At 70.5% G+C, this 57,671-nt stretch carries 43 protein-coding genes (1 of these 43 running past the window's edge); 19 read left to right on the forward strand and 24 right to left on the reverse strand.

The window, feature by feature from the left end; genetic code table 11:
- The coding region (locus PPSIR1_RS18470) for an nSTAND1 domain-containing NTPase (RefSeq protein WP_232296507.1) at positions 1–5,404 on the reverse strand (5,404 nt) is incomplete at its 3' end.
- Here PPSIR1_RS18470 and PPSIR1_RS18475 point away from each other — a divergent pair.
- A complete protein-coding gene (locus tag PPSIR1_RS18475; protein WP_006972637.1) occupies positions 5,321–6,193 on the forward strand; it encodes an RNA polymerase sigma factor in 873 nt (290 codons plus the stop codon). The two genes, PPSIR1_RS18470 and PPSIR1_RS18475, sit on opposite strands and share 84 nt — an antisense overlap.
- Positions 6,194–6,196: 3 nt before the next feature.
- Here PPSIR1_RS18475 and PPSIR1_RS18480 read toward each other — a convergent pair whose 3' ends face one another.
- The 5 genes from PPSIR1_RS18480 to PPSIR1_RS18500 form a co-directional block, all read right to left on the reverse strand.
- Positions 6,197–8,992: a serine/threonine-protein kinase gene (locus tag PPSIR1_RS18480; protein ID WP_198154543.1), complete on the reverse strand. Its 2,796-nt coding sequence runs from the start codon at positions 8,990–8,992 to the stop codon at positions 6,197–6,199.
- 109 nt (positions 8,993–9,101) lie between these two features.
- Positions 9,102–9,593, reverse strand: a complete 492-nt coding sequence (locus PPSIR1_RS18485; RefSeq protein WP_157595697.1) for a hypothetical protein — start codon at positions 9,591–9,593, stop codon at positions 9,102–9,104.
- Between the two features lie 249 nt (positions 9,594–9,842).
- On the reverse strand, positions 9,843–10,349 hold the full coding sequence (locus tag PPSIR1_RS18490) for a hypothetical protein (protein WP_006972640.1): 507 nt from the start codon (positions 10,347–10,349) through the stop codon (positions 9,843–9,845).
- Positions 10,350–10,477: 128 nt separating this feature from the next.
- Complete coding sequence (locus PPSIR1_RS18495; protein ID WP_006972641.1) at positions 10,478–11,260, reverse strand: TlpA family protein disulfide reductase; 783 nt, start codon at positions 11,258–11,260, stop codon at positions 10,478–10,480.
- A gap of 193 nt (positions 11,261–11,453) precedes the next feature.
- A complete protein-coding gene (locus PPSIR1_RS18500; RefSeq protein WP_006972642.1) occupies positions 11,454–12,821 on the reverse strand; it encodes a radical SAM/SPASM domain-containing protein in 1,368 nt (455 codons plus the stop codon).
- Positions 12,822–12,960: 139 nt separating this feature from the next.
- On the opposite strand from PPSIR1_RS18500, the gene PPSIR1_RS18505 reads away from it, so the two are divergent.
- Positions 12,961–14,346 carry an MYXO-CTERM sorting domain-containing protein gene (locus PPSIR1_RS18505; RefSeq protein WP_006972643.1) on the forward strand — a complete coding sequence of 462 codons (1,386 nt, stop codon included), beginning with the start codon at positions 12,961–12,963 and terminating at the stop codon, positions 14,344–14,346.
- 56 nt (positions 14,347–14,402) lie between these two features.
- On the opposite strand, the gene PPSIR1_RS18510 is transcribed toward PPSIR1_RS18505, so the two are convergent.
- Complete coding sequence (locus PPSIR1_RS18510) at positions 14,403–14,876, reverse strand: VOC family protein (RefSeq protein WP_006972644.1); 474 nt, start codon at positions 14,874–14,876, stop codon at positions 14,403–14,405.
- Between the two features lie 41 nt (positions 14,877–14,917).
- On the reverse strand, positions 14,918–15,571 hold the full coding sequence (locus tag PPSIR1_RS18515; protein WP_006972645.1) for an RNA polymerase sigma factor: 654 nt from the start codon (positions 15,569–15,571) through the stop codon (positions 14,918–14,920).
- On the opposite strand from PPSIR1_RS18515, the gene PPSIR1_RS18520 reads away from it, so the two are divergent.
- Entirely contained in the window at positions 15,570–16,427 is an 858-nt protein-coding gene (locus PPSIR1_RS18520) for a zf-TFIIB domain-containing protein (RefSeq protein WP_006972646.1), read from the forward strand. The genes PPSIR1_RS18515 and PPSIR1_RS18520 overlap by 2 nt on opposite strands.
- A 24-nt stretch (positions 16,428–16,451) precedes the next feature.
- Here the strand turns inward: PPSIR1_RS18520 and PPSIR1_RS18525 are convergent, their stop codons facing one another.
- Positions 16,452–18,860 carry a serine/threonine protein kinase gene (locus PPSIR1_RS18525; RefSeq protein ID WP_086001457.1) on the reverse strand — a complete coding sequence of 803 codons (2,409 nt, stop codon included), beginning with the start codon at positions 18,858–18,860 and terminating at the stop codon, positions 16,452–16,454.
- 99 nt (positions 18,861–18,959) lie between these two features.
- Here PPSIR1_RS18525 and PPSIR1_RS18530 point away from each other — a divergent pair, with 99 nt between their 5' ends.
- The 3 genes from PPSIR1_RS18530 (at position 18,960) to PPSIR1_RS18540 (ending at position 21,746) form a co-directional block, all read left to right on the forward strand.
- Positions 18,960–20,510 (forward strand): hemopexin repeat-containing protein, encoded by a 1,551-nt coding sequence (locus PPSIR1_RS18530; RefSeq protein WP_006972648.1) that lies wholly within the window; start codon positions 18,960–18,962, stop codon positions 20,508–20,510.
- A complete protein-coding gene (locus PPSIR1_RS18535) occupies positions 20,507–21,034 on the forward strand; it encodes a YcjF family protein (protein ID WP_006972649.1) in 528 nt (175 codons plus the stop codon). The genes PPSIR1_RS18530 and PPSIR1_RS18535 overlap by 4 nt, the downstream gene beginning before the upstream one ends.
- A gap of 235 nt (positions 21,035–21,269) precedes the next feature.
- Entirely contained in the window at positions 21,270–21,746 is a 477-nt protein-coding gene (locus PPSIR1_RS18540; protein WP_157595698.1) for a hypothetical protein, read from the forward strand.
- Here PPSIR1_RS18540 and PPSIR1_RS18545 read toward each other — a convergent pair.
- Complete coding sequence (locus PPSIR1_RS18545) at positions 21,743–22,609, reverse strand: hypothetical protein (protein WP_006972651.1); 867 nt, start codon at positions 22,607–22,609, stop codon at positions 21,743–21,745. The two genes, PPSIR1_RS18540 and PPSIR1_RS18545, sit on opposite strands and share 4 nt — an antisense overlap.
- Before the next feature lie 307 nt (positions 22,610–22,916).
- On the opposite strand from PPSIR1_RS18545, the gene PPSIR1_RS18550 reads away from it, so the two are divergent.
- Positions 22,917–24,083, forward strand: coding sequence for a hypothetical protein (locus PPSIR1_RS18550; RefSeq protein WP_006972652.1), 1,167 nt, complete (start codon positions 22,917–22,919; stop codon positions 24,081–24,083).
- A 1,002-nt stretch (positions 24,084–25,085) separates the two neighbouring features.
- Here PPSIR1_RS18550 and PPSIR1_RS18555 read toward each other — a convergent pair.
- Positions 25,086–25,712, reverse strand: coding sequence for a hypothetical protein (locus tag PPSIR1_RS18555; protein ID WP_198154544.1), 627 nt, complete (start codon positions 25,710–25,712; stop codon positions 25,086–25,088).
- Positions 25,713–25,802: 90 nt separating this feature from the next.
- Here PPSIR1_RS18555 and PPSIR1_RS18560 point away from each other — a divergent pair, with 90 nt between their 5' ends.
- Positions 25,803–27,872: a hypothetical protein gene (locus tag PPSIR1_RS18560; protein WP_232296506.1), complete on the forward strand. Its 2,070-nt coding sequence runs from the start codon at positions 25,803–25,805 to the stop codon at positions 27,870–27,872.
- Between the two features lie 318 nt (positions 27,873–28,190).
- On the opposite strand, the gene PPSIR1_RS18565 is transcribed toward PPSIR1_RS18560, so the two are convergent.
- Both PPSIR1_RS18565 and PPSIR1_RS18570 read right to left on the reverse strand, forming a co-directional pair.
- Positions 28,191–29,528 (reverse strand): hypothetical protein, encoded by a 1,338-nt coding sequence (locus tag PPSIR1_RS18565; protein ID WP_006972656.1) that lies wholly within the window; start codon positions 29,526–29,528, stop codon positions 28,191–28,193.
- Between the two features lie 197 nt (positions 29,529–29,725).
- Entirely contained in the window at positions 29,726–31,432 is a 1,707-nt protein-coding gene (locus PPSIR1_RS18570) for a cyclic peptide export ABC transporter (RefSeq protein WP_006972657.1), read from the reverse strand.
- A gap of 84 nt (positions 31,433–31,516) precedes the next feature.
- On the opposite strand from PPSIR1_RS18570, the gene PPSIR1_RS18575 reads away from it, so the two are divergent.
- Positions 31,517–32,995 (forward strand): substrate-binding domain-containing protein, encoded by a 1,479-nt coding sequence (locus tag PPSIR1_RS18575; RefSeq protein ID WP_006972658.1) that lies wholly within the window; start codon positions 31,517–31,519, stop codon positions 32,993–32,995.
- A gap of 285 nt (positions 32,996–33,280) precedes the next feature.
- On the opposite strand, the gene PPSIR1_RS18580 is transcribed toward PPSIR1_RS18575, so the two are convergent.
- From PPSIR1_RS18580 to PPSIR1_RS18615, 8 genes are all read right to left on the reverse strand, one after another.
- Complete coding sequence (locus tag PPSIR1_RS18580; RefSeq protein ID WP_006972659.1) at positions 33,281–34,294, reverse strand: diacylglycerol kinase family protein; 1,014 nt, start codon at positions 34,292–34,294, stop codon at positions 33,281–33,283.
- A gap of 102 nt (positions 34,295–34,396) precedes the next feature.
- Complete coding sequence (locus PPSIR1_RS18585) at positions 34,397–35,527, reverse strand: prohibitin family protein (RefSeq protein WP_006972660.1); 1,131 nt, start codon at positions 35,525–35,527, stop codon at positions 34,397–34,399.
- Positions 35,528–35,546: 19 nt separating this feature from the next.
- Positions 35,547–35,729 carry a hypothetical protein gene (locus tag PPSIR1_RS18590; RefSeq protein WP_006972661.1) on the reverse strand — a complete coding sequence of 61 codons (183 nt, stop codon included), beginning with the start codon at positions 35,727–35,729 and terminating at the stop codon, positions 35,547–35,549.
- Positions 35,726–36,334 carry a YcjF family protein gene (locus tag PPSIR1_RS18595; protein ID WP_157595701.1) on the reverse strand — a complete coding sequence of 203 codons (609 nt, stop codon included), beginning with the start codon at positions 36,332–36,334 and terminating at the stop codon, positions 35,726–35,728. Before PPSIR1_RS18595 ends, PPSIR1_RS18590 begins: the two co-directional genes overlap by 4 nt.
- A gap of 483 nt (positions 36,335–36,817) precedes the next feature.
- Positions 36,818–37,900: a coiled-coil domain-containing protein gene (locus PPSIR1_RS18600; RefSeq protein WP_006972663.1), complete on the reverse strand. Its 1,083-nt coding sequence runs from the start codon at positions 37,898–37,900 to the stop codon at positions 36,818–36,820.
- Positions 37,901–37,926: 26 nt separating this feature from the next.
- Positions 37,927–38,913 carry a coiled-coil domain-containing protein gene (locus tag PPSIR1_RS18605; RefSeq protein ID WP_006972664.1) on the reverse strand — a complete coding sequence of 329 codons (987 nt, stop codon included), beginning with the start codon at positions 38,911–38,913 and terminating at the stop codon, positions 37,927–37,929.
- A 171-nt stretch (positions 38,914–39,084) separates the two neighbouring features.
- Entirely contained in the window at positions 39,085–41,484 is a 2,400-nt protein-coding gene (locus tag PPSIR1_RS18610) for a PQQ-dependent sugar dehydrogenase (RefSeq protein WP_006972665.1), read from the reverse strand.
- A gap of 47 nt (positions 41,485–41,531) precedes the next feature.
- A complete protein-coding gene (locus PPSIR1_RS18615; RefSeq protein WP_006972666.1) occupies positions 41,532–44,276 on the reverse strand; it encodes a serine/threonine-protein kinase in 2,745 nt (914 codons plus the stop codon).
- Positions 44,277–44,542: 266 nt separating this feature from the next.
- On the opposite strand from PPSIR1_RS18615, the gene PPSIR1_RS18620 reads away from it, so the two are divergent.
- From PPSIR1_RS18620 to PPSIR1_RS18650, 7 genes are all read left to right on the forward strand, one after another.
- Complete coding sequence (locus tag PPSIR1_RS18620) at positions 44,543–44,962, forward strand: MAPEG family protein (RefSeq protein ID WP_006972667.1); 420 nt, start codon at positions 44,543–44,545, stop codon at positions 44,960–44,962.
- Complete coding sequence (locus PPSIR1_RS18625; RefSeq protein WP_006972668.1) at positions 44,963–45,547, forward strand: hypothetical protein; 585 nt, start codon at positions 44,963–44,965, stop codon at positions 45,545–45,547.
- 104 nt (positions 45,548–45,651) lie between these two features.
- A complete protein-coding gene (locus tag PPSIR1_RS18630; RefSeq protein ID WP_045116286.1) occupies positions 45,652–46,356 on the forward strand; it encodes a hypothetical protein in 705 nt (234 codons plus the stop codon).
- A gap of 157 nt (positions 46,357–46,513) precedes the next feature.
- Positions 46,514–48,148 (forward strand): protein kinase domain-containing protein, encoded by a 1,635-nt coding sequence (locus PPSIR1_RS43115; RefSeq protein ID WP_198154545.1) that lies wholly within the window; start codon positions 46,514–46,516, stop codon positions 48,146–48,148.
- A gap of 117 nt (positions 48,149–48,265) precedes the next feature.
- Positions 48,266–50,383: a M3 family metallopeptidase gene (locus PPSIR1_RS18640; RefSeq protein ID WP_045116292.1), complete on the forward strand. Its 2,118-nt coding sequence runs from the start codon at positions 48,266–48,268 to the stop codon at positions 50,381–50,383.
- A complete protein-coding gene (locus tag PPSIR1_RS18645) occupies positions 50,380–51,159 on the forward strand; it encodes a gamma-glutamyl-gamma-aminobutyrate hydrolase family protein (protein ID WP_006972672.1) in 780 nt (259 codons plus the stop codon). The genes PPSIR1_RS18640 and PPSIR1_RS18645 overlap by 4 nt, the downstream gene beginning before the upstream one ends.
- Before the next feature lie 7 nt (positions 51,160–51,166).
- A complete protein-coding gene (locus PPSIR1_RS18650; protein ID WP_006972673.1) occupies positions 51,167–52,309 on the forward strand; it encodes a ribonuclease H family protein in 1,143 nt (380 codons plus the stop codon).
- A 254-nt stretch (positions 52,310–52,563) separates the two neighbouring features.
- On the opposite strand, the gene PPSIR1_RS43120 is transcribed toward PPSIR1_RS18650, so the two are convergent.
- Entirely contained in the window at positions 52,564–53,448 is an 885-nt protein-coding gene (locus PPSIR1_RS43120) for a hypothetical protein (protein WP_006972674.1), read from the reverse strand.
- A gap of 92 nt (positions 53,449–53,540) precedes the next feature.
- A complete protein-coding gene (locus PPSIR1_RS18660) occupies positions 53,541–55,313 on the reverse strand; it encodes an RCC1 domain-containing protein (RefSeq protein WP_006972675.1) in 1,773 nt (590 codons plus the stop codon).
- A gap of 104 nt (positions 55,314–55,417) precedes the next feature.
- Between PPSIR1_RS18660 and PPSIR1_RS18665 the strand changes: the two genes are divergently transcribed.
- From PPSIR1_RS18665 to PPSIR1_RS18670, 3 genes are read left to right on the forward strand one after another with little or no spacing between them, the layout of a single operon-like run.
- Complete coding sequence (locus tag PPSIR1_RS18665) at positions 55,418–56,506, forward strand: amidohydrolase family protein (protein ID WP_086001462.1); 1,089 nt, start codon at positions 55,418–55,420, stop codon at positions 56,504–56,506.
- Positions 56,503–56,631, forward strand: coding sequence for a hypothetical protein (locus PPSIR1_RS50780; RefSeq protein ID WP_006972677.1), 129 nt, complete (start codon positions 56,503–56,505; stop codon positions 56,629–56,631). Before PPSIR1_RS18665 ends, PPSIR1_RS50780 begins: the two co-directional genes overlap by 4 nt.
- A 28-nt stretch (positions 56,632–56,659) precedes the next feature.
- Positions 56,660–56,917: a hypothetical protein gene (locus PPSIR1_RS18670; RefSeq protein WP_006972678.1), complete on the forward strand. Its 258-nt coding sequence runs from the start codon at positions 56,660–56,662 to the stop codon at positions 56,915–56,917.
- A gap of 61 nt (positions 56,918–56,978) precedes the next feature.
- Here PPSIR1_RS18670 and PPSIR1_RS18675 read toward each other — a convergent pair whose 3' ends face one another.
- Positions 56,979–57,671: the end of a hypothetical protein gene (locus tag PPSIR1_RS18675; protein ID WP_006972679.1), read on the reverse strand. Its footprint extends 1,818 nt past the window's final position; 693 of the gene's 2,511 nt are visible here — the last part of the coding sequence; the start codon falls outside the window, past its right edge — the gene reads right to left on this strand; it ends in the stop codon at positions 56,979–56,981.

Below are 57,671 nucleotides of genomic sequence, written 5' to 3' on the forward strand. Positions count from 1 at the left end.
CCACCAAGTACGCGGGCCGCGTGGGCGAGAAGTTCGTTCGTTGTGCGCTTCGCCCCTTCTCGCTCGGCTTGGACCAGCCCCCGTATCGAATGACCCTTGGAGCCTCGCCCGTGGGCTCGTGACGCAACCCGTCGCCTGGCCGCGGCGGGGCCGAGTAGGGGCCGTAGGCGTCTCGTGCCCACTCGAACACGTTGCCGCTCATGTCGTAGAGCCCAAAGCCGTTGGCGTCCTTGGTGGCGACGCTGTACGGGCGGAGTTCGGCGTTCGCTCGGGACCACTCGAAGCGGGGATGGGCCGCCGGATCGTCGCCGTGCCAGTACTGGGTGGAGCTCCCCCCACGCGCGGCGTACTCCCATTGAGCCTCGGTGGGCAGGGCCAACCCCGCCCAGTCGCAGTAGGCCTGGGCCTCGAACCAGGTGAGGCCCACGACGGGCTGCTGCGGCTGGCCATAGTGCTCGCTGAGCATGGTCAGCGGCGGCGCGACCTCGGGGTGAGCGGCGAGGTAGCGGGCGTACTGGGCGTTGGTGACCTCCGTGCGGGCCAGGTAAAAATCGTCCAGGGTCACCTCGTGCTGGGGGTGCTCGGCGTCGTCGCCTTCGCCCTCCGGCGAGCCCATGAGGAAGGTCCCCCCCTTGATGCGGACGAGCTCGATGCCGTGGACCGTGACGGTCTGTGGGCCAGGGTCGCGCGCATCCACGACGCGCGCGGGCTTGGAGGGGGCGGGCAGGGGGCGCTCGGCGGCTGGCGCTTGCAGGCAGCTGTCGGAGGACTGCTCGTCGTGGGCCCCGCGGAGGGTGAGGAGCGAACAGCCCCGCGCCCACCATCCGCGAGGATCCAGCGCCCAGCGCCACGCGACCTTCTCGCCGCTGGCGGTGAGGAGCTCGTCGCCCGCGGTGGTGAAGGCCACGCTCACGACCGGGCGGCGGTGCGGCAGGGTCACCCGCGGAGCCCCGGCCTCGAGGTCCCAGACCCGGGCCGTGCCGTCCTCGCTCCCGCTGGCGAGGGCGTCCTCTCGAGTTGAGAAGGCCAGCGTGGTGATCGACGCGGTGTGGCCGCGGAGGTGCGCCTCGAAGGCGCCCGTCACCCGTGACCACGAGCGGATGGTGCGATCGTCGGTCGCGAGGGCGATCCTCTGGCCGCTGGGAGACACGCGGACGGCTGTGATCGGGCCGAGCTCGGGGAACAGGGGGGTCTGTTCCCCGGTCCCCAGCTTCCAGCGAGCCAGCTGCCTGGACTGCGTGAGCACGAGGACCACGTCGGGCTCCAAGAACGCCACGTCCTCGACGGGACCGCCGAAACCCTGGGAGGTGCGCATCGCTCCCGACGCGACATCCCAGACCCGCACCGAGTGGTCGACGCTGGCCGTGGCCAGACGCGCTCCGTCGGGGGAGAAGTCGACTGCGCGCACGCGCCCTCGATGTTGGTCCAGGGCGTGGAGCTGACGCTCCGCTTCCACGTCCCACACGCGCACGGTGCCGTCCCAGCTCGCCGTGGCCACGAGCCGACCGCTCGGCGAGAAGCGGACGCGGTCGAGGTCGAGGCGGTGGCCGCGGAGCTCGAGGCGTGGGTGGTTGCTGGCTGCGTCCCAGATCCGCGCGCGGTTGTCTCCGCTGGCCGTGGCGATGTGCGCACCGTCGCTGGAGACGTCGACGGCGTAGACCGCGTCGCGGTGGCCCTCGAGCGGGGTCGAGACACGTCCGCGCTGCACATCCCAGATTCGTGCGCTGTGGTCCCAGCTGGCCGTGGCTAGCTGGTCACCTCCGGGAGAGAAGGCGACCGCGTCCACGGAGTTGTCGTGACGAAAGGAGCGCAAGCGAAGGCCCCGGCCGATGTCCCACAAGTGCGCCGCGTCGTCGTCCATGGTCGCGGTCGCGAGCAGGCCAGGGTCCGCGGGGGAAAAGGCCACGGAGTAGACGACTTCGCCATGCGCGAAGGCCCCCAAGGGCTCGCCCGTGGTCACGCTCCACAGCCGCGCGTAGCCATCCTGGCCGCCCGTGGCCAGGCGCTCGCCGTCGGGCGAGAAGCGGATCGCGTGGAGCTTGCCCGGGCCGTGAACGAAGGCATGGGTGTCGTGGCCCGAGTCGGTGTCCCACAGCGCGGCCGTGCCGTCGGCGCTCGCGGTCGCCAGGTGCTGGCCGTCTGGGGAGAAGGCCACGGCGCGCACGGGGGCGTCGTGGAGCAGCTCGTGGAGCCGCTCCCCCGTGGACGTGTCCCAGATCTCGGCTTTCCCGGCTTTCCCGCTCGGGCCGCCCGTGGCCAGGCGCACGCCGTCGGGGGCGAAGCTGGCGTCGATGTGCCCGAAGCTCTCGAGATCGATCGACGGCAAGGGCTGACCGGTAGCGAGGTCCCAGAGGCTCACGTGGCGACTGAAGTGCGTCGTTGCGAGGCGCTCGCCGTCGGGGGAGAAGGCGATCGCGTAGACCTTGTCTTCGTCGCTGTGCAGGACCTGGAGCGGCACGCCCGATTGCGCGTCCCAGATGCGCACGGTCTTGTCCCAGGCAGCCGTGGCGAGGAGGGTCCCATCGGGGGAGTAGGCCAGGGCGGTGAGCTTGTTGGTGTGGCCCTCGAGGTGGAGCCCGCGCTCGAGGGCGGTCACCGTCGAGACGAGCCCCGAGAACACCTCTTCGGGGACTGATTCGTGGGTTGGCTCGTGGGCTGGCCCGTGGCGCTCGCCCTCGAGCCGGGCCTGGGCCTCGAGGGTGAGACGCAGGGCGTCGAGCTCGTAGCCCTGGCGCTTCGCGGTGTTGGTGGCCTGGCGGCTCTGGGTGAGCGCCAGCTTGCGCTCGAGGTCGCGGTCTTGCGCTTCGATCTCGCGCAGGCGCTCCTGGCTCGCCTGCTCCTTGTCGCGGAGCTCTCGGCTGCGCAAGAGCACGAAGGCCACGACCGTGGCGGCGCTCACCAGCAGCGCCGCGATGGCTGCTCGCTTGCGCCGGCGGCGGGTTCGGGCGGCCCGCTGACTCGCCCGCAGGAAGCTCTCCTCGGTCTCCGCGAGGACGACCGTGGGGGCGCTGCTCAGGACCCGACGGGCATGGGCCACGCGCCCGAGGGCCCACAGGTAGTCCCCCTTGCGACGCGCCGCGTGGAGTTGAGCGTCGACCTCGAGCTGTTGGCGAAGCTCGAGCCCCTCGCGGTCTTCCTCGAGCCAGCTGCCGAGGGTGGCCCACTCGCGCAGCAGCGCCTCGTGGGCGATCTCCAGGACCTCGCTCCCGTCGCGGCGTCGCGTTGCGACCAGGACCCGCGCGCGGCTGACGAAGGCGGCGAGGGCCCGGGCCGTGAGCGGGTCCTCGCCGAGCTCGGCCCGCAGGATCTGGCGCCGCGCGGCTCCCTCCCCACGCTCACCCAAGTGGACCAGGCGCGTCATCAGCTTGCGCGTGACGAGGTCGGCCTGCGCCGTGCCGATCGCGTCGCGCAGCTCGTTCAGGGTGCGCTCCGCGACCGTGGCGATCGATCCTTCCAGGCCGCCGGTCGCGCGGTAGCTGGACGCGCTCAACACTCGGCGCTGGACATCGCGTCGCTGCCACAGCTCGCGCAGCACGTACTGCAACAGGGGGAGGCACTCGGGCTTGCCGGCACAGGCGGCGACGAGCTCGTCGACGAGGGCAGGCGCCACGCGGTAGCCCGCGCGCACGGCTGGGCGCTCGATCGCTGCGCGGATCTGGGTTTCGCCCATGGGCAACACGCTGACCATGGCCGGTGCCGACAACGCGACGCCGAGCTCCCGGATGGCGAGGGCCCGCGACACGAAGTCGGCGCGCAAGGTGCCGAGGACCCACAGCCGACCGTCGCGGCGCCCCCAGGCGTCCGTGGCTCGCAGGAGGTTGCGGACGAAGGCTGCGGCCTCGGACTCTGGGTCGTGCGCGCTCAGCTTGGCCTCGGTGAACAGCTCCTCGAGCTGGTCGACGACGAGCAAGACGCGCCCCGGTGTTCTCGAGCTCGCCAGCGCGCGCTGGAGGGCCTGATCGTCGCTCGAGAGCTCGTCGGCCAGGGCTTCGCTCGCGCCCTCGGCCGCGTCTGGTTGGCCGAGGAGCGGGCACAACGCCCGCGCGAGCGCTCGACACGGGCGCGCGCCGGGCCGCAGGTACGCGATGCGCCAGTCTCTACGCCCGTCGAGGGCGCCACCTCGCAGCGCGGGGCACAGGCCCGCCATCACCAGCGAGGACTTGCCCGAGCCCGAAGCCCCGACCAAGGTGACGAAGCGGTGCGTGTCGGCGCGCACGAGCTCGAGGAGGGCGGCGATCTCGGCCTCGCGCCCAAACATCCAGCGAGCGTCTCGCTCGTAAAAGGACGCCAAGCCGCGATAGGGGCACAGCTCGGCCCCAGGCCCCGGGCTGGATGGGTCGAGGTGGAGGCGCGCAGCTTCTCGCTCCAACCAGTCCGAGCGATCGGTGTCCATGCCCACGAAGCGGGCGAGCTTGAGGACGTCCTCGTCCCAGCTCGCCGGGCTCGAGGTGAACTCTCCGCCGAGGCCCTCGAGCCCGTCGAAGCCTCCCTGAGCGCCAGGTAGGGTCACGCCGTAGACGGTCTCCCGCTCCTGCGCGAGGCGGGCACCGAGGGTCCTGCTGAGCTCGAACTCTCCGGGCTGCCAGGGGCCAGGTCCGCGGCACACGATCACGGCGGGCGCCGCAGCCAGGGCCGCCCGCATGGGCCCGCGCCAGGGCGCCCCTGGAGGCAGCTCCCACATGTCCAGCCAGGGGCGGACGCCGAGATCGAGGAGCGACTCGCACAGGCGCCGAACGACGGCCTTGTCGGGGCCCCGGTGGACGACGAAGACGTAGCTCGGGGGCTCGCGGGGGTCGTCGTCGGTGGAGAGCTCCGCCGTGACGAGGGCGTCGATGAGGGCGCGCATCGAGGGGAAGCGCTGCCCGGGCTGGGGGGCGAGGCCGCGGCTCAGGATCGCGTCGAGCCAGGCGGGCGCCTCTGGCGTGGGCGAGGCCGTGTCCGCGCTGGGAAGCCCACCGTGGATGGCTTCGAGAAAGGCGAGGCAATAGCGAAATTGATCGCTGCGCGCGTCCGCGGGCTCGCTGCGCCGCTGCTCCGGGGACAGGTAGGGGCTCGGGGCCGAGGCTGCGCCAGTGAGCCGGAGGCGGACGTGGCCGTTGGCATCGATGCGAACGTGCTCGGGGGTGAAGTTGGCGAGGGTCAAGCCGCGAGCGTGGACCGCGGCGATGCCCCGCGCGATCGCCTTGAAGGTGCGCAGGAGCTGGGCGAGGGTGCGCGGACGAGACAGCCAGTCGCGCAGGGACTGCCCTTTCGCATGGTCCATCACGAGGAAGAGCGCGCCGCCCTGTTCGCGGAGTTCGTAGATGGGGATGACGTTGGGGTGGGTGACCTTGGCGAGGGCCACGACCTCGCGCAAGACGAGGTTGCGCCCCTCGAGGGTCGGCTCGAGGGGCAGCTGCTCGATCGTTACGCGGCGGTCGAGTTCGAGGTCGTGAGCGAGGTGAACGACCCCGTCTTGGCGACGCTCGATTTCACGCTCAATGACATAATGGCCGATCGCTGCGTGCATTTGTTTCCCAAGTGTCGGCGGGTGTACCATCGGACTGTCGTGGATGCCCACTCATCGAGAAGCAACAAGGAACTCGCCATAGCGTGGACCCGTGGGGACAATGGGGCTGGCCGTGAGCTCGTTGTTGTCCGTCTCATGCCCCAAATTCATCGTTTCTTTCATAACAAGCTCGCCTCGGAGCAGGCCGAAGAGCTCGTGCAAGACACCTTCGCGGACCTGCGCAAGGCCCTCGAGGGGTTTCGCTATGACGCGAGCGTTCGTACCCTGGTCTTCACCATCGCCAGAAACAAGCTCAATGGCCATCTTCGCCGAATCATGCGAGAGCGGGACCGCAACGCCGACCCTGGAGAGCTCTCCCTCGCCGCGATCGGAACCAGCCCTTCCGAGCGCATTGCACGCAAGGGGAAGGGGCGTTTTTTGCTGTCTGCCTTACGCCAACTACCATTGAATACACAGGTCATGATCGAGTTGCATTATTGGGAGGAAATGCGAGTGGCAGAAATTGCGTGTATTCTCGGGCTCCCCGAGGGCACGATTAAATCTGCGATCTCCCGGGGCCGAAAGCGCCTGGAAGAGCTCATTGGAAAAATGGAAGATGGCGTCGGCGATGGCGACCTCGCGGGGACCCAAAGCCGCCTGTCCGAGTGGGCGATCAGAGTGCGGGACGAGATCGAGTCCCGCTGAGGCTCACATCCCAAGCACCTCCCGCTCTTCGGCGCTCACGGGCAGCTCGTCGAGCCAACCTTCGAGGGCCTCTCGGACCACTGGATCCTTCGTCGCGTCGAGTCGCTCGTGAAAACTCGTGATGGCCGCGGAGGTGCTCTGCCCCAGGCGAAGATCGACGACCAGGCGGAGCAGCTCGACGCTGAGGTGCCGCAGCGGGTGGTCGTTGGTCACCAGCTCGATGCGCTCGAGTTGGTCCCGCGCGGCCTGGAACGCTCCGCGCCGGACACTCAGCTCGGCCTTCCGGAGGCCGACGAGCTCGCGCACGCGGGGATCCTCGCCGTGTTGGGCGAGTAGCGCCTCGATCGCCGTCGCCGCTTGGTCATGGCGCTCGAGGCTCAGGGCGTTGTCGATGATGATGAGGTGACACTCGAGAATTCCGGGCCCGAAGGTGCTGTCGCTGTCTTCGTAGGCGCGAACGGCTAGCTTGGCCAGCTCCATGGCCAGCCCGAGTTCACCCATGCCGGTCTCGGCCTTGGCCAGGAGCTGGAGCAGCTCGGCGTAGTCCGCTCCTTCGCTCGGGTTGGTGTCCTCGAAGCGGGCGATGGCCTTGGCCGCGAGGCGCTTCGCGGCTTCGGGATCGCCCTCGACCAGGGCCTGCTCGGCGAGCTCGGTCAGCGCCAGGTAGGCCAGGGGCGCCTGGGGGAAGAGCCTCCAGATGTGCTCCGCGTCGCTCCGCTCTTTCCGCCCCTCCGGGGTCGGGCCTAGGGCCAGGCCGAGGTTGTACTGGTATCGAGCGGTGCGGGGGTGCATCGCTCCAAAACGGGCGACGGCCTCATCGCGGGCGCGCGCCGACAGCTCGAGCACCTCAGACTCGCTGGCCACGCTCGCCTTTGCGCTCCAGTAGACGGGGACCGCCAGGCTGTGCTTGCCCACCAGCTGCAGCGCGCGGTCGTAGTGCACGTTTGCTTGGCCCCAGTCTCCGCGCTTGGCTGCGATGCGGCCGCGCAGGAACTCTACGTGGGCTGCCATGGGCGCGTGCCGACGGCTGTGGATGTCCTTTGCGAGCAGCTCGAGCGCGCTCTCGACCTCGTCGAGGTTCACGTTTGCCTGGCGTAGCGACAGCTCGAGTCCTTGGAGCTCGAGATCGGCCGCGATCACCACGAGTCCTGCCGCGCGAGCCTCCTCGGCCGATAGCTCGTAGAGCCGCCGGGCCTCTTGGACGGAGCCTCCCTCTTGCTCGGCCTTGGCGAGCTGCCCACGGCTCCGCGCCAACAGCCCCACATCGTCGAGGCCTTGGGCTTGGCGGACTGCCTCCCTGGCAAACACGCGGGCTTCTTGGTGGTGGCCGCGGAGTCGTTGGACGTGGGACTCCGAGGTGTTGCGCCAGGCCGCTCGAGTCCGGGCTTCCCGATCGGCCGAGAGGGCGGTCGCGCTGGGGATGCACGCGTCGGGATCCGGGAGTTCATCGACGACGTCCACGAGCAGCGGGAGCGCTCGTGTCTCCGCCCCTCTGAGGGACACGACGATGGTGTCGACCCAGATGCGCTGATGTTCGAGGCACGCATTCTCCGAGCCGCCCTCGACTTCACACAGCTCGTGGCGGCGTTGGGTCCAGCGCTCGGACCACTGCGTCAGTCCAGCGTCGAGGGAGTTCCACGCGCCTGCGTACTCGGGCTTGGCGGCGGCCCGAAGCCGGATGCTCGCTCGGGTCTGCTCGCTCCAGGGCGAGGGGGTGGACTCGCAGGTGTTGACCGGCTCGTGGGACAAAAAGGCGCCCATGACGAAGGTCGAGCACGCGGCCCCAGCGAAGGCGAGGGCGCGCCGCCATCGCTTGCGACGCGTCGAGATCGCCTGCAGGGCGTCGATCAGAGCCTCCATGCTCGGCCACCGCTGCGCGGGCTCGGGCGAGAGCCCCCGGGCGATGACCCGAAACAGCGCGCGCTTGTCCGGGGGCGTGACGACGCGGCCTTCTCTGCGCGCTTGGGCGCGCTGCGGCTCCGTGACTCCAGGGAAGGGAGAGCGCTCCCACAGGGCCTCGTAGAGCGCGACGCAAAACGAGAACTGGTCGCTGCGCTCGTCCACGCGCTGCCCACGAAGCTGCTCGGGCGACATGTAGGCCGGCGTTCCCGCGATCGCGCCCGAGCTCGTGGCGAATTCGTCCGTCGAGCCCCTGGCCGTCTCGGTGAACTCCCGCTCGAGCGCGAGGGTCCCCGCGATGGCCAGGCCAAAGTCCGCGACGCAGACCCGCCCGTCGTGGTTCACGAGCACGTTCTCGGGCTTGAAGTCGCGGTGGACCAGGCCATGGGCGTGGGCCGCAGCGAGCCCGCGCCCAGCCTCGACGAAGTCGTGGACGATGGCCCGCCAGCTCAGGGGCTCGAGGGCGCTGACGCGCTCGCGCAGGGTCTGGCCGTCGACGTACTCCATGACGATGTAGGGCTGCCCCTCGTGCTCGCCCCAGTCGTAGACGCCCACGACGTTCTCGTGGGACAGGCGGGCCAGGGCCTGCGCCTCGCCCAGGAGCCGGTCTCGCTCGTTCGCGCGGGCCCGGCTCTTGACCAGCTTGATCGCCACGTCCCGCTGAAGGCTGTCGTGGTGACAGCGGTAGACGACGCCCATGCCACCTTCGCCGAGGAGCTCGCGGACCTCGTAGTCGCCGATGCGGACGAGCTCTCCCCGCCCCAGCAGGGCTCTCTCGAGGGACGCGACGATCCGACGGGTCTCGAAGTCTTCCCCGCAGGACTCGTCTCCCGACCCGCGGGAGCCCGGGCCGTCTGTGGCCAGGTTCGCTTGCCGGAGCGGGTTTGTGTCGTCGTTCATGTGCATCTGGGATGGAGTCTCATGAACAGAGTGTCGAGCGCAGCCGGATCTTTGATGCCGACATGAGAATTTAATCTTCCGTCGAGAAACACAGCGCGGTATCGCACAATTAGCTGGGCTCCTGCTCCGGCTCTTTCGGCTTGCGAACGATGATCGGGACGTAGGGCGCCTCGTGCGGACTCATCGGGAAAGCGAGCGATGCCCCAATGCCGTAGGTGAGCGTGAACTCGAAGTAGCCACCGCCGGGTTGGAGCACGAAGGTCGTTCCATCTTGGGTGTGGAGCAGCAGCTCCGTGCTCAGAAGATCGATGAATACGAAATTCAAGGTGACCTGCTCGGCGGGGTCGAGCTCCAGCGGCTCGTCCGTGATCGTGTAGAAGCAGCCGTCGATCTCGGCGACGGCTTCGTGGTCTTGGACGTAGATGGTCAGCTCCGAGTGTTCGCCAATGCTGTCCGTGTCGATGTTCGATAGCGCGGGGTACTTGGCGCGATGATCATAGTTTTTCATACACGGGCCCGCCTGAGCGGCGGACGCCCAGCACAGCTGTGCGAAGAGCGCGGAGAGGATGAAGGCGGGGAGAGATGCAGTGCTCTTGAACATGGTGGTCCTCATTGCCGGGGGGATGTCGCCCGGCGCTTCGTGGCAGTTGAGGAGCACCCGATCTGGTTGCATGGAAAATGCACTATTTTTTTAGGGCACCATGATTTCACGATGATGCTCGATATCGATAGTCTTTGCCTCCGCGCAATTGAACGCGAACGGCACCTCGCAAAGCGCGAGGTGCCGTTCGGGTGGTCGAGCTCGACCTCGAGTTGTCAGGCTCCCGCCAGCAACCCGGGACTCACCACGTCACCACTTTTCTTCGGGCGGCGGCGCGCCGCCGTAGTCGGCCCCGCCGGTGTCCGTGTCCAAGCCGCCGGTGGTGTCCGTGCCGCCGGTGGTGTCCGTGCCCTCGCCGCCGGTGTCCGTGTCGGTGGTGGTGTCTTCCTCGCCCCAGGTGTCCGGCGGCGGCCCGCCGTAGTCGGCCGCCTCTTCTTCTTCTGGGGTCTCCTCCGACGAGGAGCTGGTCGAGTCGGTCGTGCCCATGGACTCGCTCGAGCTCTCGGTGGTCGTGTCGGTGGTCGTCTCCGTGCCCGTGGACTCGGTCTCGGTCTCGGTCGTTCCCTCGGTCCCGGTGCTGCCCTCCTCGCCGCTGCTGTCGCCACAGGCCGAGAGCAGGCCGAGGCTCAGGGCGAAGGCCATGGCGCCGATCTTGCTCGCGCTCGGAGCCGGGGTGGTCTCCAGGCTCGCGCCGCAAAACGGGCACCCAGAGTCAGTCGCTCGGTAGTGGCGGTGGCAGGCGTGGCAAACGAGCATGGGATCAGGATACGCGATTGGGATCAGAGTCGGAACAAAAAGCGACGGCGCTCCCGTCCGCAGAGGGGAACGCCGTCAATCCCAGAGGGGCCCCGCTCGGTCGAGAGGGGCCGGGTTGGTCGGGGGAATCAGCCGCCGACGTGCTGGATGAGCGCCGCGAGCTGGTTCCAGGTCTGGCAGTCCTCGATGGCGAGGAAGTCGAGGTTCTCGTCGATGACGAACACCGAGGGCCAGCACTGCATCTGCAGGTAGCTCAGGGCCATGGGCACGTCGCCCTCGGACCACACCGGGATGTTCACGTTGTGGTACATCTCGTCCCAAGCCGTGGCGTCGGAGGCCGCCGCGTCGCCGCCACCTTGGTTCTGGCCGAGGATGGTCACCCACTGGATGGTGCCGTCGGCGATCAGGTCGAGCAGCTGCTGGCCCATCCCGGTGAAGGGGTCGTTGGCGTCGATGCCGGCCAGGAAAGACGAGGCCTGGTGGCAGGGGCCACACCACACGGCCGAGACGTCGACGGCGATGGGGGTGCCGGCGTAGTCGCAGAGGTTGGCCTCTTCGCCGAGGTGGTTGGTCGCGCCGATGTGCTTGACGGGCTCGCCGACGGCCAGCGAACCCCAGCCCGGGTCGTTGCCGCAGGCCGCGGCGCCGGTCTCACCCTCGGTGGTCTCACCCTCGGTGGTCTCGCCCTCGGTGGTCTCGCCCTCGGTGGTCTCGCCCTCGGTGGTCTCGCCTTCGGTGCCGGACTCGTCGGACTCGGACTCCTCGGCGTCCTCTTCGTGGTCTTCGTGATCGGTGTGGTCGTCACCCGTCTCCGAGTCGGAGTCGGAGTCACCACCGTCATCGGAGGGGCAGGCCGAGAGGCACAGGACGAGGGACAGACCAAGCAGGGGAGATGCGCTCAGGGATTTCATGGTGCCGAGGACTTTACTATTCCACGCTCTTTCAGGGGATACCTTGCGTGCCCAAATTGCCCCCAAACTCCCGGAAAAGTGGGTGACGGTCGATGCCGGTGAAGCTCGATGTTGTCTAGATCGCGCAGAGTACAGCCGGAGAGGATCCCCAGCGCGCTGCGCATTGCCCGACATCGACCCTTGCAAGGATCGTCTAATGATCCTTTAGCTCGAATGGTGCGCGCCCATCGACGAGCTCGTCCATGCGGATCGCTCGACCGCTGCCCATCTCGTCGATGAGTCGGGACACCCGAGGCTCGGTGACCTCGACGGGACCCTCGGCCTCGCGCCGCGCCGGATCCTTCCACTCGCGGATGAGCCGGAACAGGCCGTTGTCAAAGGGCACACCCTTGGCCGGGATGAAGGGCTCGATGCGCTCGCGCATGCCCATGCGATCCATCTCGAGGGCGCGGTGGTGGCAAAAGGGGTTGTTGCCGGGTCGACCCAGGAGCGGCTCGTTGGCGGCGGTGCACCCCGACATGCAGGTCTCGGCGTAGTAGCACTCGCGGCAGTAGCCCCACAGGTCGTCGACGGTGCGCCGACGGATGTAGGTGATCTCGGCGGCCTCTTTCCAGATCTTGGCCAGGCCGTGCTCGCGCCACGAGCCGCCGATGTTGGCCGGGCCGCCGAGGCTCGGGCAGTTCTTGATGTTGCCGTCGCTCTCGATGCCGATGGTGCTGCGCCCCGCCGAGCACCCGCGGTAGTGGGCCTTTTGAGACTTGCGCAGCTTGTGCTCGAAGGGGCCGAAGTAGCCGAGGTTGTTGGCCGGCCAGATCCGGACCCGGCGCTCGAAGGCGCGGTCGATGATCGCGTCGAGCTGGTCGAAGAGCTCGAGGAACATGTAGGGCTGGAGGATGATGTCGGCGTTGTCGGCCGCGTTGCCGTGGGCGACGGTGATCTGCAGCTGCCAGCTGTGCACGCCCTCGTCGGCGATCAGCTCGAGCAAGTGGATGTGATCGCCGAGGTTGATCTGGTTGATCTGCGAGTTGACCGCGACCCGGGACCCGGCGTTGCGCAGGTTCCTCAGCGCCTCGAAGGCGTGCTCCCAGCTGCCCGGGCGGTTGCGCAATTTGTCGTGCGCGGCCTCGAGGCCGTCGATGGACACGGACACCGACTGGATGCCGGCCTCGACCATGGCCTCGGCGCGGGTCTTGGTCAGGCCGAGGCCGCCGGTGGTCATGGTGCAGGTCATGCCGCGCTCGCGGATGCGGCGGATGACCAACAGGAAGTCGTTGCGCAGGTAGGCCTCGCCGCCGATCAGCACGACCTCACCGACGCCGGCCTCGGCGAGCTCGTCGACGAGCTGCAGGGCCTCGTCGGTGGTGAGCTCGTTGGGCCTCGCCTCGCCCGCTCGTGGCCCGCAGTGCAAGCAGCGGTGGTCGCAGGCGAGGGTGAACTCCCAGACCGCGAGGGCGGGGCGTGGCACGGGGCCTTCTGCCTCATGGGTACGGAAGCGGCGACCGCGGCCCTTGGGCAGGGAGTCGACGACGGGGAGCCGCTTGCGGACTTCTTTGAGTCGCATTGGCAAATGGTAACAGCACAGTCCGGAATGCGCGATGTTGACCATGCGAATTCAGCATGCGACTCCGTCGCAGTTTGGGTTCTCGTAGATTGGTGACGTGAAAACTGCGACTCACACTTGGGGTGCGCGCGGAGCCGTCGTGCTCGCGTCACTTGGGATCTCGACTACCGCTTACGCCGGCACCATCACGGCGCAGGGCAACGTCACCGCGCTCGACGACGTCAGCCAACTTCAGGCCATCGTCGGCACGGCAACCTTCAACGAGGGGGTCCAGGGGCAGAACATGCCGCTGGACACCTACGCGGCCCAGGGCGCGACCTGGCACACCGGCGCCCTGTCGTCGATCTTGCCCGGCGTGACCGAGCCGGGCTCCGCCTCGGCGCCGCTGTACTTCAACAACGCCAGCTACTTCCCCCAGCCCACCGCCGGCGGCGGCGTCTACGAGGGCGTGCACACCTTCTTCGGCGGCGCCGTGACCTTCGACCAGGACATCACCCAGGTCGGCCTGACCGCGAGCCAAAACGGGACCCAGTACCTGACGGTCTGGGACCAGTCCGGCACGATGATCGGTCAGGTGACCTGGACGCCCGCGAGCGACTCGGCCTTCGTCGGCGTCGACACCAACGGCGTGCCGATCGGCATGGTCACCTACGGCAACGACAACATGTGGGCGGGCGGGAGCTACGGCATCGGCGGCTCGACGATCATCTCGGACACGTGGATCTGGGCCGCGGGCATCGAGTGTGAAGCGGACGCCGACTGCGACGACGGGAACGAGTGCACCACGGAGGTCTGCGTCGACAACGCCTGCGAGGTGACCAACGCGGACGGGGAGACCTGCACCGACGACGGCAACCTGTGCACGGACGACGTGTGCGCCGAGGGGGCGTGCACCCACCCCAACAACGAGGCGCCCTGCGACGACGACGAGGACGTGTGCACGGACGACGTGTGCTCCGAGGGCGAGTGCACCCACCCCTTCAACGAGGCGCCCTGCGAGGACGGGGACCTGTGCACCGAGGGCGACGTGTGCACCGAGGGCGCGTGCGTCCCGGGCGGGGACCTCGACTGCAACGACGAGAACATGTGCAGCACCGACAGCTGCGACCCGGCGATCGGCTGCGTCTACGAGGACATCCGCGGCTGCTGCAACGTCGACGAGGACTGCGCCGAGGGGGAGTTCTGCGAGGACGGCATGTGCGAGCCGATCCCCGCGGACACCGAGGACGACGGGACGACGGACGAGGGGACGACGGACGAGGGGACGACGGACGAGGGGACGACCGAAGAATCCGGGGAGGAGTCCGGCGAGGACGGGACCACCGAAGAGGGTGGCGACGCGGGCGACGAGATCGGCGACGACGAGTCCGCGGGCACCGACGTCGGCGACGCTGGCATCGACGACGACGCGGGCTGCAACTGCTCGACCGACGACGGCGACGAGCCCAAGGGCGGCTGGCTGCTGGCCCTGCTCGGCCTCGGCGTGTTCGGCCTGCGCCGCTCGAGCCGACGCCGCGCGGCTTGAGCCTGCGGGATGCCGTGGAGGGGCCCGGGACCTGGCGGTCTCGGGCCCTTTTGTCGCTACCGGGGGTCCTCGCAAAAGCCTCCGCCCTCGAGGGGGCGCACGCGCTGCATCCACGTCGGGTCGGGGGCGCAGGGGGAGGACAGGTCGACGAGGGCGCCGTCGGGATCGCGGACGAGCATGCGGCGCTGGCCGTAGAAGAGGTCGCGCGGGGCCTCGACCACGCGCGCGCCCAGCTCGGCGGCGCGGGGCAGCAGGCGCTCGTGGATCGCGTCGACGTCGTCGACCACGAGGGAGAGCATGGCCATGGCCCTGGGGGCGCTCGCTGGGGCCTCGCGCTCGCTGGCGGGCACGAGCTCGCTCGAGCGCAGCAGCAGGCCGAGCTCCACGCCCTCGTCGTCGGCCGCGGCGAGGTGTACGAACCAGTCGCTGTCGAAGCGCACGCTGAGCTCGAGGAGGGCCTCGTAGAAGGCGCGCGTGCGCCCGAGGTCGTCGCACAGCAAGGTCGTGAAGGCGCGGCTGAGCGTGGCCATGGCGGGACACTAGCAGGGCCTGCGAGACATGCGGTGCCGCGTCAGGACTCGCGGTACTCCGCGCCGAGCTTGGCCGCGAGGGCCTCGTCGTCGACGGCCTGCGCGTCCTCGCCGAGGGTCTCGCGGAGCTGGTCCAGGCCCGAGCGGATGTAGCGCTTGACCTGCGCCGGGCTCTTGTCGACCGCGGCCGCGAGCTCGTTGATCTTCATGCCCTCGCCGTAGCGCAGCTCGAGGGCCATCTGCCACTCGAGGGGGAGGCCGCGCATGCCCTCGACGATCCGCGTGCTGCGGTCGAGCTTGGTGCCGAGGGTGGTCGACAGCTGGCGCACGGACATGACCTGAGAGTCGAAGGTCTTGCCGGGGCGGCGGCGATCGAAGTGCTGCAGCAGCTTGTTGCGGGCGATGCCGAACAGGAAGCGGCGGGGGTCGTCCATCGTCGCCCGGTCCTTCTCGAGGAAGGTGAGCAGGGTGTCCTGGGCCAGGTCCTGGACCTCGGCGGGGCCGACCTTCTTGGCGAAGAAGCGGCGCAGCTTGGGGTAGCTCTCGCGCACGGTCGCGGCGACCTCGGGGTCCATCGCGCCTCCCTTTGGCGGCTGCTTGGCCTTGGCCATGGCCCGACCATAGCCAAAGGCGCCGCCTCGCGCCAAGGCGTGGACGCGGGCGCAGACCGTGGGATACTCCTGATCCACGACCATGCCCGCACTCGTCGCCTGCTCCAGCTGCCACCGTCAATACGACGCCAGCGGGTACCCCGTCGGGGGCCGCTTTCGGTGCCACTGCGGCGAGGTCGTCGAGATCGAAGCGCTCGCCGCCCTCGAAGCCGCGGTGATTCGCTGCCCGAGCTGCGGGGCCCCGCGCGGGGAGGGGCACAGCTGCGGGCGCTGCGGAGCCCAGTTCGAGCAGTTCGAGCGCGACATGGCGAGCATGTGCCCGGCGTGCATGACCCGCGTCAGCGACCACGCGCGCTTTTGCCATCACTGCGGACACGGGCTCACGAGCGAGGCCCAGGTCGGAGCGCTGAGCGAGCTCCCGTGCCCGAGCTGCGGCGGCGAGCAGCGCATGCACGAGCGCCTGTTCGACTCGGACCGGGTGATGTTCGAGTGCAGCCGCTGCGCCGGGCTGTGGCTCGAGATCGGGACCTTCACCCAGACCATCGCGGAGACCGAGGCCAACGCGCGGGCGGGCGGCGGCCCCGTCGCCTGGCGCCCGGGCACGCTCGAGATCCGGACCGAGGGCTTGCGCCGCGCGTGCCCGGTGTGCGCCACGGAGATGCCGCGCCGTCACTTTGGCAAGCACAGCGGGGTGATCGTCGACTACTGCGTCGACCACGGCGTGTGGCTCGACGTCGGCGAGCTCAGCCACATCCTCGAGTGGATCCGCGAGGGCGGGCTGACTCAGGCGCGCAAGTTCAACCCAAACGAGGACGTCACGGCCTTGCCCAGACCCAAGCGGGTGGTCGAGCTGCCGAGCGGTATCGAGACGCCAAAGCCGACGGTGCTCGAGTCGATGTTGGATACGCTGGCGAAGCTGCTGTATCCCGATCACCTGTGACCGATCACCTGTGACGGGGCGGAGTTAGTTCGGGGGGAGCTCGGGCAGTCGGACGGCGCGGAGGGGGAGGTCCTCGTCGTCGCTCGGGGTGGCGTAGATGCCGAGGGCGACCCCGGGCTTGCCGGTGCCGGTGAGCACCAGGGGGGCGCGCAGCCAGTCCGGGGCGGGGTTGGGGTCGGTGTCGGCCTCGAGCACCCAGGTCCCCGCGGGGGTCGAGTAGCCCGCGATGGGCACGGAGGCGAGAGCGGGCGCGGGGGCCTCGGGCGGGAGCAGGGGCCGCGCGCTGCCGGTCAGCTGGCACTGCTCGTCGCGCAGCTCGAGGACCCAGGCCTCGCTCGACTGGCTCCACACCAGCCAGCGCCCGGCGAGGCGGGCGGTGTTCTTGGTGCACATGGCCTGGAGGGTCCAGCGCGAGCCCTTGGCCATGGCTTGCTCGAAGGGGTCGTCGCCAGCGAGCAGGGTCCTCCGGGTCGAGCGTGACAGCATCGGCGGGATGAAGTCGGCGCTCGGGGGCCCGCACACGTCGACGGGGCCGGTGGGGCCCCGAGCGGCCGCGGCCGCCTCCGTGGTCTGGGAGAGGCGGGCGTCGGTCTCGGGGAAGCTGGCGCAGGCGCGCTCGAGGCAGGCGCGCTCGGCCTCGTCGCCGGCGCACTCGGTGCGGCAGCGGGCGGCGCAGGCGAGGCCGTCGACGTCCACGGTGCTCGGCGGCGGGGTGGCGCCGCGGCTGCCCTCGAGGGCGCCCAGGCGGATCCAGTAGCCCTTCTCGTTGCGCTTGCGGAAGGCCCCGCGCAGGCGCGGGTCGGCCTCGCTCGAGGCCGCGCCCTCGAGGGTCAGGGTGAGGTCGTAGAACTCGTCGGTGGTGTAGCTCTTGCCGTCGTCGGGGAAGGCCAGGCGCAGGGGGAGGCGCCAGCCGATCTGGCGACCGCGCCCGTCGAAGCTGGGCAGGGCGAGGGCGCGGGCTTCGGCCTCGATGGGCTCGCCTGGGATCGCGCCGTCTTCGAGGAGGGGCGGGAACTTGCGGGCGACGGCCTCGACGACGCAGCGCTCGCCGAGGCTCAGCTCGAACTCGTAGTCGACGCGCCACTCGAGCTGGTAGGCGTACTCGGTCCACAGCACCCTGGACCCCACCTGCCAGGTGCCCATCCAGCGCTCGAGCTCGCTGCAGCTGCCGGGGGCGGCGGCGAGGGGAGGGGCCGCGCTGGTGTCCGAGCTGTCGGTGTCGGTCTCGGTGTCGGTCTCGTCCGGTTCGCTGCCGGTCTCGGTGGTCGCGGCGCGCTCGGGGTCTCCGCCCTCTTGCGTGTCCCGGTCGGGCTCTTCGCTCTGGTCGGCGTCGGTCGGGGTCGGTTCGGGTTCGGGGCCGAACAGCTGCCACCCGCCGAAGCCGAGGACCCCGAGCAAGGCCACGCCGAGGCCAGCCCGCGCCAGGGTCGAGGGCGAGCGCGGGGTCTCGCTCGCGTTCGCGGCCCCAGCTGCGGGGAGCTCGACCTCCTCGTCGGCGTAGGCCCGCAAGGTCGCGCACAGCTGCGTCAGGTCGGGGAAACGATCGGCGGGCACGGCCGCCATGGCGCGGTCGATGGGGCCGCGCAGGCGCTCGAACAGCTCGGGGCCGCCCGCGGGCGCCTGGATCGGACTCGCGCGGTCGTCGAAGGGGTGGCGCCCGGTAAGCGCCTCGCGCACGACGACGGCGAGGGCGAACTGATCGCTGGCCGGCCGCGGCATGCCCTGGGTCAGCTCCGGCGCCATGTAGCCCGGCGTGCCGCGGACCAGCCCCTCGACGGTCAGCCGGGTCCCGAGGGCGTCGGCGTGGGTGGACCAGTCGCCTTCAGCCGCCGGATCGCGGGCCGGATCGCGGGACGCGTCGCTGGCCTCGCGCGCGGCCAGGGCCAGGCCAAAGTCGATGACCGTCGCGCGCCCCTTGCCGTCGACCATGAGGTTCTCGGGCTTGAAGTCGCGGTGGACCACGCCGTGGGCGTGGGCGTGGGCCAGGGCCTCGCCGGCCTGGAGCAGGAGCTCGAGCACGGCCCGGGCGTCGTGCGGGCCCGCCTCGAGGTGGGTGCGCAGATCGACGCCGTGGATCAGCTGCATCTCCACGAAGGCGCAGGGGGTGCGGCCCTCGGCGATGAGCTCGGACTCCCCGGCGGCGTAGACGGTGACGATGCCGGGGTGCTCGAGGCGGGCGAGGGATCTGGCCTCGCGCAGGGCCTCGCGCACGCCGGGGCGCTGCTCTTCTTCGTCGAGGGGGAAGAGCTTGAGGGCGACCTCGCGGCGCAGGGCGACCTGGGTCGCGCGACAGATCAGCCCGAAGCCGCCGGCGCCCAGGACCTCGCGCAGCTCGTAGTCTTCGCCGACCCGGGGCGGCGGCGCGCCAAAGTTTTCGTGCAGGATCAGCTGCGCCCCGATGGCGTCGAAGATCCGCTGGGTGGCGCCCACCATCGAGATTGCGCCACGGTTGGGGAGGGGCGTCAACCAGAGCCTGGGCAGGAGCGGGGGAATCTCGCTCGGGGCCGGCCCGCCGCGGGTATCATGGGGGCGATGGAGCCGGACGACTCGCCAGACGGGAAGCACGAGCCCACCGCGCTCACGCCCCTGCCCGGCCTCGACGTGGTCGGGCGCGGGGTCTACCTGCGCCCGCACAGCCCCCACGAGTTCAAGCGCCGGCACTTCGCCCAGGCGGACTTCGAGCCGGTCTACTTCCGGGAGGCCGGTCGCAGCTACGCCCTGCCCCGGGGCTTCGTGACCAACGAGAGCCCGCCGCTGCCCCGGGGGGCGGCCCTCAACCAGGTCCGCATCGAGGAGTCGTGGGAGCGCTTTTCTCGCTCGCGCGCCCTCGACTACGGCCTGGCCGCGGGCTGGATGACCTTCAACGTCGACGCGAGCAGCCACCTGGGCAACGAGCTGCGCTCGGACCACGAGTCCTACTACGGCTCGCGCAGCTCCTTCGTCGCGCTGTGGAGCGTCTACCTCGAGGACCCCTCTCAGCCCACGCACGCGCTGCCCGTCGACGACCTGCCCGCGCCCTACTCGCCCGCGCACCGCCGGGCCTACGAGGCCTTCTTCGACCGCTACGGCACGCACTTCGTCAAGCGAGCCTGGGTCGGGGGCAAGGCCGAGGTGCTGTTTTGCGTGGCCAAGTCGGGGAAGATGAGCCGGGAGGACATCTACGCGGGCCTGCGCGCGAGCTTCATCCTGCCCAACTCGCCGAGCCCCAAGGTCGGCCGGGAGCTCTCGCGCAGCCAGGAGGCGCTGATGAGCCGGGCCCAGTGCACCGTGGTCGGGCGCGGCGGCGACGAGCTGGCCCTGGCCTCGCTCAGCTCCCTCGACGGCGGCACCTACGACGCGTGGCTGAAGACCATCAAGGACAACCCCCAGACCGTCGAGCTCGGCCTCGCAGGCATCTGGACTCTGGTGGTAGACGAGGTCAAGAGCCAGGCCCTGCACGACGCCTACGCGGCCGCGGCGACCTTCTCTCCGGTGTCCTCGGTGTTCGCCGCGGGCGACGTGCTGCACTTCACCCGCGGGCGGACGACCTTTTGCTTTGACCTCGACGCGCGCCTGGGCACGCGGCCCCAGCCCCTCGGCGAGCGCTGGCCGGCCCTCGAGGCCCTGGGCATCGAGCGCGTCGACGCGACCTTCTTCGACGTCGACGGCCAGCTCGGCGCCGCGGGGGAGCTGTGCGTGTTCGCCCTCGATCAGCTGGTCCGCCTCGACCTCGAGACCGGCGCGGTCCGAGAGGGCGACCCGGTCCCGCTGCGCGAGGTCTGGCCGGGGCTGCCCTTCGAGCAGATCGACGCCGTGCTGAGCGCGGGCCCCGACGCCTTGTACCTGTTCTCCGGCGGCCGCTACCTCCGCCTCGAGCTCGCCACGGGGGCCGTGTCGGAGGGCTACCCCGATCTGATCCAGCGGCGCTGGCGAGGGGTGACCTTCGACCGCATCGACGCCGCGATGCGCTGGGAGGACGGCAAGTACTACTTCTTCCGCGGCGATCAGTTCATCCGCTACGACCCCGTGACCCTGCGCGCCGAGCCTGGCTTCCCCAAGGCGATCGTCGGCAGCTACGTGGAAGACTGGAGCTTCTTCGAATGAGCGACGACGCCAACTCCGAGGCCAGCCCGCCCGAGCCGCCCCCCACGAACGCGGACGCGACCGCAGCCTCGGGAGAGACCGCGGACGCGGCCGAGTCGGTGATCCAGCGCCACGTCGTCGCGGCCATGGCCGCCGGCCTCGTGCCCGTGCCGATGGCCGACCTCGCGGCGCTGGTCGCCGTGCAGATCAACATGCTCCGGGCCATCGGGGAGCTCTACGACGAGCCCTTCACCGACTCGCTCGGGCGCTCGCTGCTCGCGTCTTTGGCGGGGGGCTTGGTGCCTCTGTCCTCGGCCTCGCTGCTCAAGGGCGTGCCCTTGATCGGCCCGCTGCTCGGAGGCGTGAGCGCGCCGATCTTGTCGGGGGCCTCGACCTACGCCGTGGGCCGGGTGTTCGTGATGCACTTCGAGTCCGGCGGGACCTTCCTGAGCTTCGACCCGGACAAGGTCCGCGACCACTACGAGCGGGAGTTCGCCCGGGGCGAGGCGCTGCTGCGCGAGCGCGACGACAACCGCCGGCCTTGAGTGCTGTTTTGCCCCCGCAGGGAGCGGAGGACCGGGGGCGCTCCGTCGCTCCGCTCCTCCGCTTTGGCTTGGTGGGCAATGGAGTTCGTGCCTGGGAGGGGGCGTGTGGTCGCCCCCGCAGGCGGGGGCGTCGTTTGGCGGGGGAGAAGGGCGTCACTTGGCGGGGCTCCTGCCGCGGGGTCGGCGCCCGCGGAAGACGCCCGAGGACGGGAAGGGCCGCATCGTCGCTGGGGGCGTGCTGATCGGCTCAGCCGTCGCCTTTGGTGCGGTCGTGGGGCCGTGGAGCCCCCTCGGCGGGGCCGCCGGAGTGACCGTCGTCAGCGTCCTGACGCTGGGCGGTCTCGGCGGGGGGGCGGCGGCGCTCGTGTACGGGATTCGCCGTCATCGAGACTATGGGGCGCACCTGGCCAAGGGCTACCCGGCCGCTCCTCCGCAGGGCCACGGCTTGCTGGTCTCGGGGTCCTTCCTGTTGGCCGCCGGGAGCATCGGGATGACGGTCTTCGCCATACCGGGCGCGGCCGAACCCGTCGATTCGGCGCGATGGGGCCTCCTGGCGGGGAGCGGGGTCTCCCTCGCGGGGGGAACGGCGCTGCTCGTCCTCGGCGCTCGTCGGAACGGAGACTGGAAGCGCAGCGAGGCGTCCGTTCGCGTTCAGCCGACCTCTGACCTCTCGCCCCAGGGCGGGAGCGTCGGCGTCGTGGGGCGGTTCTAGTCGGGGTCGGGCTCAGGCTCGGGGTCGTTGGCGACGACCTCGACCTGGGTATAGAGGCACGAGCCCGACGGGCTCTCGCACTCGGTCCCGCGCAGGGTGTCGAGGGTGGTGACCAGGTCTTGCATCGGGACCGTGCACGCGGCCGTGACGGAGACCGTCGTCGACGCGGGCGGCAGCACCTCGACCTGCGCGCGGGTGAACTCGGCCAGGGCCTCGAAGTCGAAGGCGCCGTCGGGCTTGGGCGCCAGGGTCGTGCGCTCCGAGTCGGCGCCCGGGCTCAGCGCCCGCTCGAGCACGATGCGCCCGTCCATCTCGAGGCGGACGCTGAACTCGCGGGGGCCCGCCGCGGGCGCGAAGGTTGGCGGCGAGACGACGACGCGCCCGGCCATGATCGGCGAGGCCCACAGCGGGGCGTAGGCCCGGGCGAAGCGTTGGATGCTCGGGTCGGCGCGTGGTCGGTCGAGGTCGGCCGCGAGCTTGGCCGCGAGGAACTCGACGACGTGGTCGTAGACCGCCTCCTCGCCCCCGACGAAGGCGGACGCGTCGGGGGCGTCGCACAGACCGGGGCGGGGCTCGAGCTGGGGACAGAGACGCTCGACGCAGGCGGCGGTGATCGTCCCGAAGTCCGCGAGCGACTCGGGGGCGCCCAGGTCCGCGCAGCCTGCGAACAGCAGCTCGAAGCAGGGGCGGCCGGTCGGGAGCCAGGCGACGAGCTCGCTGGCGCGTTCGTCGGTTGGTGTGTCTTCGAGGGCCTCGAAGCCCGCGGCGCAGGTCTCTAGCTGAGCGGCCGGGTCGGTGGCCGCGGGGGGAGAGCTCGGCGCTGGTTTCTCGGGCTCGCGCTCGCACGCGAGGGGGAGGCCCAAGGTGACGAGGATGCACCAGAGAGTGGAGGGAACGTGACGCATTGGCACCGGGGATGACGAGGATAGAGTAGCGGCTTGGTGGCCGCTTTTTGGGGTGTTTGAAACGAGTGGCACGAGGGCCCCGACCCATGGTCGCACGTCCGCGTGGTTGGGCCCTGCGCTCACGTTCGCGCGCCTTGAAGGGCGCTCCGACCCACGCTAGTCCAGGCGCACGAGGGCGCGCCGTGGACCGTATCGCGGCGCCGCCTCGGACAACCCTCCCTGGAATGGGATCCCCACCCGACCCTCGATGAAGCGAGCCCGGTCCATGTTCATCCGTATTCACACCCCCGTCCTGATCGCCCTGTGCCTGTCCGCCCCGACCCTCCTCGGCTGCGCCGTGGAGTCTGAGGATGCGCTCCTCGACGAGCGCTCGGGCAACTACCCGCCCTTGCCCGCCGAGGGCACGCCCTTGGCCTACGCCATGCTGCGCGTGGCCAATGAGCTCGACTTCGACACCCTCGACATCGACGTGGCCCTCGACAAGCGCGCGGCGACCAGCATCGTCGAGTACCGCGCGGGTCAGGACGAGCTCCTCGGCACCGCCGACGACCAGTTCCTGCCCGACCTCGCCGAGCTCGACGGCCTGTACTGGCTCGGCCCGGCCAACCTGTGGAAGATCCAAAACTACGCGCTGCTCAGCGGCTACGTCGCCGATCCGCTGCCCGCCCCGAGCTGCGAGCCCGAGCTCGAGGACGCCGTGTCCGCTTGCCTGCGCCACCTCGAGGACGCCGCGGCCCCGATCCAGAGCCAGCTCCAGGGGGAGTACGGCTGGGGCCCCTACAAGGCCGACTTGCTGCCCAGCTGCCTCACGGCCAGCGACCCGGCCTTCCCCTCGGCGGACTACTTCGCCGACGCCGGCGCGGTCGCCTACCTCGAGCCCATGCTCGGCTACCAGAGCCTGATGTGCGAGCTGAGCAGCGAGCCGATCTGTGCCCTCGGGGTCGCCGGCGTCGCGGAGCGCAGCCGCCCGGAGTGCGCCGGCTTCTTCGCCCCGGACCTGGCCGTGGCCGAGCTCGCCGTCGACCCGGCGGATCAGGCCGACTGGGACGCTCAGATCGCGGCCCTCGAGACGGCCTGCAACGGCGAGTGCGGCTACTGGGTCCGCGCCTACGACTACGCCCCGGGCATGGCCCCGACCCTGCTCGGCGACGTCATGCAGGCGGTGATCCCCGAGGCGCCCTTCGCCTACTACGGGCCGTGGCTCAGCCGCGAGCCCAGCGACCAGCTGCCGGCGGTCTCCGCCGGTGCGCAGGCGCTGCTCGACGATGTCCTCGCGGATCTGGGGCTGACGGGCGAGGCCTACGACGTGGCCCGGGCCGCCGACGAGATTCCCTGCCCGAACTGCCACCAGTTCCTCGACAGCTACGTGCTGCTGCTGCGCGACGCGGGCGTGGTGATCGTCCTCGACGTCGAGACCTTCTGGGACTCCTGAGCCTTCGGCTCGACGCAGACAGGGGGCTCCTCGCTTCGGCGGGGAGCCTCCCCTTCGAGTATGGTGGATGGCCCGCTGGATAGAGTCGACAAACCCTGGTGAACCGCGTCAGGTTACTGAGAGCCCATGTGGGGGTTATCGTCAGTCTCGGTCTGATCGCGGCACTTGGCCATTGTACAGGTACGGACTCCACCTTCGAGACACCGGCAGGAGTTGCAGTCCTCCCTCCACGTTGTTCCGACCTCGCCTTCTTCACAGACGCGAAGTCCCTGCCCCCGTAGTAGCTCCCGCATTTTCGAGCGCTCTGCCTTCTTCCGCGCGCTCACCTCGCCCTCTGCCGTGTCGGAGTACACTTGCATCAGCGATGTGATCGCGTCAGCGGGTGGTGGGAGACACCCGGTCGACAGTGCTGCTAGCAGCAGCATGACCATGGCTTTTTGTGTCATGGATTAATCTCGACAATCACAAATGATCCAGAGTCGAAGTGAACTCCTTCGGTGATGTGTACTTCTCGACCGGCAACCACTTTGAGGTAGTCGCCCGATCCGACGTAGGTGTCACTCATCAGGATGTGAGCAGTGTCCTCATCGGTGTCCCCGTCATGGGGGAGGACATGTGCTGTTGGATCAAAGATGTCGTCGGGTAGGAGGTCGTTGATGGAATTCCAACCCGTGAAATTGTCTTGGGAAGGTGTCGATGGGTCGGTGCAGGTAGTGGGAGGCCACGCCCCAACACGATTGGTGTAAAGCCCAAACATTAATCCATCCGGAGTGAATCTGCCGAGCGTTGTTCACGGTCGTCCACATCGAGTCAGGGAGAGAAACTGAAACACGCAGTGGGGAAGGCGAGATTACGCCGTCGTCTAGAGCGTTTGATGAGCATGGTGCCGGCGAGGCTAGCGCATGCTCGCACCAGGCTGGGAGCGGTGTATTTGTTGAAAAGACTGGCTCAGGCTGTCACGACGGCTCGAGCCCGGGCTGATGAAGGAGGTTGGGGTCAGGCTCACGCAGGTTGGGCGGCCCCGAGCTCTTGGGGCGTCGGGAGGCCGTGCATGGCCAGGGCTTGCCGGGCCCACGCGTAGCCCTCGGCCACGCTGGCGTGCATGGGCACGCGCAGGTCCGGGTCGACCCAGCTCATCGCCGTCATCGCGCCGCGCACGAGCGGGTTGGTCACGACCATGGAGCTGCTGGCGATCACCCGCGACAGCAGCCCGCGCAGCTCGTCGGTGCGGGTGGTGATGAAGCGTCGGACCTCGGCGGGCGGCCGCCCGGCTTTCTCCGTGCGGGTGAGCAGGATGCAGCGCTCGCCCTTGGCGTCGAGGGCCTCGATGATCGCCCGGTGCTTGGCGAAGTACTGCTCCATCACCGGCAGGCTCGGGGTCCCGCGCCAGATCGCAACGAGGAGGGGGAGCTGGCGAGCGTCGATGGAGACGTAGCAGCTGTCGTCGGAGAATTCGTAGAGCGCGTCCATGCGTCCAGGCTCGGGGGCGGGGCCATCGAGGGGCGCAGCGTCCGTGCTGCGCACCTCTTCGAGCTTCTTGGCACGATCGGAGTCGTGTGTCCTTTGGGGCAGGCTCAGCCCCGCTTTGGGCCCGCGCAGACCCCTGCATTCACGGCGAGCGTTGGGCATGCGCGATCGCCGAAGCTTCGCTGGAGGAGCAAGACGTGGCGGTCACCTCGAGCGCGCGCGGGTCGGCGGATGCGCGGTAGGCTGCCGCGTATGGCTGGTTTGTCTCCCTCGTTTTCGCTCTCGATCCCCGTGGCTCTGATCTGCGCCGTCGCGCTCTCGACGGGCTGCACCGACGACGTCAGCGACGAGGGGGCCGACGACGAGATCGGGAGCGAGGAGGAGTCGAGCGACGACACGGGCGCGGACACGGAGACCAACTCGAGCGGGGTCACGGAGACCGACGCGGACACGGAGACCGACACGGGCGAGGAGGCCTGGGACGGGACCTGGCCGAGCGTCGACTGCGATCCCCTGGTCCCCGATTACTGCGCCTTCCCCTTCCCGAGCAACGTCTACACCGTGGCCGAGCCCGACAGCGAGACGGGCCTGCGCGTGGAGCTGCCCGAGGTCGCCGTGCCCATGAGCATGGGCGGCGGGGTCACGGACGTGGCGCCCTTCAACACCCGCGACGGCTTCTCCCCGGGCATCCACCTCGCGGTCTATCTGCCAGGGGCGACGACCGAGGGCCTGCCCACGCCCGACAGCATCGATCTCTCGCTGACCGAGGCCTCGCCCACGGTGCTCATCGACGCCGAGACCGGCGAGTGGGTCCCGCACTGGTCCGAGCTCGACCAGAGCACCCCAGACGACGATCGCCGCGCCTTCCTGATCCGCCCGGCGGTGCGCCTCGAGGACGGGCGGCGCTACATCGCGGCGATCCGCGGGGTCGTCGACGCCGACGCCAGCGTGCTCGCGCCGAGCGAGGCCTTCGCCGCCCTGCGCGACGAGCTGCCCAGCGACGAGCCCAGCGTCGAGGCCCGCCGCCCGCTCTACGGGGACATCTTCGCCCGCCTCGAGGACGCCGGGGTCCCGCGCGCGGACCTACAGCTGGCGTGGGACTTCACCACCGCCAGCGAGGCCGACAACGCCTCGTGGCTGCTGCACATGCGCGACGAGGCCCTGGCCAGCGTCGGCCCCGAGGGCCCGGCCTACACCCTCACCGAGGTCATCCCCGACTGGGCCCCGGGCATCGCCTACCACGTCGTCGGCGAGATGGAGGTGCCGCTCTACCTCGACATCCCCGGGCCCGGCGGCGTCATCTTGCTCGGCGACGACGGCCTGCCCGAGCCCGACGGCACGACCACCTACCCCTTCACGCTGATCATCCCCGAGTCGGCCGCCGACGAGCCCGCGCCGCTGATGCAGTTCGGCCACGGCCTGTTCGGCGACTACACCGGCGTCGACGTGACCGCGCCCATCGTCGCCGAGATCAACATGGTCAGCTTCGGCGTGTCGTGGATCGGCATGTCCAGCGAGGACCCGGCCGAGCTCGCCGCGGCGCTCGGCGGCGGCGACCTCTCGGGCTTCCAGACCCTCCCCTCGCGCCTGCTCCAGTCCCACGTCAACGCCCTGCTGGCCATGCGCATGATGCAGGGCGCGCTCAAGGACGACCCCGCCATCGCCCTCAACGGCCAGAGCCCCATCAACCCCGACGAGCGCTACTACTTCGGCGGCAGCCTCGGCGGGATCATGGGCTCGGTCTACATGTCGATCACCGAGGACGTCGAGCGCGGCGGCCTGGGGGTGCCCGGCCAGTCCTTCAACCTCCTGCTCAGCCGCAGCGTGCTGTTCGAGCCCTTCTTCGACGTCCTGACCTTCAACTACGCCGACCCCCTCGACATCCCCCTGTTCCTGTCGGCGGCCATGCTGCTGTGGGACCGGGCCGAGCCCACCGGCGTCACCACCGGCCTCCGCGACGGCCGCTTCGCCAACGGCTTCACCCACGAGGTGCTGATCCAAGGCGCCATGGGCGACCACCAGGTCTCGAACTTCGGCACCCACTTGATGGCGCGGACCATCGGCGCGCCCCCCCACGAGGCCTCGGGCGAGCTGTTTTGGGGCATGGAGCCCGTCGCCGACGGCTACGAAGGCTCGGCCACGATGATGCACGACTTTGGCCTGCCGCCCATCCCCCTGGAGAACGTCCCGATGACCGAGGGCAGCGATCCGCACAGCGCGATCTGGTCGATGATGGGCGGGGAGGGCGTGTCGATGCTCGACACCTTCCTGCGCACCGGACAAGTCATCAGCGACTGCGACGGCACCTGCGACCCGGCCTAACCCCGAAGACCCGAAGTCCCACCCGGACTTCAAGCCCCACCCGGACTTCGGGCCGAACACCATCGCCCGCCCGAGTCGGAGCCAACAACCTCCGCACCACGACGGGCACAACAGGGGCAAGGGGGTCGGCTCCCCCAGCGCGAGGAGCCGCCCAAGCCCTCGCCGAAGCCGAGCTCCACATCAACCTTCAAACGCTCGAGATCAGCACAACCCACGCAGTCAGGCGACAGCGGGGGATCCGACCCCCTTGACCCGTGCCCGCTCCCCGTCAGCGCCGAGACCCCCACCAAACCCCAAGAAAGCCCCGAACACGCGCCACTAAGGCACGAACAGCTGCTCCCCCACACCGCTCTCGACATCCACCGCGAAGTACCCCGCCTCCCCACAGCTACCAAAGTCCTCCTTGTGATAGAGGACGCGGTTGCGCAACGAGTCAAAGGCCAAGTCGTCGACGCAGCGCATCTCCACCCCGTCGATGGGCCCGCCCCCATAGAGCAGGCTCTGCGAGTGGTCCGCGAGGGTCAGCCGCAAGGTCGCGTAGGGAGCGTAGACGTTGCCCTCGGTGGACAGGGTGACGAACACGCGCTCGTGGTCGGGGTCGAGGAGCAGGCGCTGGTCGTAGTTGTCGAGCTCGACGGCGACGCCCTCCCAGTCCGCGCTCAGCTGGAGCTCGAGGGCCGCCTCGTCGAAGACGTGGTTGAGCGCGAGCAGGTCGCCGTGGAGCATGAGCAGGAGCACGACCTGTGGGTCGCGGGGGTCCTCGACCATGGCGCGCGCGGGCGCGTCCCCCATCATGCCTTGCATGTCGCACTCCTCCCAGTCGCAGTACTCGTTGAACAGGTACTGGGACTTGTAGAACGCGAAGTCGTGGACGGTGACGCTGTAGAGGTCGTAGTCGCAGGCGTTGGGGTCGCAGTCGGCGTAGATGCTGCGCAGGTAGGTGTTCGTCGAGTCGACGATCGGATCCTCGTAGGTTCGGTCGTCACCGCAGTCGTCGCAGCAATTTTGATAGTTCTCCGAGATCGGCGTGACGGAGCCGTCTTCGAGGTCGATGGCCACGTACTCCTCCCACCAGCAGTAGAGCAGGTTCTCGTTGAACGAGCCGTGGGAGACGAAGGCGAAGGCGTGGGCGAGGTTGCCGTCGAGGGCGAAGCTGTCGATCCACACGTTGTGGTCCTCGGGCCACGGCCAGGCGGCGACGAGGTCTTGGGTCTCGCCGGTCTCCATGTCGACGCCGAACAGCATGTCGCCGTCGTCGGAGACGCGGATCCAGCGATCGGCGAGTTGGTCGAAGCCGTCCTGGGGCGGGAAGAACTCCGGGGGGTCGAGGGGGTCGAGGCCTCCCGTGTCGCCGCCGGTGTCTCCGTCTTCGCTGCTCTCCTCTTCCTCGGAGGAGGAGGAATCCTCGGTAGAGGTCGAGTCCTCTTCGGAGGTCGAATCTTCGGAGGAGGAGTCCTCTTCGGAGGTCGAATCTTCGGTAGAGGTCGAATCTTCGGAGGAAGTCGAGTCTTCGGAGGAAGTCGAGTCTTCGGAGGAAGTCGAGTCTTCGGAGGTCGATCCGTCTGCGTCCGTCGTCGACCCCGCACCTCCCTCGTCCGCGCCCTCCGAGCCGCTGTCGTCGGCGCCTTCGTCCGTCGTTGGACCCGCATCAGGCACGCATCCATTGGCGAGAACGGCACTCAGAGCCAGCGCTGTGATCCCCCTCGTCGACCGTCCGGCTCGCGCCCGGTGGGTGTGCGTCTCGGGCTCGGGGGTCGCGGGAGTGTTCAGCATGCCGAGTCTTCGGAGTGACACGGCAACCGCTTGCGGTCAACGCGCGGTTTTGGCCAGGATCCCGTCGACGTCGACGGCGCTCAAGGCGTCGGTGCAGGCGGAGGCGGGGAGGGCTGGGGCGGTTGAGGCTCGGGCCCGTCGCCCTGGCGGACCACGCTGCGGACCTTGCCGTAGTCCAGGGTGATCAGCTGGTCCGCGCAGTGGAAGTAGCGGTCGTCGTGGCTGACGGCGATCACCGTCTTGCCCCGCGCGACCAGGCTGGGCACGAGCTCTTCGTAGAAGTACTGGCGGAACTCCGGGTCCTGGTCGGCGGCCCACTCGTCGAAGGCGCAGATCGGGCGGTCCTCGAGCAGCGCGACGATCATCGCCAGGCGCTTGCGCTGGCCCGTGGACAGGGCCCGGTTGGTGAAGCGCTGGTTCTCGAAGTTGGTCTTGGCGCTGAGCTGCATCTGGTCGAGCAAGCGCGCGGCCTGCTGGGGGTCGGCGTCGAGCAGGCCGTAGAGCTTCGTGAACAGGTGGAAGTCGGTGAAGATCACCGAGAGCATCTCGCGGTAGGCCGCGACGTTGCCCTTGCCCACGCGCACGCCGTCGACGATGAGCTGGCCAGCGGCGGCGGGGTAGAGGCCGGTCAGCGCCTTGAACAGCGTCGACTTGCCGCTGCCGTTGCCGCCGACGAGGAAGACGACCTCGCCCGCGCGGACGCTCAGGTCGAGGGGGCCGACGCGAAAGCCCGGCTCGTCGCTGTCGGGGTACTTGAACTCGAGGCCGCGGACCTCGAGGCGCTCGAACACCTGCCCGGGGCGCTCGTAGTCCTGCACGGGCCAGGGCCGCTGGATGGCCTCGCCGAAGGCGTCCTCGCTGGCGATGGCGTCGAGCTTGCCCTCGAGGGTCGCGATCTGTTCGAGGGCGACGTTGGAGCGCAGGTAGGCCGGGAGCCCGCCCGCGATGCCGGCGATGGGGTTCCAGGCGAACAGCACCGTGGCCGTCAGCGCGCCGATGGTCGCCGGGGTGAACTCGAGGTACTGGGGCAGGATCATGGTCAGCACGCACAGCAGCGTGAACAGGACCACGTTGGTGAAGATGTAGTTGTCGTCGAAGAGCACGTGGGTGCGCACGGTCAGGTCGCGCAGGGTCTTGGTCCCGTGCACGACCTCGCCGACGACCTCGTCGCTGCGCTTGGCGCTGAACTTGGTCTCGCGGAAGCCCTGGACCAGATCGGTGAGCGCGTCGAAGAACACCAGGCGCTGGGCCGAGGCCTCCTGCAGGCCGTCGAGGATGACCTTGCGCTTGTTCCAAAACAGCGCCATGCCCGAGCCGATCAGCAGGGCGACGAACACGAAGCCCTCGGGGCTCAGCCACAGCACGTAGAGCGAGGCCGCGGCGAGCACGAGCACGGACATCATCAAGTTGGCGATCTGCCCGGCCGAGTCCGAGATCATCCCGATGTTCTCGGTGATGCGGTCGTAGATCTCGGACCGGCCCATGTTCTCGAGGCCGTAGGCCTCGGCGCGCTCGAGCTTGCGGGTGATCCGGTTTTTGATCCGCAGCAGCGCGTCCTCGACGATCGCCGTGGTCCGGTGGTGGGTCTGGCGGGCGCTGATGACATAGAGCAGCCCGGCGACGACGAACATCGCGAGCAGGCGGAAGTCGACGGTCTCGCTGTGCTCGGCGGCGTGGTTGGCCAGGCCCAGGAGCATCGCATTGGACACGCCGGCGAGGGTCGCGGCCGCGAACACGGTGGTGACCCGCGCCCCGGCCTCTTCCTTGATCATGTCGACGATGGTCATGCTGGTCGCGTGGTGGGGCTAGGGTAGCGGGATCCTGGGCGGCGATCACCTCGCTCGGCTTGCGGGCGGGGGCCCTCGGCAGGCATGCTGCTCTCCCGTGTCCGCGCCCTCGCCCCGCCCCGCCGCGTCCGCGGGCCCTCCCTCGAGCAGCCCGGTGGCGCCGTGAGCCGGCGGTGGCCGAGCTTCGTCGCGGGCTTCCCCGGGGCGCGCAAGCGGACGCCGACGCAGCAGGCCGCCCGCGACGTGGTCGGCTTCGTGCTGGCCGTGGCGACCCTCGTGGCCCTGTTCTACTCGGGCTGGAAGCTGATCTTCTCGCCCAACCAGTACCCCCTGGCGCACCCCATGGGCGAGACCGACATGGTCGAGGCCAGCTTCCCCGAGCGCTGCGGGGAGGCGCGCCCGCGGCCCTTCGTGATTCGCGTGGTCTACGGCCCGGACCTGGCCGAGTGGATCGAGCCGGCGGCGACCCGCTACATGCACGACTGCCCCAACTCGCAGATCAAGCTGCGGGCGATGAGGGACATCGACGCGGTCCGGGCCATCGCGGCCGGCGAGATCGAGCCGACGCTGTGGATCCCCCGGGACCGCTCCATGCTGACCTTGCTGGAGGCGCGCTGGACCCGGGGCGAGGCCCTGGCCGTCGACGACGGGCCCGCGCTGGTCCGCACGCCGATGGTCATGCTGATGTGGAAGGACCGCCTCGACGCCCTCGACGCGGCCTTGCCCGCAGGCCTGCGGGGGCGAGGGGGCTGGAGCGGCAGCGTGTGCGCCGGCATCCCCACCGAGCCGCGGGGCCTCCACCCCGACCCGGGAGAGGGCAAGCTCGAGCGCGACGCGATGGTGCCCATCTCCTGGGCGGAGCTGCGCCACGAGCCCAGGCTCGCCGGCTGGGGGCACGTGCGGGTCGACCACGCCTCGCCGAGCGACTCGTCCGTGGGCCTGCTCGGGCTGACCCTCGTCGCCCGCGACTACGCCCAGTCCCGCGGCCACAGCCTCGAGGACCTCGAAGACTTCGATCGCCTCGGCGCGGACTTCCAGCGCTGGCTCGAGCGCTGCGAGGCCGGCCTGCCCCAGCCCAAGGCCACCGGCCGCCTGCTGACCGAGACCATGTTCAACCTCGGCGACCCCGGGCAGAGCAGCAACGGCTCCGACGGGGTCATCAGCACGGAGCAGCTCGCGTTCTCGGTTTTGACCCGCATCGACGCCCACGAGGCCGGGGTCGAGGCCGTGCGCATCGTCTACCCCGACGACACCGCGCAGCTCGATCACCCCGCGCTGTTTTTGGCCCTCGGCGAGCACGACGAGGGGGCGGTGGCCCAGCGCTTCGTCGACGTGCTGTTGGGGGAGGAGCAGCAGGCCCGGGCCCTCGAGCTCGGCTTTCGGCCCGCGAACCCCGAGGTCGAGCTGCGCAGCTACGACGCCGGCCCCAACCCCTTCCTGCGCCTGCGCCGGCACGGGGTCCAGCTCGAGCTCGACATCGCCGAGACCCTGGGGGAGGTCATCGAGGACGAGGTCCTCGCCGTGGTCATGGCGCGCTGGCAGGACGCGACCGGGCGCGAGTAGCTCCGCGCTCCGAGCGACGGCCGGCCTCGCGCTTGCGAGCGCGCGCTTCGAGCTCGGAGCTTGATCCCGCGCCCTGGGTCGCTCACCCCCTGACCGGATCGAGTGGATGTCGTCGGGACGGATCGCGGCGCGGCGGTCATGGCCGGGGCATGAAGCAGAAAACCCGTGTCAAAGCCGGAATGAAGAAGATCTACGTCGGGAACCTGCCGTAGCGATCGATCCGGGCCAAACCCGCAGGCCCGGCCCCTCGAGGGGGTCGGGCCTGTCGAATTGATTTGCCCAAGCTCAGCTCGGGGCCGCCGACCAAAACTCGATCATCGGCCCCGGCCGGATGCAGCAGTCGCGCTCGCCCTCGACCGCGACCATCTCCCCGTCGAGGGTGAAGCCCTCGCGGATCCGAAAGCGCAGCTCCTCGACGTTGGCCCGGGCGACCAGGGCGTACTCGGCCTCGAGCTCGCGCTGATCCCCGCGGGCGAACAGCAACGGAAAGGAATGGCGGAAGCACTGCGCCGGGGCCATGCCGTTGCCCGAGAAGTGGAAGCGCTCGGGGGCGACGGCCTCGGGGGGCAGGGGGCGAAAGCCCATGGTGGTCTGGGCCAGGGTCCCGACGATCAGCGAGTGCAGCCGGTGCTGGCTGGCCGGCGCGGCGAGGGGCTGGCCGTCGACGACCATGGCCAGATCGTGGCGGGCGAACACGGGCTGCTCGCTGGCCCGCGGGTGCAGGCTCTGGGCGAAGGTCTGGGCCATGGTCACGGCCGCGTCGGCGACGGTCGGGTGATCGCGGCGGCTGTAGTAGGAGTCGAGCACGCGGTAGCCGACGCCCCAGGCGAACATGAACCCGTAGATGGGCTCGTGGCCGTCGACGCGGATGTCGAGGGAGGGGAGCAGGGTCCGGCGCAGGCGGGTGGGGTCGGGCAGGCGGGAGAGCGTGAGCTCGGGGCTCTCGGAGAAGCCGAGGTACTCGGCGAGCACGTTGATGGTGCCGGCGGCCACGGGCAGGATGACCGGGCGCGGCGCGTCGGGGCCGAGGCTGTTGATCATCGCGCTGAGCCCCCGGGCGATGGTCCCGTCGCCGCCGTAGAAGCACACGGTCTGCGAGCGGTCGACGGGCAGGCGCTCGAACAGCGCGGTGAGCTCGTCGAGGTTGGCGGTCAGGTGCAGGCGCGGGTTGAGCTCGCCCGCGTCCGCGCCCTGTCGACGCAGGAGCCGACGGACGCTGCCGGCGTTGGGGTTGAGCACCAGGAACAGGCTCGGAGACTCGCGCAGGTGGCGGTCGAGGGTCTGAGTCAGCGCTTGCATGGCGACGCCTCCCTCCGCCTACCATCTCCGGGGCCTTCGCGCGATGGACAGGCAGGTGCCATTGGCGCAAAAGTCCGATGAGAACGGCGTTCGCAGCGCTTCTCAGGGCAGATCGTCGGTCGGAGCCTCGGGCAGGACCTCGAGCGGGCCGTCGTCGGGGAGGGCGTCGCTGGGCCCGTCATCCGCGCGCTGCTGCGACGCGTCGGGGCCCTCGGGGGCGTCGCCGAGGCTGAACAGCAGCGGGGTCTGGCCGCCGCCCTGGCCGAGCACGACGACCTTGGCGTTGGGCGACTTGGCCAGCTCGCGGGTGGCCTCGATGTCGCGCCAGCGCAGCAGCGCCGGAGAGATTTCGCTGACGATGCTGTTGTAGTCGCGGATGCCGGCGGCCTCGATGCGCTTGCGCTCGGCCTCTTGCTCTTCGCGGGCGATGCGGTGGATGTACTCGAGCTTGAGCTGCTCTTGGCGGTACTTGTCGGCGATCGCCGCCTTGACGATCTCCGGCAGGTTGATGTCCATGAGCTTGATCTCCTGGACGTCGATGTAGCCGAGCTCGGGGGTGGACGAGACGGGCTCGCCGAGCAGCTCCCCGGGCAGCTCGCCCGTGAGGTCTTGCATGGCCTCGCGGACCTCGACGCCGACCCCTCCCGCGCCGGCATCGTCCGCGTCGTCCTCGTCGATGCGGGTGATCATCGGGATGTTGCGCAGCTCCTGGAGCACGTCCTTGCTGCTCGAGTAGATCTCGTGGGCGGGGCGGTTGCCGAAGGTCCGGCGCACGTGGGCCTCGACCTCGGGCTTGATCAGCCGCTCGAAGTAGTTGGGCCCGATGTCCTGGTGGAGCAGGCCCAGCTGGTTGCGGTGCGGCCGGTAGCGGACCGAGACCACGACCTCGAGGTCGAGGCCCTCGTCGCTGAGCACGCTAAAGCGCAGGGTCTTTTGCTGCAGCCGGCTCTCGTAGACCGTCAGCGTGTCCCAGGGCGGGATGACGTGGAAGCCCTCGCCCCAGATCCGGTCGGTGACCGTGCCGGCCTCGAAGTAGCGGTACATGACCGCGTGGTGACCGGCGGGCACGGTGATGAACATCCGCGGCCACAAAAAGCCCAGGCCCAGGAGGACCACGAGCAGGAAGGTGTAGACGTAAAAGCGGAGGGTCAGGAACAGCTCGTAGACCGTCTCGCGCGCGCTCTTGCGCTCGACCTCCGGCTGCTCGTCGGGGCTCAGGGGCTGCTCGTCCATGGGGCGCGCTCCGCTGCTTCTAGCTGGTTCGGGGCGGGCGGTAGGGCTTGGGCCCAGACAGCCACGCGGCCACGAAGCCGCCGATGGGGGTCAGGAAGATGGACACCAGGATCGTCAGCCAAAAGCCGAGCCGGCGGGTGCTGCCGACCAGCCCGGCGCCGACGATCGCGAGCACCGGCAGGGCGATGGCGACGAGGCTCATGGCGTCGGGGTGACCTCGATCTCGGGCTCGCTGCTGGCGGCCGCCTTGGCCTGCTTGGGATCGAGCTTGGACACGGTCTCCTTGGCCCTCTCGAACTCGGTCTTGAAGAACTCGCGCATCGCCTTGGGGTCGAAGTCGAGGATGGTGCCGCCCGACTCGAAGTGCATGATGAAGGCCCGGCCGACGGCGTGGGTCAGGGCGCCCGAGACCACGGGCACGCTGGCCGCCGAGAGGGCGTAGCCGACCACGGGCACGAACTTGAGCATGCTGGCGCCGATGGCCCCGCCGAGGCCGACCCCGCCCATCCCGACGAGCAGGGAGGTGACCGCCTTCTTGGCGATGCCCTCGGTGAACTCGAGGCCGTAGAGGTCGCTGAGCTCCTTGAGCAGCTTGACCTGCACGCCGGTGATCGCCACGAGGTCGAACATCGGCAGGGGCAGGATGCCCGCGCTGAAGGCCCACAGCACGTTGCGGTGCACGATGGCCTCGGCCTTGAGCAGGCGGGACTCTCGATCGCCCGAGCCCTGGGACGGCGCGCTGGCTCCGTTGGTCTCGGCGCCGGTGGACGCATCGCTGGTGTTGTCGGTGTCAGACTGGGTCGCCATCGCGTCGCTCACCTTCGGTCGGGATCGTGTGATACCACGGCCGAGCGAGGTCGTGTTTGCTCCGCGTCGCGGCCGTGTTTGCGCTTGCCTCGGCTCGCGTCGCTGCGGTAGCTTGTGAGCGTATCGACTCGCCGCCCTGAGACTGGACAGAGCCAGTCGGTTGGGGGCGAAATCGTCGACCAACCCAACCTCGCCAAGGAGCAACCGCCATGTACCAGAGCCCTCCCGGACGCGGTTGAGACGTAGCTGAGGCCCTCTTGGGCCCGACACGTTTCATCAAACGCGATGTAAAACACCGACCACCGCTCGGCACTGATGCCGGACGGTGGTCGGTGTCTTTTTGGTCGCTGGCGGGGTCGCTAGCCCTCGGTGCGTGCCCGGATCGTGAAGGGTCTCAGGCCCGCGCCGCGCGAGCGGCGAGGGCCCCCGACGAGTCCCGTCCTGGTGGCCGGGAAGCTCGGGCGGGGCCCCCGCTGGCGCGAGTCATTTGCCCTTGCTGGAGTTCTTCGCCTGCTCCATGGCGATCTCGCGGATGGCCTCGAAGGAGGTCGCGTTCGACGAGCCCTCGATGGCCTTGACGGCGAGGTCCTGGGCCTGGGTCAGCGCGGTGTCGAGCTGCTTCTCGAGCCCGCTGATCTGCTTGGTCTGCTTGGCGAGGGTCTCCTCGAGGCTGGCGATCTGGAGCACGGAGACCTCGGACTTGCCCTCGATGTCCTTGGTGGCCAGCTCGGCGGCGACCTTGGAGTCGCGCCGGGCGATGCTCATGCCCTCGCTCTCGCCCTTCTTGCGCGCGGCCGCGAGGGCGTCCTCGAAGCCCTCGGCCTTGGCCTCGAGCTCGAGGCGCTGAGCCTCGCGCTCGGCGATGGCCTGCTCGCGGGCGGCCCACTGGGCCTCTTGCTTCTCGCGCAGCTCGACGAGCTCGGCCTCGAAGGCCTTGGTGGCCTGCTCGGCCTCGTCGGCCTCGCGCTTGCGGCTCTGGTCGCGGCTGTACTCGAAGGCCTCCTCCTCGCGGGCGCGGGCCTTGTCGCGCTCGGCGATCTGCTCGCTGACCTGCTGCTCGCGGCTGGCCTTCTCCTTGGCGAAGGCGTCGCGCTTGTCGGACAGGGCCTGCTCGGCGGCCTCGCGCTTCTCGGACAGCTCGTCGGCGTAGGCCTGGGACTTGGCCTCGTAGTCGGCGACGAGGCCGGCGAGGGCGCCCTCCTTGGCCTCGATGTTGTAGAGCCGGCTCAGATCGTTGGTCAGCGCCTCGACCTGGCTGTGGACCTCGAGCAGGGCGACGGCCTCGGCGGTCAGGCGCTGCTGGAGGCTGGAGGTGTGCTCACCGATGTGGCCGCCGATCGCCGAGAGCTGCTCGGCGAGGGAGCCCGAGGGGCCCCCCGAGGTCGCGTCGCCGGGGGCGGGGGGCAGGGCCTTTTGGGCCGAAGCCGAGCTGGCGCCGCCCTTTTTCTTCTCGAGCGCCGTGTGCTTCTTGTCGAGGGCGCGGTAGGCCTTGGCGAGGTCCTCGTAGGCCGCGAAGATGACGGCCTTGGTGTCGCGCTTGCTGATGTCCTTGATGGGGCTGGTCATGCTTGAATCTCCTCAGTCCGGCGGGCTCAGCCGCGCTCTTGGTGGGCGCCGCGGAGGGCCTCGGTGGCGAGCTTTTGGGCCTGGGCCAGGGCGGCGTTCAGGCGCTGGGACAGGTCCTCCATGTGCGCGCTCTGGTCGGCGATGCGCTTTTCGAGGGTCTGGATCTTGAGCTCGAACACGGCGGAGGCGTTGGCCGCCTCGCGGTCGCGCAGGTTGGCTTCGTGGCTGGCGTCGCGCTTGATCGAGGCGATGGCCTTGTCGCGGGCCTTTTGCTCGGCCTCGGCGATGGCCTCGTCCATGCCCTCGACCTTGGTCAGCAGCGCGGCGGTCTCTTCGGCCTGGCCGTCGAGGGTCGCCTCGCGGCTGGCCCAGTCCTTGTCCTTCTCGGCCGTGGTCGCGGCCAGCTCGCGCTCGAGGTCGCGGCGGCGCTCGGCCTGCTGGTCCTCGGTCTGCTGGGCCGCGCGCTCGCGGGCGTAGCTGTGCTCGTCCTCTTCGGCCTTGCGCTCGGCCTCGATCCGGGCCTTGTAGGCGGCGTCCTCTTCCTCGCGCGCCTTGTCCTCTTCGGCCCAGGCGTCGCGGGCCTTGTCGATGCGGGCGTCGAGCTCTTCTTGCTGGCTGGTGATCTTGGCGTCGAGGTCCGCGAGCTTGCGGGCGTGATCTTGCTCGAGCAGGGCCACGGCCTCGGCGGCGACGGTCAGGTCCTCGAGCTCGGCGAGGCGGCGGCGCTCGATCTCGATGGCGCGGCGCAGCTGGCCGACCTTGCCGGACTCGCCTTCCATGCGATCGGCGAGGCCGTCGAGGGCCTTGGAGAACTCGAGCTGCAGCTCGGCGAGGCCCTTGACGATGGCGTCGACGGTGTAGGCCGAGGCCTGGTCGACGACCTCGCGCTCGCGGCCACGCTCGGCGGCCTCGGCTCGAGTCTCGATCTGACTGGCGCGCTTGCGGTGGGCGCTCAACAGGGTCGCAAAGGACGCTTCAATGGCCTCGCGTGATTTGGGTTCGGTGGTGCTCATGAGTGGGTGCGTTCGGTGGCGTCGGGGTTCGCAGTCGATGATCGGGCGCAGAGGGACGCGCCGCGATTCGCGCGAAGTCTAGCGAAGGCGACGCGCGAATGGGGACTTTTCCGGCATACCCGCCCGGCGTTCGGGGGCGAGTGTGCGTGGCGTCGATTCAACTCGACCGATTCACGGACAGGTCGAGAGCGACTCGATCCACGCACCGAGCAGGGCGTGGCCGGTGGGGTCGACGAGCGCGGAGCCGAGCGCGGGCATCTTGCCCTCGTCGCGGGTGCCGGTGCGCAGCCACAGGATCGAGCCTTCGGGGTCCCCCGGGGCGACCCGCGGCAGCGCCGGGCTGCCCTCGTCGGTCCACGGGTTGGGGAACTCGCTGGGCTCGCAAACCCCGGTATCGGCCAGCGAGGTGGGGTAGCGCAGGTCTGGGCGCATCCACTCGGGGTGGTGACAGTGCGAGCAGTTGGCGTGCATGTATGCCCGGGCGCGCACGTCGACGGGCAGGTCCGTGTCGCGGAAGTCGGGCAGGGCCGGGAGCTGTGGGGCGACGGATTCGCCCTGCTGGGTCTCGACGAATCCGTCGGCAAAGGCGAGGTAACCCGCCTCGACCAGGGCGTCGAGCTGCTGGGCCTCGACGCTCTCGCTGCGATCGCCGTAGCGCACCGCTCGGTTCATCTGCACAGTGGTCGGCCCCAGCGGTCGGCCGGAGGCGAAGCCGTGGCAGGTCTGGCAGTCGGCCCGAGCGGGGAAGGCCCACTCGAAGCTCCCGAGGTCTCGCGTGTCGCCGCCCGCGAGCAAGTCGGCGTCGCTGAGGTCCTCGCGCCAGCGGTAGGAGTAGAAGGTCCACACGCCATTTCGGCGGACCATGAAGCGGGTCTCGACGGGGGCGTCGCCGTCGTCGGCGCTGAAGGTCTTGATCAGCACGCTGCCCTCGGGGAAGGACCAGCGCCCGTCGGGGAAGGCCTCGATGCGCTCGTCTGGAGGCAGCACGAGGTAGCGGCGCTTGCTCAGGCCGTCGCTCCACAGGGCCGAGGCGACCTGGAAGGGGACGAGCTCGGGGTCGGGGCTGAAGTCCGGCGCGAAGCAGCTGGTGGTCGAGAGGGTGGTCGGCAAGCTGCCGGGGACGCCGTGGGGGTCGAGGGTGAGCTGGGCGAGGCCGCCGGCGCTGTCGATGAGCCAGGGCTCGCCCGCCGAGTCCGCGCCGAGGGCCAGGACGCCGACGCCCGCGGCGTTGGGGGTGTCGGACTCGAGCCAGCCGACGACCTCGAAGGCGCCCGGGCCCACCTCCGGGCGCAGGCCCCAGATCCGACCGGAGCAGCGGTCGCCAAACAGCACGGCGCCGTCGAGGCCCTGGCCCGGGTCGAGGCCGAGGGCGTCGGCGCCCAGGCTCGCGCCGGCGTAGACCAGCCCGCCCCGGAGCTCGCAGTGGCTGATGGTCGGCTCGAAGTCGTCGAAGCCGTAGTCGGCGTGGGGCCCGAGGGTCAACGCGGGATCGCACTCGCCCCCGCTGCCCGTGCACAGGTAGCCCTCGACCCGCGGCCAGCCGTAGTCGCGCCCGGCCTCGACGCGGTTGAGCTCGTCGCGCAGGCCCGAGCCCCGATCGACGCACCAGCTCGCCCCGGCCGGTCCGGCGAAGCACAGCCGCGGGTCGTGGAGGCCCACGGCGTAGACCTCGTCGGCGCCCGCGTCCGAGCCGGCGAAGGGGTTGTCGGCCGGGACGGCGTAGCCCGATCCCGGGGCCGAGACGTCCACGCGCAGCACGGCGCCGCGGGGGTCGAGGGGGTCGGTGGCCGGGGAGGACTCGGGGCTCGTCGGGGCCGCGGCCGCGTCGTCGCCCGTGCCGATCAGCAGCATGCCGTCCGCGTCGAAGCTCAGCCCGCCGCCGAGGGCGAGCCAGCCCTCGTGGTCGATGTCGAGCACCACCAGCTCGGCGTTGACGTCGATGTCGAGGTCGCCGTTGGCCTGGAGCTCGAGGGGGTAGCGGGCCACTCGGGTGCGCTGGGGCGAGTTGGCGCGCTGGTAGTGGACGAACACGGCGGTGGCGTCGGGCGCCACGGCGGCGGCCATCAGGCCCCGGCGCTGCGGCAGGTCTGGGCTCGGCGCGGCGACCCGAGGGCCGAGGTCGAGGACCTTCGTGGGCGGCACGTCGGCCAGCGAGGGGTGCTCGGGTCGGGCCTGCCAGATCGCGCCGTCGGCCTCGACGACGAGCAGGGAGGGGACAAGCTGCTCGCCGGGCGCGGGCAGGATTTGGACGGCGGCGGGGAAGCTCGTGCCGAGGGCGGTCCAGGGCTCGGGGACCCGGGCGCGCAGGCCGGGCAGGGCCTCGGCGGGGCGACCCTCGAGGCGGCAGTCGTGGTCCTCGGGTCGCTCGCCCAGGGGCGGCAGGGGCTCGTCCTCGGGCTGGCCTTCGCCCCCGTCGTCGCCCGTGTCGTCGCCCGTGTCGGCCTCGCTGCCCGCTTCGTCGTCGCTGGCTTCGGCCTGGGGCCCCTGCGGCGGGGCGCAGGCCATGACCGAGCCGGTCCACAGCGCCGCGAGGGCGAGCGCTTGGAGCGAGGCGGTAGCTGGGCGACCCACGGTCCATCCATGATGCGCCATCCCGCCGCGATTGGCAGGTCGGCGCGTCAACCCGCGTCGCCGCTGCCAGCCTCGGAGCCAGCAGCTTCTGCGTCCTCCGCGTCTGCGCCGGGTGTCGCGGGGGCGGGCTCGGCGGGGAGCAGGTCGCGCGCCTCGAGCCAGACCTCGATGGCCTCGGCGATGCGGCGCGTCTCGGGGTCGGCGCGCTCGAGCTTGGTGCCGCGAAAGTCGCCGTGGGCGGCGAGGGCCAGCGCGCGCGCGCCCTCGCGGTCGTCCTGCTTCCAGCGCACCTGCGCGAGCAGGTAGCGGGTCTCGGCGCGGTCCCGGGGCAGGGTGTTGGCGTCCGCGGCCAGGCGCAGCTCGAGGGCGCGCTCGAGCTGCTTTTCGGCCTCGTCGAGGGAGCCGGCGGCCAGCTGGGCGCGGCCCAGGCTGTTGGCGATCAGCGCGATGGTCCCGCGCTGGTTGGCGTAGCCCGCCTCCCAGATGTCGAGGGCCGCGGTGTAGGACTCGACGGCGAGGGTGTGGGCCTTTTGGCGCTCGTAGACCAGGCCGAGGTTGTAGCGGGTCACGCCGATGTCCGAGTGCCCCGGGGGCAGGCTCTGCTGGCGCAGGTCGAGGGCGCGGCGGTGGTAGTTGAGGGCGTTGTCGTAGTCCTCGCGCTGGTAGTGATCCATGCCGAGGTTGTTGAGGATCAGCGCCAGGTCCGGGTGCCCCGGGGGCAGGCGCGACTCGTAGATCTGCAGCGCCTTGGTGAAGTACTCGATGGACTGATCTTGCTCTTGCTGCTTGGAGTAGACCGTGCCGATGTCCGACAGCAGCTTGGCCTCGGCGAGGCCGTCGTGGGCCTCGGTGAGGTCCGCGAACAGCTGCCCGAGCCGGCCCCAGCGCAGGGCCGCGTCGTAGTCCCGCTTGTGCTCGGTGTGCAGGAAGACCAGGCTCGAGGCGGCGCGCAGGGTCACGGGCTCGTGGGAGCGCCCGCCGAGGAAGAGCGCGTCCTCGAGGTGCTCCGCGGCCCGCTCGAGGTTGCCGAGCTTGAGGTCGAGCCAGCCGACCCAGTAGTGGGCCTCGGCGGTCAGCGGCTCGAAGCCCACGCGCTGGGCGTCGGCGAGCACGGCCTCGGCCTCGGCCCGGGCGCTCTCGTTGTCGCCGATGGAGTGGTGCGACTCGATGGCCACGATGCGCTGGCGCAGCTTGGTGACCTCGCTGTGGATCGCCGGGTCCGAGGGCAGGCGCACGCTCGACGCGAGCACCACCGGGTCGACGCAGTCGGTGATCGACGGCAGCTTGGCCACGGCGTTGAGGGCCAAGAGCACGCCGCCGGCGTCCTGGGTGCTCTCGAGCGCGGTGACCAGGGAGGTCAGCGCGACCTGGCGCTCGTCGAGGCAGATGCGCGCGAGCTCGGCCTGCTCGGAGCTCAGGGGCAGCGGCGGCTCGGGCAGGTCCATGGCCGCGCGCCGGTAGAGGTCCCGGGCGCCGGAGCCCAGCTCGCGCTCGAGGGCGCCGGTCAGGCAGACCTCGCCGCGGGTCGTCGCCCAGGCCGCGGCGTACTCGTCGAGGGAGGGGCCGGTCAGCTCCCACACGCTCTCGGCCGAGCGGTGCTCGGTGGCCAAGAGCGCGCCGCGGATGGTCTCGCGGGCGCGCTGGTTCCAGACCTCGTCGATGGTCCCGGCCTCGGCGGCGCACCGAGCCTCGCGCTCTTCGGTGGCCGCGGCGATCTCGGACCGGGCCGTCTCGCGCTTGTTCTCCACGCGCAGGTGGTTGGCGAACACGCCCAAGGCCGCGAGCGCGACGCTGCCCACGCCCGTCAGCAGCCAGCGGCGGCGCCGGGTCGGGTCCTGCTCGAGGGCGGCGAGCAGCTCGGCCATGCTCGGCCAGCGCTCGTCGGGCTCGTGGGCCAGGCCGCGCTCGACCACGGCGCGCAGCCAGGTCGGCACGTCGGCGCTGCGCGGCGGCTCGGCCAGCTGGTGCTTGGTCACGGACTCGACGATCTCGGCGAGGGTGTCGCCCTTGAAGGGCCGGGAGCCGTAGAGGGCCTCCCACAGCGTGACGCAAAAGGAGAACTGGTCCGAGCGCGCGTCCGTGGCCAGGCCCAGGTGCTGCTCCGGGGCCATGTAGGCCGGGGTGCCGAGCAGCGAGCCCGGGGTGGTCAGCTCGACGTTGAGGGCCGAGCGCGCCCGCGACAGCTCGATGCGCTCGCCGTGGTCGCTGGTCTCGAACTCGGGCTCGTCGTCGGACTCGCCGTCCTCGTGGACCAGGCCAAAGTCCATGACGCGGACGCGGCCGTCGTTGCCGACCATGACGTTGTCGGGCTTGAAGTCGCGGTGGACGAGGTTGGCGTCGTGGGCCGCCGCGAGCCCTCGGCCAGCGGCGATGAACACCTCGAGGATCTCCGGGCGGGTGTGGCGTTGGGCTCGGATCCAGTGCTTGAGGGTGACCCCCGCCACGAACTCCATGACGATGAACAGCTTCCCGCGGAACACCCCGAGCTCGTAGACCTGGACCACGTTGGGGTGGTTGAGCCGGGCCAGGCCCTGGGCCTCGCGGGTGAAGCGGGAGTTGTAGATGCCCAGATCCGCGTGCAGCAGCTTGATGGCGACCTTGCGCCCGAGGTGGTCGTCGTAGGCGGCGTAGACCTCCCCCATGCCGCCGGCGCCGATCTTGCGCAGGATCGAGAACTTGTCGAGCTTGCCGGCGACGTTTGGCAGGCTCTGCCCGTCGATGATGCCGGGCGTTGGCTGGGTTCCACGGGCCGTCGACGAGTCGATGGTGACCGTTGTCTCGAGGGAGCTCATCGCCTCGTCAGGCCGGGTTTCCGGCGCAACTTCAGCCTAGGATACACGACCGGCGAGGGGGGATGGGCCCCCGCCTCGGAGGGCGCGTCCTGGCGCCTTTTGGCACTCCCGGCGCCCCTTGGCAGGGAGCGAGGGAGCTCGGCGGTGTGGGCGATGTGGGCGGACGGCGAGGTCAGGGGAACACTTGGGCCCTGGTGTTCGCCTCAGAGACTGTGAATCGTTCACGACTGAGCTCGGAGCAGAAGCTGGTAGGCTCGGCGCGCGCCATGCCCACGCTCGTCGCTGCTCCGCTCTACGCCGCCATCCTCGGCCTCCTCGTGATCGTTTTGGCCGCGGGGGTCATCCGCCTGCGCCGGAGCCGTAAGGTCTCCCTGGGGAGCGGCGGCGACGGGGAGCTGGAGGGGCGGATCCGGGCCCACGCCAACCTCATCGAGTACGCCCCGATCACCCTCTTGCTGCTGGCCCTGTTCGAGGTCAACGACGGCAACGTCTACGTCGCCCACGCCGTCGGCGTGACCCTGGTCCTCGGGCGGGTGATCCACGCGTGGGCTCTGCCGCGCTACGGGACCAACCCCGCGGCCACCCAGGGCCGGGTGGCGGGCATGATCCTGACCTTCCTCGCGCTCGCGGCCGTGGCCATCGCCAACGTCGCGGTCGTGGTCCTCGGCATGGTCGGGGGCAGCTGAGTGCGCGGCCGGGTCTGGCTCGGCGCGTGCCTGGTGTTGGCGAGCTGTCGGCCCGCCGCCGACGCGCCGGCCGAGCCTGAAGCTGATCCTGATCCTGCGCCCGCGGTGCTCGTCGAGGCGCCGCCGTCGAAGGCGGCCAGCACCGGGAACGCGCCGGTCGAGCCCACGCGCGAGGCGATGTTCATCGGCGTCTACGAGGCCCTCCGCGACGGCGACTGGGCGGCCTTCGAAGCCTACGCGGGCGCGGACGTGACGGTCCGGCGCTCCAACAGCGTCGGCGAGGCCGCCGTCGAGATGGAGCTGGTGACCTCGAGCCAGACGCAGGCCTGGCTCGGGGAGGTCCGCGCGACCTGGGCCCCGAGCTGCGCAGAGGACCCCGTCGATCCTTGCCGCGGGCTCAACCCGCTGGCTCTGGGCGCGTACGCGGACGAGCTCAGGCTGACCTGTGCGCCGGGGAAGGGCTCGAGCGAGGGCTCGACCTGCTGCCGCCACGAGCCGATGTTGCTGCATAACACGCCCTACCTGGTCGCGCTGTGCTTCGACGCGGGGGGCCGGGTCGACTACGTCGAGCTCCTCGATGGGTGAGCCTGGGGGTGAGCCTGGGGTTGAGCGCTGGAAACATATCGATATGAGAACGCGCATTCGTCATAGCGCGACGCTGTGTCGCTATGCGTCGTAAGCTCCGCGCCATGGGTCTCCGTTCACCCTGCCGAACCAGCTTCCCCGCCCCGCTCCTGCCCGCCCTCGTCCTCGGCTTTGGCCTGGGCTGCTTCTCGGATCCGGGGGGCGCGGACGAGGGAGACGAGGGCGACGAGACCGAGGCCTGCGCGGGGGTCATCGACGAGTGCGGGGTCTGTGGCGGGCCCGGGGGTCCGTGCACGGGCTGCACCGTCGCCGGGTCCTCGAACTACGACCCCATGGCCGAGCTCAACGACGGGACCTGCAGCTGCACGCCCGCGGGGGGCTCGATCGCCGACCAGAGCCAGCTCGAGTCGAACCTCGGCGGCGGGGGCATGGACGTGTGGCAGTCGTTCACGCCGGGCGTCGCGGGGGGCCTGGCGAGCTTGACCATCGAGACCGGCTCGCCCCTCGATCCGGAGCCGGCCACGGTGACCCTCGAGATCCTCGAGGGCGAGGGCCTCGGCGGGACGACGCTGACCAGCTTCGAGGCCGTGTTCCAGCCCGGCCTCGCGAGCTTGCAGACCTTCGAGCTCGCCGAGCCGGTGCCCCTGGCCGTGGGCGAGCGCTACACCTTCCGCATCGTCGTGCCCGAGCAGACCTCGGGCTACCTCAGCTACCAGGACGGCGATCCCTACCCCGAAGGGACCTCGTCCATCGACGGGGATCGGGATCTGACCTTCCGCACCGAGATGGTCACGTGCGCCCCGGAGTAGGGGTGCGCAAAGTCCGCGCGAGCGCACGGACGCAGCAGCGCGAGAGGCGCTGAGCGGGTCTGAGCGGGTCTGAGCGGGTCCTGGGGGCGCGCTGGAGCCACCCGTCCGTTTGGCCAGATTTGTTCGGAAATCCCGCGTCCGTGCGACAATGGCCACCATGCGCGGCGGCGACACCCGGGACTTCGGCAGCGCGGCCAACGAGGTCGACGCCGTCCAGGCCCTGCTGGACACCGTGGTCCCCGACCGCAGCCAGCGGATCCGCATCGAGGGCGAGGTCGCCCGGGGCGGGATGGCGAGCATCCTCGCGGCCATCGACGGGGCGCTCCAGCGCCGGGTGGCCATCAAGGTCCTGCGCCCGGGCAACGAGCACTCGATGCTGGCGGTCCGCAGCTTCATCCGCGAGGCCCAGATCACCGGTCAGCTCGACCACCCGAACATCGTCCCGGTCCACGAGCTCGGGGTCAACGGCGACGGCCGGCTGTTCTTCATGATGAAGCTGGTCGAGGGGCGGACCTTCGCCGCGCTCATCGACGCCCTGCGGGCGACCCACGACCGCTTCGGATCCGACGGCCTGCCCGTGGCCACGGCCGTCGAGCACGACGACCTGCTGCGCCTGCTCGACGTGTTCGCCAAGGTCCTCGACGCCGTCGCCTTCGCCCACAGCCGCGGCGTGATCCACCTCGACCTCAAGCCCGAGAACGTCATGGTCGGCGACTACGGGCAGGTCTACCTGATGGACTGGGGCATCGCGAAGGTGCTCCCGCCCCCGGCCGGGCTCAACCCCTACGAGCTGTCGCGCCGGGTCAAGGACACGCTCCCGCTGTCGGCCGCGCGGGAGACCGTGATCATGGGGACGCCGGCCTACATGAGCCCGGAGCAGGCCCGCGGCGAGCACCGCTCCATCGACGAGCGCACCGACGTGTTCGCCCTCGGGGCCATGCTGTTCGAGATCCTCACCGGGCACCCGCCCTACCGGGGCACGAGCGCCGTCGAGGTGCTGATGCAGGCCGAGGAGGGGGGCGCGAGCTTGCCCGACGACCTGCCGGTGCCTCGAGAGCTGCGCCGCATCCTCGCCAAGGCCATGGCCGTCGAGCCCCGCGATCGCTACCTCAAGGTCGAGGAGCTGCAGCGCGACGTCCAGCGCTTTCGCCGGGGCGGCGGCGACTTCCCCCGGCAAAAGTACGCCCCGGGCGACTGGATCATCCGCGAGGACGAGGTCGGGGACGCGGCCTACATCATCCTCACCGGCAGCTGCGAGGTGTTCAAGAGCATCGACGGGCGCTGGGAGTCGCTGCGCAAGCTGCACGCCGGCGAGGTCTTCGGCGAGACCGCGATCTTGGCCTCGACCCCGCGCACGGCGAGCGTGGTCGCGCTGACCGAGGTCACCTGCGTGGTCGTGACGCGGGAGGTGCTCGAGAGTGAGGTCGACGCCATGAAGCCGTGGATGGGCGCGTTCATCCGCGCCCTCGCCCAGCGCTTCTCCGAGGGCGAGGAGAAGCGGCGGATGGTAGCCATGGGGGTCGGCATCGAGCGCAGCGCCCACGACATCGCCAACTCGGCGATGATGATCCTCGGCAGCTGGGGCAAGTGGGATCGGGATCTGGGCTCGACCATGGGCCTGGGTCGCCTGGTCGGCGCGGTCAAGTCGAGCCTGGGCTCGAGCCAGGACCAGATCATCGCCGGCCTCGCCCAGTACGAGCGGTTCTTCGTCCTCGACGACGAGCACGACACGGTGTCCCTGCGCGACGCCCGAGGCCTGCGCAAGGCCCTCGGCGAGCACCTGCGCTTTTGATCGCGCCCCAACCCCGACTCGAAGAGCGGGCGCTTTCGCGGGTCCGGGGGGCGTTTGGGCGCACCCACGCCACGTTGGGGGCTTGTGTTTTTGGAGCCAGAGCGCCAAAACCAAGGGGTGAGTACGGCGTCGCACGACAACCCGTTGGTCACCGAGACCTTCCGCATCCCCTTCGACGCCATCACGGCGGCGCACGTCGAGCCCGCGGTCGACGAGCTCCTCGCGCAGGCGCAGGCGCAGGTCGAGGCCATCGCCGCGACCCCCGAGGGCGGGACCCGCGACCGGGCCAACACCCTCGACGCCTTCGAAGAGCTCGGCCGCGGCCTCGAGTGGGCCGTCGGCGTGGTCGCGCACCTCGAGTCGGTGATGACCAACGACGAGCTGCGCGGGGCCTACGAGGCCATCCAGCCCAAGGTCAGCGCCTTCTCGTCCTCGGTCTACCAGCACGCCGGGCTCTACGCGGCGCTGCGCGACTACGCGGCCACGGACGAGGCCAAGGCCCTGCCGGACACGGACCCGACGGCGGCGCGGCTGCTGACCCGGCTGCTCGACGCCTTCAAGCGCAACGGGGCCGAGCTCGACGAGGCGGGCAAGGAGCGCCTCGCGGCCATCGCCCTCGAGCTGACCCAGACCACGACCAAGTTCTCGCAAAACGCCCTCGACGCGACCAACGCCTTCGAGCTGGTGATCGCGCCCGAGGACGAGGCCAAGCTCGCCGGGCTGCCCGAGAGCGCGATCGCGGCGGCCCGGGCCTCGGCGGAGCAAAAGGGCGTCGAGGGCTGGCGCTTCACCCTGCAGGCGCCCTCGTGGATCCCGATCTTGACCTACATGGACGACCGGGCGATCCGCGAGCAGGTCTGGCGGGCCTACACCCGCCGGGCGAGCGCGGACGAGTTCGACAACCGCGGGCACATCGAGACGATCCTGCGCCTGCGCGAGGAGCGGGCGCAGCTGCTCGGCTACGCCAACTTCGCTGATCTGGTCCTCGAGGACCGCATGGCCAAGCGGGGCGAGTCGGCGCGGGACTTCGTCCGCGATCTCCAGGCCAAGACCGAGCCCTTCTTCGCCCGCGAGAGCGAGGAGCTGCGCGCCTTCGTGGCCGAGCGCGACCCCTCCGTGGGCGAGCTGCAGCCCTGGGACGTGGGCTACTGGGCCGAGCGCCAGCGCAGGGCGCTCTACGACTTCGACGACGAGGCCCTGCGCCCCTACTTCGCGCTCGAGTCCGTGCTCGCGGGCATGTTCGAGCTGGTCCAGCGCCTCTACGGCATCGAGGTCGAGACCACCGACGAGCTGCCGACCTGGCACCCGGACGTGCGCACTTACGAGATCTTTGACGGTGAGGGCGAGGCGCGGCGCAGCCTCGGCTGCTTCTACGCCGACTTCCACCCCCGCGAGAGCAAGCGCGGCGGGGCGTGGATGAACGCGCTGATGACCGGGCTTCCGCCCAACGCCGACGGCAGCGGCGGCGAGCGTCACCTCGGGCTGATGTGCGGCAACCTGACCAAGCCCGTGGACGGCAAGCCGGCCCTGCTCACCCACCGCGAGGTCGAGACCATCTTCCACGAGTTCGGCCACCTGCTCCACCACATGCTCTCGGAGGTCGAGATCCGCAGCCTGGCCGGGACCAACGTGGCCTGGGACTTCGTCGAGCTGCCCTCGCAGATCATGGAGAACTGGTGCTGGGAGCGGGCCTCCCTCGACCTGTTCGCGCGCCACTGGGAGACCGGCGAGCCCATCCCGGACGATCTCTTCGACAAGATGATCCGGGCCAAGAACTTCCGCAGCGCCAGCGCGCAGATGCGCCAGCTGGGCTTCGCCACCGTCGACCTGGCCCTGCACCTCGAGTACGCGGCCAAGCTCGGCGACGACAGCGGCGAGCGGCCGTCCTTGCTGGACTACGCCCGCGAGGTCGCCGACCCCTTCAGCCTCGCCGACTTGCCCGAGGACTACGCGATGATCTGCGCCTTCAGCCACCTGTTCGCGGGCGCCGTGGCCTACGCCTCGGGCTACTACAGCTACAAGTGGGCCGAGGTCCTCGACGCCGACGCCTTCGGGCTGTTCAAGGAGAAGGGGGTCTTCGACCGCGAGACCGGCACGCGCTTTCGCCGGGAGATCCTGGCCCGGGGCAACAGCCGCGATCCCGCCGAGCTCTACCGGGCCTTCCGCGGCCGCGACCCCGAGCTCGACGCTTTGCTCGCGCGCGAAGGTCTGCTGCCTAGCCAGGGGGCGGCGTGAGCGAGCCGAAGCTGCACCAACGCCCGCGCATCGGCATCCCGGCCTGCCTGATGCACGAGGACCCCGAGCGCCCGCTGTTCAAGGGCAAGGCGCTGCAGTACACCGAGAAGAAGATGGCCCTGGCGGTGTGGCGCGCGGGCGGCCTGCCCGTGCAGATCCTCGACCTCGACGAGCGCGACGCCGTCGAGGAGGCCGTGGCGAGCTGCGACGGCCTGCTCCTCCAAGGCGGCGCCGACGTGCACCCGGGCCACTACGGCGAGGAGGCCCTGCGCCCCGAGTGGAACGGCGACGCGGTCCGTGACCGCTTCGAGTTCTCCGCCCTGGAGCTGGCCCTGGCCCACAAAAAGCCCGTGTTCGGGGTGTGCCGCGGCGCCCAGGTGATCAACGTGGGCCTGGGCGGGAGCCTCTACCAGGACATCAATACGCAGGTCGAGGGCAGCTTGGTGCACCGCGACTGGCACCGCTACGAGGTCATCGAGCACGGCGTGCGCCTCGAGTCGGACTCGTGGGTGGCGCGGGCCTGGGACAGCGAGGAGCTGCTCACCAACACCATCCACCACCAGGCGGTGAAGCAGCCCGGAGAGGGCCTGCGGGTCGTCGCGCGGGCGCCCGACGGGATCATCGAGGCGGTCGAGTCGATCACCGACGAGCGCTGGATCGTCGGCGTGCAGTGGCACCCCGAGTGGCTCGACGGATCCGAGGTCGGCGGGCCGCACCGCAGCCCCGGGCGCATGGCCTTCGAGGCCTACCTGGGCGTGTGCAACGAGCGTCGGTGAGCGCCGGGTGATTCGCGCAGGTTTCGACGAGGCGGGCCTCGGGCCGACCCTGGGGCCGCTGGTGATCGGCGGCTTCGTGACGCGGCGCCGGGGCGACGAAGCGCCCGCGGGTCCCATGGACGACCTGCTGGCCCCGCTGGCCGAGGCCGTGGGCCCGCCGGGGACCCGGGACGGTCGCCTGGAGGTCGGCGACAGCAAGAAGATCCACGCGGGCACGCGCAAGCTCGAGCGCATCGAGCGGACGGCCCTGGCGACGGTCGCGTGGGTCCACGGGCGGGTGCCCCGGACGGTCGCGGAGCTCGTCGCGCTGGTCTGCTCGCAGCCCGGCGAGCGCCCGGAGGATCGCCGCGGCGTCCCGTGGTGGGCGCGCCTCGACGAGGCCCTGCCGGTCGCCGGGGCGGACCCGGGCAGCGCGGCCGGGCGCGGGCGCGTCGAGGCCCTGGGGGAGGGTCTGCGCGCGGCCGCGGACGCGGCGGGGGTCGAGGCCCTGTGGTACGGCGCGGACTTGCTGTCAGCCGCGCGCATCAACCGAGAGCTGGGCGTCGAGGGCGAGCGCGGCGGCACGAAGAACACCTGGGCGACCCACGCCGTGCTGCGCCTGAGCGCGGTCGCGCTGGGCTCGCTGTTGACCGAGGGCGAGCCTGGTCAGCCCATCGAGGCCGTCTCGCTGTGGTGCGACAAGGCCGGCGGCCGCCAGGCCTACGCCGATCCCCTGCGCCGGGCCTTCCCCGTGCTCGCCGAGGCCGGCTCGGGGCCGCGGGTGGACCCCTCGACCAACCTCGATCTCTTCGGCGGAGCCGAGCGCTGTCCCGACCCCTACCTGCGCATCCTCGACGAGGCGCGGCCGCGCAGCCACTACCGCCTGGGCCTGCCGGGCCTCGAGCAGGGCGGCCCGCTGCAGCGCGTCGACCTGGGCTTCGTCATGGGCGGCGACCGCCTCGATCCGCGCATCTCGTGGGCCTCGATCCTCGCCAAGTACCTGCGCGAGTTGATCTTGCGCGGGATGAACCGCCACTTCGCGGCCAAGGTCGCCGAGCTGCGCCCGACCGCGGGCTACCCGGAGGACGCCAAGCGCTTCATCGCCGAGGTCGAGGCGGCCCTCGGGGAGGCCGGCGGCCTCCCGCGCAGCAAGTGGATCCGGTCCAAGTAGGCGCTCTCTCGCCAGCGCCGCCGCCGACCTCCCCGATCACCCCGAGGTCGACGCGCAGCGGGCGAGCAGGTCTACGTCGTGCGGGGCCCTGAGCCAGCAATCGCCCCTCGAGGGGAGCGACTGCGATCAACGAAGCGCCCCCTCGGGGCGCTGGCGGAGGCGGAGAGCTCAGAGACTGCTGTCAAGCCAAAGCGGAGGAGCGGATAGCGACGAAGCGCCCCCGATCCTCAGATGCCTGGGGGGGTAGAGCAGGCTCAGCACTCGCACTCGTCTTCGACGGCGTCGAAGCGCACGTTGAAGCTGACGTCGTAGAGGTAGTTGACCACGGCGGGCCCGTAGACGCGCAGGATCAGGTCCTGGCCGTAGACGGCCCCGGACTTGTCGACGTTGATGCGCCCCTTTTGCGAGGTCTGGGCGACGAGCAGGTTCATGGTCGAGGCCTCGTAGAGCTCGATGGAGATGGTGTTCTCCTCGGCGGCGGGGAGCTCGGGCTCCTCGCAGCCCGAGCCGCACCAGCTCGAGCCCTGGACGATGATGTCGAGGAAGAGGGCGAAGTTCGAAGGATCGCCGTCGAGCATGTTCACGTCGAGGTCGAAGGCGTACCAGTCTTCGTCCTCGCACAGCGTCGCCTCGAAGTCGGTCTCGATCCAAAATCCGTTGTTGGCCTGCCAGGGGACCAGGGCCGCGTCGGCCTCGACGTCGTTGTCCTCGAAGCTGTCGTCGGCGAGGCAGTCGAGGCCGCCGGTGGTCTCGGTGGTGTCCTCGGAGCTGGTGTCCTCGGTGCTCTCTTCGGTCCCGGTGTCCTCGGTGGTGGTGTCCTCGGTCCCGGTGTCTTCCGTGGTGGTGTCCTCGGTCCCGGTGTCCTCGGTGGTGGTGTCCTCGGAGGAGCTGTCCTCGGTGCTCTCTTCGGTCGACTCCGAGGTGTCCTCGGTGCTCTCTTCGGTCGACCCCGAGGTGTCCTCGGTCGAGGTGTCCTCGGTCGTGTCCGTGGTGTCCTCGGTGTTCGCCGAGGTGGCCTCTTCGCTGCCCTGCTCGGCGGCGCTGTCGCTGCCTTCCTCCTCTTCGGCGGGGACGCAGGCGAGGGTGAAAACGAGCGCGAGGGGGAGGGAGGCGAGGGAGGCTCGGGTAGGGAAGGCCATCCTGGGTGGCTTAGCAAAGCTCTCCGTGGCGCGCCACGGGCCCGCGCCGCTCCCATCCGCGGAACGCTCACAGGGTCGGCCGCGTCCACGACTCACAGGTAGGGCACGTCGCCGGCGCTGAGCGGGGTCTCGTCGTCGCCGATGGTGTCGGTGTTGGCGTAGCCCAGCCGGCCGGACGAGCCCCACCCCCAGCAACGAATGGCATCGTCGGCCAAGACCGCACAGGTGTGGTAGGTGCCCGCGCTGATCCGTTGGGCAGGGCCGCCGAGCTCGACGAGGTCGTTGCTGTCCGCGGGCTCGTCGTCACCGATGACCGCGTCACTTTGGTTGCCGAGTCGGCCGTTGCCCCCATTGCCCCAACAGCGCACCCCGCCGCCTTCGAGGATGGCGCAGGTGTGTTGGTAGCCCGCGGTGATCTGCACGGCGCTGCCGCCCACGGGCACGTCGCCCGCGCTCGCGGGGAGCTCGTCGTCGCCGATGTTGTCTGCGTTGCCGTAGCCCAGGGCCCCGAAGCCGCCGCGTCCCCAGCAGCGGACCGCGCCGTCGTCCAGGAGGGCGCAGGTGTGGCGGCCGCCGGCGGCCAGCTGGATCACCGTACCGCCCACGTCCACGTCGCCGACGCTCGCGGGGGTCTCGTCGTCGCCGACCCGCTCCTGGTTGCCGTAGCCGAGCTGGCCGTGAGAGGAGCTGCCCCAGCAGCGCACGCTGCCGCCGTCGAGGATGGCGCAGCCGTGCAGGCTGCCGAGGGCGAGCTGCGTCACCGGCCCGCCGACCTCGACGTCGCCGAAGGTGTCCGGGGTGACCTCGGCGCTGAGCTCATCGGTGTGGCCGTAGCCGAGCTGGCCTTGATGGTTGCGGCCCCAGCAACGCACCGCGCCGCCGTCGAGGATGGCGCAGGTATGCAGGCTGCCGAGCGCGACGTAGACCGAGGGGCCGCCGACCGGCACGTCTCCGGCCCAGGACGGGGTCACGCCCTCGCCCACGGACAGGGTGTTGCCGTAGCCGAGCAAGCCGTAGTCGCCCCAGCCCCAGCAGCGCAAGCCGCCGCCCTCGAGCAGGGCGCAGGTGCGGCTGGCGCCCGTCGAGAGCTGGACCGCCAGCCCGCCCACGTCGACGTCTCCGGCGCTCGCGGGGGTCTCGTCGTCGCCGACGCTCGAGGTGTTGCCGTAGCCCAGCCCGCCGCTCGCGGCCGAGCCCCAGCAGCGCACCGCGCCGTTGGTCCGCAGGGCGCAGCCGTGGTTGTTGCCGGCCGCGAACTGGGTCTCGACGGCGCACACCGAGGCCTCGCAGAGCTCGCTCGCGCAGTCGCTGGGCTGCGCGCAGCCCTGGCCGAGGGTGCAGGGGTCGCAGCCGCCCCCGCAGTCGACGTCGGTCTCGTCGCCGTTGAGCGCTCCGTCGGTGCAGCTCGGGGGCTGGCAGGCGTTGGAGCATGCGTCGTCGTCGACGTCGTTGCCGTCGTCGCAGGCCTCGACGCCCTCGTGGACGATGCCGTCGCCGCACGTCGCCTCGGCGCAGGCGTTGGTGCACGCGTCGGTGTCGACGTCGTTGCCGTCGTCGCAGGCCTCGCCGTCTTCGACGATGCCGTTGCCGCACTCTTCAGGCACGCCGGTCTCGGTCTCGGTCTCGGTCGACTCTTCGGTGGACTCGCTCTCTTCGGTGGACTCGCTCTCTTCGGTGGACTCGCTCTCTTCGGTCGTCTCGGTCTCGGTCCCGTCCGTGCCGCCGGACTCTTCGGACTCCGTCGCCGCGTCGTCCCCGGCCTCGTCGGGCTCCTCCTCGTCCACGGGGCAGGCCGTGGTCGCGGCGAGCCCGAGGGTGAGGGCGAGGGTCCGGAGGGCGAAGGGGACAGCTTTGGGGCTCGTCATGATGCGGCGCGCCAGCGGCGGGTAGGCTCCACGGTAGCGAAAAGCGTCGGCGGAGCAACGCGCGATGGCGAAGGCGCCGCGACTTTGTTAGTCCGGAGCCCACCATGCGGTCGACATCGAGCACCTCGGCGGGCACGCGGGTGCGAGCGCTCGCGCTCGCGGGTGCCGTCGCGGGGGCCGGCTGCCAGGCCGAGCGACCGAAGCCGGCGCCGACGAAGGTGGCCGCCGAGCCCGAGCAGCCAATCCCCGAGCCAGCCCCCGAGCCAGCCCCCGAGCCGAAGCCCGCGCGGGCGCGCTTCGACGTCCACGTTCACCTCGTCAGCGACGCCGTCGATCCGCTGCTCGCGACCCTCGACCGCGCGGGCATCCAGCGCGCCGTCGTGCTCGCGTCGCCCCACCTCGACCCCGCCCACCTGCCGGACCAGAGCGAGCGCTTCGCGGACTGGCGCGGGGCCAACGATCGCCTGCTCGAGCTCAGCGCGGGGCACCGCGACCGGCTCGTGCCCTTCATCACCGCCGACCCCGCCGAGGCCCGCCCCGAGGAGCTGCGGGCCTGGTTCGACGCGGGCGCGTGCGGGGTGAAGCTCTACATGGGTCACCGCAGCTTCCACGCCCGGCCGCTGGCCGACGAGGCCCACCGCCCGATGTTCTCGACCCTCGAGCGCGAACGCGTCCCGGTGCTCTTGCACATCAACACCTTCCGCTTCGAGGCCGAGCTCGGCGAGCTCCTGGCCAGCTACCCCGAGCTCAACCTGCTCTGCCCCCACTTTTGCGGCTCTCGCACGGACGTCGAGCGCCTCGAGCGGATCCTCGCGGCGCACCCGGGCCTGCTCGTCGACACCAGCCACGGCCCGGGCAAGCCTGGGGTCCAGGGCTTCACCGCCCTCGAGCTCGAGCGCGAGCGGGTCCGGGCGCTGATCCTCGCCGAGCCCGAGCGCTTCTTGTTCGGCTCCGACCTCGTCACCTCGATGGTCGAGCAGCGCGAGGACATCGCCCGCTTCGAGTGGGATCGCCAGGTCCAGGCCAACCTCGGCTTGCTCGAGGCCGATCGCTTCGAGTTCAACCGCCTCGTCGGCGAGCACGGGGTGATGGAGTGGAGCGAGTATCGCGGCCTGGCCCTCGACGACGCGACGCTGGGGCCGGTGCTGGCAGGCAACGCCGAGCGGTGGCTGGCGAGCTGCCTCGACGAGTGAAGAGCTCGACGGGGGACTCGGGCGGCAGCTTGGTCGACTGGGTGCCCGACGAGTCCCTCGAGTCCCTCGCGGAGGCCCAGAGCCTCGAAGCCGACGCGCCCAGCCCGACCCCTACGCCGACCTGAGCGAGGAAGAGCGCGTCGAGCAGGCCAGGTGCTGTACGCCGAGGCCGAGGAAGCCGCGAAGGCCGAAGACTGGCTGCAGGCGAAGACCAAGTACGAGGAGGCCTACCACCTCGTGCCGAACAAGCACGGCCTGGCCTACAAGGTTGCGAACGCGGCGGTCGAGGTGGGGGACTGCGAGAAGGCCCGGGTGTTCTTCGAGCACTACTTGATCGACGGCGAGCTCGAGCGCCACGAGGCGCAGCTGCACTCGGCCCTGGCCAAGCACCGCGCGCTCGAGTGCACCTGAACGCCGCCGGTCACCCCGGGCGCTGGGTAAAGGGACCAGCGCCGCGGGGCAGCGGGCAGGGTCAGGACTTCAACCGGCGGTGGAGCTCGACCGCGTCCCGTAGACCAAAGACTCGGGTCGCGCCTTCCGCCTGAGGGGAGCCTGCGTGCGCCTCGAGCCACGCCCTCTCCTGCTCCACGAACAGGTCGAAGGGGGTCTCGACCTGCTCTTGGTACCCGGTCGGGGTGATGCTGGTCACCGCGTAGTCGATGAAGAAGGGGTTCGAAGAGTCGATCCGGCTCCCCGCGGCTTCCGGATCCTTGTGCTTCACCAGGCCCAAGATGATCGCGTTGAAGGGGGTGTCGTTCGCCTCGAGCTCGGCGACCCAAGAGCTGATCATCTCCTGGGACTGGGTCGAGAAGTCTTCCGCCTTCACCATGAAGATCTGCGAGGTATAGCTCGACGGGATCGGCTGCCCGGGGCCCGTGGCGGCGCGCATGTCGAGGTTGGACTCGAGGGTGAAGGTCGAGGCGGTCTCGCTCGCGCTTTGTTGGGCGTAGGCGAAGGACACCCCCACCTCGCCGTAGGCGCTGGCTTCGAGCGCGCCGATGTTGGACTTCACGCGGGTCTTCCAGGCGAAGCGCATCGCGGCGTCGATGCTGATGCTGTGCCGGCTCACGTTTCGGTCGTTGTGGGCGAATTCATAGTCGACGGTGGTCGCTGATGCGTTTCCGATGACCCACCCCACCTGAGGGCTTCCCTGGGACGAGGCGAA

Source organism: Plesiocystis pacifica SIR-1, assembly GCF_000170895.1.
Taxonomy (GTDB): domain Bacteria; phylum Myxococcota_A; class Polyangia; order Nannocystales; family Nannocystaceae; genus Plesiocystis; species Plesiocystis pacifica.

Excerpts from the sequence above, each read along its gene's own strand:
- PPSIR1_RS18530 (WP_006972648.1), top strand. The coding sequence starts at position 18,960 with ATGGAGCCGGACGACTCGCCAGACGGGAAGCACGAGCCCACCGCGCTC.
- PPSIR1_RS43115 (WP_198154545.1), top strand. The coding sequence starts at position 46,514 with ATGCGCGGCGGCGACACCCGGGACTTCGGCAGCGCGGCCAACGAGGTC.
- PPSIR1_RS18600 (WP_006972663.1), bottom strand. The coding sequence starts at position 37,900 with ATGACCAGCCCCATCAAGGACATCAGCAAGCGCGACACCAAGGCCGTC.
- PPSIR1_RS18605 (WP_006972664.1), bottom strand. The coding sequence starts at position 38,913 with ATGAGCACCACCGAACCCAAATCACGCGAGGCCATTGAAGCGTCCTTT.
- PPSIR1_RS18620 (WP_006972667.1), top strand. The coding sequence starts at position 44,543 with ATGCCCACGCTCGTCGCTGCTCCGCTCTACGCCGCCATCCTCGGCCTC.
- PPSIR1_RS18630 (WP_045116286.1), top strand. The coding sequence starts at position 45,652 with ATGGGTCTCCGTTCACCCTGCCGAACCAGCTTCCCCGCCCCGCTCCTG.
- PPSIR1_RS43120 (WP_006972674.1), bottom strand. The coding sequence starts at position 53,448 with ATGGCCTTCCCTACCCGAGCCTCCCTCGCCTCCCTCCCCCTCGCGCTC.
- PPSIR1_RS18555 (WP_198154544.1), bottom strand. The coding sequence starts at position 25,712 with ATGCCCAACGCTCGCCGTGAATGCAGGGGTCTGCGCGGGCCCAAAGCG.
- PPSIR1_RS18535 (WP_006972649.1), top strand. The coding sequence starts at position 20,507 with ATGAGCGACGACGCCAACTCCGAGGCCAGCCCGCCCGAGCCGCCCCCC.
- PPSIR1_RS18495 (WP_006972641.1), bottom strand. The coding sequence starts at position 11,260 with ATGAAATCCCTGAGCGCATCTCCCCTGCTTGGTCTGTCCCTCGTCCTG.
- PPSIR1_RS18560 (WP_232296506.1), top strand. The coding sequence starts at position 25,803 with ATGGCTGGTTTGTCTCCCTCGTTTTCGCTCTCGATCCCCGTGGCTCTG.
- PPSIR1_RS18590 (WP_006972661.1), bottom strand. The coding sequence starts at position 35,729 with ATGAGCCTCGTCGCCATCGCCCTGCCGGTGCTCGCGATCGTCGGCGCC.
- PPSIR1_RS18665 (WP_086001462.1), top strand. The coding sequence starts at position 55,418 with ATGCGGTCGACATCGAGCACCTCGGCGGGCACGCGGGTGCGAGCGCTC.
- PPSIR1_RS18615 (WP_006972666.1), bottom strand. The coding sequence starts at position 44,276 with ATGAGCTCCCTCGAGACAACGGTCACCATCGACTCGTCGACGGCCCGT.
- PPSIR1_RS18510 (WP_006972644.1), bottom strand. The coding sequence starts at position 14,876 with ATGGCCACGCTCAGCCGCGCCTTCACGACCTTGCTGTGCGACGACCTC.
- PPSIR1_RS18580 (WP_006972659.1), bottom strand. The coding sequence starts at position 34,294 with ATGCAAGCGCTGACTCAGACCCTCGACCGCCACCTGCGCGAGTCTCCG.
- PPSIR1_RS18485 (WP_157595697.1), bottom strand. The coding sequence starts at position 9,593 with ATGTTCAAGAGCACTGCATCTCTCCCCGCCTTCATCCTCTCCGCGCTC.
- PPSIR1_RS18480 (WP_198154543.1), bottom strand. The coding sequence starts at position 8,992 with ATGAACGACGACACAAACCCGCTCCGGCAAGCGAACCTGGCCACAGAC.
- PPSIR1_RS18525 (WP_086001457.1), bottom strand. The coding sequence starts at position 18,860 with ATGGTGGGCGCCACCCAGCGGATCTTCGACGCCATCGGGGCGCAGCTG.
- PPSIR1_RS18520 (WP_006972646.1), top strand. The coding sequence starts at position 15,570 with ATGCCCGCACTCGTCGCCTGCTCCAGCTGCCACCGTCAATACGACGCC.
- PPSIR1_RS18570 (WP_006972657.1), bottom strand. The coding sequence starts at position 31,432 with ATGACCATCGTCGACATGATCAAGGAAGAGGCCGGGGCGCGGGTCACC.
- PPSIR1_RS18585 (WP_006972660.1), bottom strand. The coding sequence starts at position 35,527 with ATGGACGAGCAGCCCCTGAGCCCCGACGAGCAGCCGGAGGTCGAGCGC.
- PPSIR1_RS18490 (WP_006972640.1), bottom strand. The coding sequence starts at position 10,349 with ATGCTCGTTTGCCACGCCTGCCACCGCCACTACCGAGCGACTGACTCT.
- PPSIR1_RS18515 (WP_006972645.1), bottom strand. The coding sequence starts at position 15,571 with ATGGTCGTGGATCAGGAGTATCCCACGGTCTGCGCCCGCGTCCACGCC.
- PPSIR1_RS18660 (WP_006972675.1), bottom strand. The coding sequence starts at position 55,313 with ATGACGAGCCCCAAAGCTGTCCCCTTCGCCCTCCGGACCCTCGCCCTC.
- PPSIR1_RS18500 (WP_006972642.1), bottom strand. The coding sequence starts at position 12,821 with ATGCGACTCAAAGAAGTCCGCAAGCGGCTCCCCGTCGTCGACTCCCTG.
- PPSIR1_RS18550 (WP_006972652.1), top strand. The coding sequence starts at position 22,917 with ATGTTCATCCGTATTCACACCCCCGTCCTGATCGCCCTGTGCCTGTCC.
- PPSIR1_RS18595 (WP_157595701.1), bottom strand. The coding sequence starts at position 36,334 with ATGGCGACCCAGTCTGACACCGACAACACCAGCGATGCGTCCACCGGC.
- PPSIR1_RS18575 (WP_006972658.1), top strand. The coding sequence starts at position 31,517 with ATGCTGCTCTCCCGTGTCCGCGCCCTCGCCCCGCCCCGCCGCGTCCGC.